Source organism: Pseudomonas sp. K2I15, assembly GCF_002204795.1.
Classification (GTDB): Bacteria; Pseudomonadota; Gammaproteobacteria; order Pseudomonadales; family Pseudomonadaceae; genus Aquipseudomonas.
On sequence record NZ_NIXO01000005.1, the window covers coordinates 1 to 57671 of the forward strand.

Below are 57671 nucleotides of genomic sequence, written 5' to 3' on the forward strand. Positions count from 1 at the left end.
GGCTTCAGGGGGCGCTTCGCACCCCAGCGGGAGCAAGCTCCCTCGCCACAACAAGCCCTCTCACCACAATGTCGCTTCTAAAGCCTTACCACATCAGATCATCAGGGATCTGGTACGCCGCGTACGGATCATCTTCATCCGGCACCTGGCTTTCGGTCAGGATGTTCATCTGGACGATGCGCTCCGGCGCCCGCTCCTGGATCTTCAGCGCCGCCTCACGCGGGATCACCTCGTAACCGCCACCGTGATGCACGATCGCCAGGGAGCCGTTGCTCAGCTTGTTGCGCATCAGCGTGTTGACCGACAGGCGCTTGACCTTCTTGTCGTCCACGAAGTTGTAGTAGTCCTCGGTGGTCAGCTTGGGCAGGCGCGAGGTTTCGATCAGTTGCTTGACCTGCGCAACGCGGGCCTTGGCCTCGGCTTTTTCCTGATGCTGACGGTTCAGCTCCTGGTCGCGCTTGACCTTCTCGGCATGCGCTTCAATGGCCAGGCGCGCCTGGCTATCATCGGCCGTGACCTGGCCTTTATGCACCAGGCGCTGCTGTTTCTGTTTCTCTTTGCCGACCTGCTTGGCCTGCTTTTGGTTGACCAGGCCTGCTTTGAGCAACTGGTCGCGAAGGGAAATGCTCATGGTGCTTACTCACTTGGGCAACGGCTCAGCCGCAGCTGGACAGATTCTTTTCCTGGCGTTTGGCTTCGCCCCACAGGGCGTCCAACTCTTCGAGGGTGCAATCTTCTATGGGACGGTGGGTATCGCGCAATGCCTGTTCGATAAATCGGAAACGTCGTTCGAATTTGGCGTTGGCTAAACGCAAGGCCGCTTCAGGGTCAACCTGGAGATGACGGGCCAGGTTGACCGCTGCAAACAGCAGGTCACCCACCTCATCGGCGATGGCTACCGGGTCGTTATCGGCCATGGCTTCGAGCACTTCATCCAGCTCTTCGCGCACGTTGTCCACCACCGGCAACGCAGCCGGCCAGTCGAAGCCAACCTGCCCGGCGCGCTTTTGCAATTTGGCGGCGCGGGAAAGCGCCGGCAAGGCCGTGGGCACGTCATCCAGCAGGGATAGTTGCTGCGGCGCGTCGGACTTTTCCGCACGCTCCTCGGCCTTGATTTCCTCCCAGCGCTGCTTGACCTGTTCCTCACTCAACTGCGGGATATCCAGCGGCGCATACAGATCGCCGGTGGGGAACACGTGCGGGTGTCGGCGAATCAGCTTGCGGGTAATGCTGTCGATCACCCCGGCAAATTCGAAGCGCCCTTCTTCTCGCGCCAGCTGGCTGTAATACACCACCTGGAACAACAGATCGCCCAGTTCACCTTGCAGGTGATCAAAATCCCCGCGCTCGATGGCGTCGGCGACTTCGTAGGCTTCTTCCAGGGTGTGGGGGACGATGGTGGCGTAGGTTTGCTTGATGTCCCACGGGCAACCGTATTGCGGGTCGCGCAGGCGGTTCATCAGGTGCAGCAGGTCTTCAAGTGAATACATCAGTCTCTTTCCGCAGAAGTGGGAACGCTGAAGATCAAATGTGGGAGCGGGCTTGCTCGCGAAGGCGTCGTGCCAGTTACCTGATGGTTGACTGACACACCGCCTTCGCGAGCAAGCCCGCTCCGACATTTTAGTCCGCGCTCATCCAGCTACTCATGGTGTCCGGTTGCGCCGGGTCTCAATGATGTTCGGCAGCTGGGAAATACGCCCCAGCAACCGACCCAACGCGTCCAGCCCCGGAATTTCGATCGTCAGGGACATCAACGCAGTGTTGTCCTCTTTATTCGAGCGGGTGTTGACCGCCAGCACGTTGATCCGCTCATTGAGCAGCACCTGCGACACGTCGCGCAGCAGGCCGGAACGGTCGTAGGCGCGGATGACGATGTCCACCGGATAGGTCAACACCGGCACCGGGCCCCAACTGACCTGGATGATCCGCTCCGGCTCGCGCCCGCCCAGTTGCAACACCGAGGCACAATCCTGGCGGTGAATGCTCACCCCACGGCCTTGGGTGATGTAACCGACGATGGCGTCGCCCGGCAATGGCTGGCAACAGCCGGCCATTTGCGTCATCAGGTTGCCGACACCCTGGATCTGGATATCACCACGCTTGCCCGGTTTGTAGCCGGTGGCTTTACGCGGAATCAGCTCCAGCTGCTCGCTGCCACGCTCCGGCTCAACCAGTTGCTGGGCCAGATTAACCAACTGCGCCAGGCGCAGATCGCCGGCACCGAGGGCGGCGAACATGTCTTCGGCGATCTTCATGTTGGCCTTTTCGGCCAGCTTGTCGAAGTCCACCTGTGGCAGGCCCAGGCGCGCCAATTCGCGTTCAAGCAAGGTTTTGCCGGCGGCGACGTTCTGGTCACGCGCCTGCAATTTGAACCAGTGAACAATCTTCGCCCGCGCCCGGGACGTGGTGATGTAGCCCAGGTTCGGGTTCAGCCAGTCGCGGCTCGGCGTACCGTGCTTGCTGGTGATGATCTCGACCTGTTCACCGGTCTGCAGGCTGTAGTTGAGCGGCACGATGCGCCCGTTGATCTTCGCGCCACGGCAGTTGTGGCCGATCTCGGTGTGCACGCGGTAGGCAAAATCCAGCGGCGTGGAGCCCTTTGGCAAGTCGATCGCATGGCCATCAGGGGTGAAGATGTAGACCCGATCTGGCTCGATGTCCACCCGCAACTGGTCAGCCAAACCGCCGATATCACCCAGTTCTTCGTGCCATTCCAGCACCTGGCGCAACCAGGAGATTTTCTCTTCGTACTGGTTGGACCCGGCCTTGACATCGGTGCCCTTGTAGCGCCAGTGAGCGCATACACCCAGCTCCGCCTCTTCGTGCATGGCGTGCGTGCGGATCTGCACTTCCAGCACCTTGCCCTCAGGGCCGATCACTGCCGTGTGCAACGAGCGGTAACCGTTTTCCTTGGGGTTGGCGATGTAGTCGTCGAACTCCTTGGGGATATGCCGCCACAGCGTGTGGACGATACCCAGCGCGGTGTAGCAGTCGCGCATTTCCGGTACCAGCACGCGCACGGCGCGCACGTCGTAGATCTGGCTGAACGCCAGGCCCTTGCGCTGCATTTTGCGCCAGATGGAATAGATGTGTTTGGCCCGGCCACTGATGTCGGCTTCAACGCCGGTGGCCTGCAATTCCGTGCGCAGCTGGGTCATCACGTCGGCGATGAAACGCTCACGGTCAAGCCGCCGCTCGTGGAGCAACGTGGCAATCTGTTTGTATTGATCGGGCTCGAGGTAACGGAAGGACAAGTCCTCCAGCTCCCACTTGATATGGCCGATGCCCAGGCGGTGGGCCAACGGCGCGTAGATGTCGAACACCTCGCGAGCCACGCGATTGCGCTTTTCGTCGTCGGCGGTTTTCACCGCACGAATCGCGCAGGTGCGTTCGGCCAGCTTGATCAGCGCGACGCGTACGTCGTCGACCATCGCCACCAGCATCTTGCGCAGGTTCTCCACCTGGCCCTGGGTGCCCAACACCATCGACTGGCGCGGGCTCAGGCTGGCACTGATCGCCGCCATGCGCAGCACGCCGTCGATCAGCTTGGCCACCACGGTGCCGAAACGCTGGCTGACGGTGGGCAATTGAATATGCCCCTCGCGCACGCCGCGATACAGCACGGCTGCGATCAGCGAATCCTGATCGAGCTTGAGATCGGCGAGGATCTCGGCGATTTCCAACCCGGTGCGAAAGCTCGAAGTGCCTTCGGCCCACAGGTTCTTGGCCGCATTGTCTTGCTGCTCAGACTCACGAGCGAACTCGCAGGCTGCTTTCAAGGCTTCACGGTCCAGTGCCGGGTCGACACTGATGGCATGATCCAGCCATGCCTCGAGATTGATACTGCCGTCGGTGTTGATCGGCTGGTGTGCTCTCACCTGTACCATCTTGCTTACCTTCCCTACGACGCACCTTTTAGTGCGTCAAAATCATCGCTGACCTGCTTTACAAAAAAAGCTTATGCACGCTCCCTGGCAGGTCACAGGCCCAGGAGATGCAGGCCAGTCGGATTAAACGGGCATCCTAGCCCGCCTCAAATAACGCCATGGCCTCGACATGGGCCGTCTGGGGAAACATGTCGAGGATCCCGGCACGTTTTAGCCGGTAGCCTTGCTTGACCAATTCGACCGTGTCCCGCGCCAGCGTTGCCGGGTTGCAGGACACATACACCAGGCGATCAGCCCCCAGGGTGGCGAGCTTGCGCACAACCTCCAGGGCTCCATCGCGGGGTGGGTCCAAGAGTACCGCAGAAAAGCCCTCTTTGGCCCATTCCGCGTCGGTCAAAGGCTGGGACAAATCGGCCTGAAAAAACTGCACATTATGCAAATCATTGCTGACGGCATTCAGTGCCGCCCGCTCCACCATGGCTTGTACGCCTTCCACCGCCACCACTTCCCGCACTTGGCGAGCCAATGGCAAGGCGAAGTTGCCCAAGCCACAAAACAAATCCAGCACCCGCTCGTCGGGCTTTGGCGCCAGCCATTCCAGGGCCTGGGCAACCATCGCCTCGTTGACCCCGGCATTGACCTGCACGAAATCTCCCGGGCGATACGCCAACTGCAAATCCCACTGTTCCAGACGATAGCCCAAGGCCTGGTCGGGTTCGAACGGTTGCGGCTGGCCCTCGCCATGCAGCCACAGTTGCGCTTCATGGAAGGTGCAAAATTCCTGCAGGATCGTCAGGTCCGCCTCGGACAACGGCGACATATGTCGCAACAACACGGCAATCGACGACCCACTGAACAATTCCACATGCCCCAACGCCTGAGGCTTGCTCAAACGCCGCAGCATGTTTGGCAACCGCTGCATGATCGGTTGCAAAGCCTGTACCAGCACCGGGCAATCGTCGATGGCAACGATGTCCTGGCTGGCAACGGCACGAAAGCCGACCTCGAGTTTCTTCGCCTTGGCGTCCCAGCGCACGGCCACCCGCGCACGGCGGCGATAGCCGAATTCCGGCCCGCTCAGAGGCGCGGCCCACTCTTGAGGTTCGACACCCGCCACACGGGATAATTGCTCGGCGAGCATGCGCTGTTTCAGGGCGAGCTGTTCGTCATGGGGCAAGTGTTGCAGGCTGCAACCGCCACAGCGGCCGGCATGCACACACGGCGCCGGGCGGCGCAGTTCGCTGGCGGTGAACACCCGCTCGGTGCGCGCCTCGACCACTTTGCCGTGGGCGCCCAACACCCGCGCCTCAACCTCTTCACCGGCCAGGGCACCCACCACAAACCAGGTGCGGCCTTCAAAGAACACGATGCCACGGCCGTCGTTGGCCAGGCGCTCGATGGTCAGGCGCTGCTTCTTGCCTACAGGAATCTGTGGGGCCCGGCTGCCGCCCGTCGGTTGGAAGCGCAGGCCTCTCTCGTGCTTGGCCATCAGTTGGGCGCGTCGAAAATGCCGGTCGACAGGTAACGGTCGCCACGGTCACAGATGATCGCGACGATCACCGCGTTTTCCAACTCTTGGGACAAGCGCAACATTCCGGCCACGGCGCCACCAGACGACACGCCGCAGAAGATGCCTTCTTCACGGGCCAACCGGCGGGTGGTGTCTTCGGCTTCACGCTGGGCCATGTCGATGATGCGATCGACGCGGGCCGCGTTATAAATCTTCGGCAAGTATTCTTCGGGCCAACGACGGATCCCCGGGATCGACGCACCTTCCATCGGTTGCAGGCCGACGATCTGGATCTCGGGGTTCTGCTCCTTGAGGTAGCGCGAGTTGCCCATGATGGTGCCGGTGGTGCCCATCGAACTCACAAAGTGAGTAATGGTGCCCTGGGTCTGGCGCCAGATTTCCGGGCCGGTGGTGGTGTAATGCGCCTCGGGGTTGTCCCCGTTGGCGAACTGGTCCAGCACCAGGCCACGGCCTTCGGCAGCCATGCGCTCGGCGAGGTCGCGCGCGCCTTCCATGCCTTCTTCCTGGGTGACCAGGATCAATTCGGCGCCATAGGCGGTCATCGCCGCCTTGCGCTCGGCGCTGCCGTTGTCGGGCATGATCAGGACCATCTTGTAGCCCTTGATCGCCGCAGCCATGGCCAGGGCAATCCCGGTGTTACCGGAGGTGGCTTCGATCAGGGTGTCGCCGGGCTTGATCTGCCCACGCAACTCGGCGCGGGTAATCATCGACAGCGCCGGACGGTCCTTGACCGAGCCGGCAGGGTTGTTCCCTTCGAGCTTGAGCAACAAGGTATTGCTGGTGTTGCCCGGCAGGCGCTGCAAGCGGACCAACGGGGTGTTGCCGACGCAATCGGCGATGGTGGGGTACTGCAAGGTCATGGCGTATTCGCAATCCAGACTGCGGGGGCGACCATCATACCGGGAAAGACTGGCGGGCCATATCACGCAAAGTGTAGTGCTTATCGCTTAATGGAATAAGTCAGGCGGGACCGTGGTTTCTCTGGAACACTTCGTCGCCCATCGCGGCAATTTGTCCTTCGATCAATGCCTCGAAAGGTTTCAACAGCGGCTCAAATGACGTGGGCGCTTCAAGCACCTGCAATGCCTGCGCGATGGCCTCCACCGTCGACAATGCCCCAGGGCCCGGTGCTTTGCGCAAGCGATACCGGGACACGGCGCCCTCCACCAGCGTCACCCTTGGCAACGCCGCCAACAATGGATTGAGGTGCAACAACTTGCGAGCCTTGCGCCAGGTGCCGTCCGGCACTACCAGCAGCAACGGTTCGTCGGAAGGCATGTAAGCCTGCAACGGCTGGGCATCTTCGGCGGGGAATAACAGTCGCGCCTGATAGCCCGGCGGACTCAACAGAGTCTGCAAATCCTCAAACACCTCTCCCACTATTAATTGCGCATTCACCAATCCCAGCGCCGCCAACCGTGCGGTATTCAATGCGTGATTGACCTCGCTCGGATGCTGCAGCAGCAACACGCGGGTACGGCTATCGAGGCTTGGGATCAACGTGCACAGGCAATGAGTGGTGGGCCGCAGGCAGCGGGGGCATTGGGGTCTGGACATGGGTTTTCAGGCCTGGTTGAGCTGGGCTTTGAGTAAGTCGCGGAAGGTCTGGATCAACGGCTCGCGGCTGCGGCCCCGGCGCATGATCATCGAGAACGGCGCCTGGTAACCAAAGGTTGCCGGCAATAGCACCCGCAAGTCGCCCTTGTCGGCCCAGGCCTGGGCGTAGTGCTCCGGCAGGTAGCCGATGTAGGCGCCGGACAGCACCAGGATCAACTGCGCTTCCATACTTTCGACCGTGGCCGCACTGTGCTTGAAACCGTGGCGTGCGAGCTCGGCCTGGCTCCAGTAGCCACGGCCGACCATGCGTTGCTGGGTGATCACTTGTTCAGGGATGCGCCGCTCGTTGAACAGTGGATGGCGGGTGCTGCAATACAGCCAATGCTGTTCGCGGTAGAGCGGCATATAGATCAGCCCGCTCATGCGGTTGGAGAAGGCACCGATGGCCAGGTCCAGGCGATTGTCCTGTACACCCAACTGCAACTCGTAAGGGCTCATCACCGACAGGTGCAAATGCACCGCCGGGTGTTCCTGGCTGTAGGCGCCGATGACTTCGGCAAACGGCAAGGCCTTGTCGCTGACGGTGGAGTCGAGCACGCCGAGCTTCAACGTACCGCGCAATTCGCCTTTCAGCGCGGCGGCGTATTGCTCGAAACCTTCCAGTTCGCCCAACAGGCGCAGGGTTTCCTGATGGAACAACTCGCCCTTGCTGGTCAGGCTGAAACCACCCCGGCCGCGATGGCACAACACCAGGCCCAACGCGGCTTCCAGTTGGCTCATATAGGTGCTGATGGCCGAGGTCGACAGGTTGAGTTCGTGCTGGGCGTTGGCGAAACCCTGGTGCCGCACGACGCTGACGAAGATGCGCAGGAGTTTCAGATCGGGCAAGGCGTTGGCCATGGGCTCTCCGGTGAATCGTGACGCGGAGCGCCACAGGATGCATTCCCACGCAGAGCGCAGGAACGATCAGTCTACCTCAGCCATTAGTTTAGAAAAATCTGAACTAAGTATTTGCCCCTGCCGATTCTTCCCTTCCGATGCATTTCGCAGAATCGGCTTCTAATAAACAAAACGATGAGGCAATCCCGTGGACAAGATTTTCCACCAACCACTGGGCGGCAACGAAATGCCGCGCTTCGCCGGCATCGCCACCATGATGCGTCTTCCCCATTTGCAATCGGCCAAGGGCCTGGATGCCGCCTTCGTCGGCGTGCCCCTGGACATCGGTACCTCCCTGCGTGCCGGCACCCGTTTCGGGCCGCGGGAAATCCGCGCTGAATCGGTGATGATCCGCCCTTACAACATGGCCACCGGCGCCGCGCCGTTTGACTCGCTGTCGGTTGCCGACATCGGCGACGTGGCGATCAACACCTTCAACCTGCTGGACGCCGTGCGCATCATCGAAGAAGCCTACGACGAGATCCTCGAACACAACGTGGTTCCGATGACCCTGGGCGGTGACCACACCATCACCCTGCCGATCCTGCGGGCGATCCACAAGAAACACGGCAAGGTCGGGCTGGTGCACATCGATGCCCACGCCGACGTCAACGATCACATGTTCGGCGAAAAAATCGCCCACGGCACCACCTTCCGCCGCGCGGTGGAAGAAGGCTTGCTGGATTGCGACCGCGTGGTGCAAATCGGCCTGCGGGCCCAGGGCTACACCGCCGAAGACTTCAACTGGAGCCGTAAACAGGGGTTCCGTGTGGTTCAGGCCGAAGAATGCTGGCACCACTCGCTGGCGCCCTTGATGGCTGAAGTGCGCGAGAAAGTCGGCGGCGGCCCGGTGTACCTGAGCTTCGACATCGACGGCATCGACCCGGCCTGGGCGCCTGGCACCGGCACCCCGGAAATCGGTGGCTTGACCACGATCCAGGCGATTGAAATCATCCGCGGCTGCCAAGGCCTGGATCTGATTGGTTGCGACCTGGTAGAAGTTTCGCCGCCGTACGACACCACCGGCAACACCTCGCTGCTGGGCGCCAACCTGCTGTACGAAATGCTCTGCGTGTTGCCTGGCGTGGCGCACCGCTGATGAGCACGCAGGCTGAGGTATTAAAAGCCGCGGCCGACCTGGTGTCGGCTTTTGCCCGCAATGACCGCGCCGCCTACTTTGGCGCGTTCAGTGCCGACGCCAGCTTCGTGTTCTACACCCTCCCCCAGCCGCTGCTGAGTCGCGACGCCTACCAGGTGTTGTGGGACAGCTGGCGCCGGGACGAGGGATTCGAGGTGCTGTCCTGCACCTCAAGCAACGCTTTCGTCAGCCTGCAAGGTGACGTCGCAATATTTGTGCATGACGTGGCCACCGAGCTGCGCATGAACGGGGAGCAATTCTTTAGCCAGGAACGCGAGACCATTGTCTTCAAACGACAAGGTGATCGCACACAACAAAAAGAAGGCCTGTGGCTGGCCTGTCACGAACATTTGTCCGCTATGCCGGAAGGGCTGCCGCCCCCTTAGCCAATGTGATCGGAGCTGATCATGAATAATAAAAACAACGAAAATAGTATTCGCAACATAGAAACCAACGGCGTCGAACAGATCCCGGACCACGAACGTACCGCCGGGCCGAAGGATTTGTTTCGCCTGATTTTCGGCGGTGCCAACACCTTCGCCACCGCCGTGCTGGGGAGCTTTCCGGTGCTGTTTGGCTTGTCGTTCCAGGCCGGCGCCTGGGCGATTGTGCTGGGCGTGCTGGTGGGTGCGGTGATCCTCGCGCCCATGGGCCTGTTCGGGCCGCTCAATGGCACCAATAACGCCGTGTCTTCCGGTGCGCACTTTGGTGTGCACGGGCGGATTGTCGGCTCGTTCCTGTCGCTGCTGACGGCCATCGCATTCTTCTCACTGTCGGTGTGGAGTTCAGGCGATGCGCTGGTGGGTGGTGCGAAACGGCTGGTGGGCTTGCCAGAAACCGACCTGACCCTGGGCCTGGCCTACGGCGTGTTCGCCATTCTCGTACTGACGGTGTGCATCTACGGCTTTCGCTTCATGCTGTGGGTCAACCGCATTGCCGTGTGGGCGGCGAGCCTGCTGTTCCTGCTGGGCATCTTCGCCTTCGCACCCACCTTTGATAGCCACTTCGCCGGCACCGTTGCCCTCGGCCAGACCGGTTTCTGGGCGGCGTTTATCGGTGCGGCACTGGTGGCCATGAGCAACCCGATTTCCTTCGGGGCGTTCCTCGGTGACTGGTCGCGCTACATCCCGCGGGAAACCTCAAAGATGCGGATCATGCTGGCGGTGGTGTTCGCGCAGATCGCCACCTTGATCCCGTTCCTGTTCGGCCTGGCCACCGCGACCATCGTAGCGATCAAGGCACCGGACTACATCGCATCCAACAACTATGTCGGCGGCCTGCTGGCCGTGGCGCCGAGCTGGTTCTTCCTGCCGGTGTGCCTGATCGCGGTAATCGGCGGCATGTCCACCGGCACCACCTCGCTATATGGCACCGGGCTGGACATGTCCAGCGTGTTCCCACGGTTGCTGTCGCGGGTCAAGGCGACGCTGCTGATCGGGGTGATGTCGATTGCCTTCATCTTTATCGGACGTTTCGCCGCCAACCTGGTGCAGAGCGTGTCGACCTTCGCCGTGCTGATCATCACCTGCACCACACCGTGGATGGTGATGATGATCATCGGCCTGATCGTACGCCGGGGTTATTACTGCCCGGACGACCTGCAAGTGTTCACTCGCGGTGAAACCGGCGGGCGCTACTGGTTCAGCCACGGCTGGAACTGGCGCGGCCTGGGGGCCTGGATCCCGAGTGCGCTGGTGGGCCTGTGCTTCGTCAACCTGCCGGGGCAGTTTGTCGGGCCACTGGGCAACCTCGCCGACGGCATCGACATCAGTTTGCCGGTGACGCTTGGCCTGGCCTCGCTGGTGTACCTGACGCTGCTTCGCGTGTTCCCTGAACCGGCTTCCGTCTACGGGCCGACGGTGGCGAGGAAGCTTGCTCCCGTTCGACTGCGCAGCAGTCGCGAGGTCGCCTGATGAATTGCGTGGAGCAGATTGGGGCTGCTGCGCAGCCCAACGGGAGCAAGCTCCCTCGCCACACAGCCCGCTTTAGCCGCTCATAAAAAAGACAATCGGAGACTCGCCGCCATGGCATTAGATCTATTCGTCGTCCTCATCTACGCCGCCGGCATGCTGGTGCTCGGCTACTACGGCATGCGCCGCGCCAAGACCCATGAAGACTACCTGGTGGCGGGCCGCAACCTCGGCCCGACGCTGTACATGGGCACCATGGCCGCCACCGTGTTGGGCGGTGCGTCCACCGTCGGCACCGTGCGCCTGGGTTATGTACATGGTATTTCCGGTTTCTGGCTGTGCGCCGCGCTGGGTGCGGGGATCATTGCGTTGAACCTGTTCCTGGCCAAGCCACTGCTGAAGCTGAAAATCTTCACCGTGACCCAGGTCCTGGAAAAGCGCTACAACCCGATGGCCCGCCAGGCCAGTGCGGTGATCATGCTGGCCTACGCGCTGATGATCGGCGTGACCTCGATCCTGGCGATCGGCACCGTGCTGCAAGTGCTGTTCGGCCTGCCGTTCTGGATCTCGGTGCTGCTGGGCGGTGGCGTGGTGGTGGTGTATTCGACCATCGGCGGCATGTGGTCGCTGACCCTGACCGACATCGTGCAGTTCGTGATCAAGACCGTTGGCCTGATGTTTATCCTGCTGCCGATCTGCCTGTACCGCGTCGGCGGCTGGGATCAACTGGTGGCCAAGCTGCCCGCGTCGAATTTCAGCTTCACTGAAATCGGCTGGGACACCATCATCACCTACTTCATGATCTACTTCTTCGGCATCCTGATCGGCCAGGACATCTGGCAACGGGTGTTCACCGCCCGCGACGAAAAGGTCGCCAAGTACGCAGGCACGTTCGCTGGCTTCTACTGCATCCTCTACGGCCTGGCCTGTGCACTGATCGGCATGGCCGCCCACGTACTGATCCCGGACCTGGACAACGTCAACAATGCGTTTGCCGCCATCGTCAAAGTTTCGCTGCCGGACGGTATCCGTGGCCTGGTGATTGCCGCTGCACTGGCCGCGATGATGTCCACCGCCAGCGCCGGCTTGCTCGCCGCCTCCACCGTATTGACCGAAGACCTGCTGCCGCGTCTGCGGGGTGGCAAGCAGTCGAGCTTAAACATCAACCGCCTGTTTACCTTGCTGACGGGGATTGCCGTGCTGGGTATCGCGCTGGTGGTAACCGACGTGATCAGCGCGCTGACCCTGGCTTACAACCTGCTGGTGGGCGGTATGTTGATCCCGCTGATCGGGGCGATTTTCTGGAAGCGTGCAACGACCTCCGGGGCGATTACTTCCATGGCGCTGGGCTTTGTGACTGCGCTGGTGTTCATGATCAAGGATGGTCTGGATGCCAACACACCGATCTACTACAGCCTGGGCGTGGGCCTGGTGAGTTTTGTGGTGGTGAGCTTGCTGTCGCGTCGTCCGGAGGCTGTTGCGGCTCGGGCGATCTGAACGAATAGTTGAAAGAAGCTTTCTTCAGCGGGTGCGACGTCGGATGTCGCACCCGTTTTTTTTCATTCCCACATTGCCGAAACCGCAGGCGCTTTTGCCTGAATGAGCTCCTGGACCAATGAGGCCCATACTAACCCCTGTGTTGTGCCCCCGGCATAAGTTGCCCCGGCTACAATTCGGTTGTATGCAGACCAATAAACGATTGAAAGTCCATCTGCTGTGCCGGGCCTGGCACATTCGATAATTTGCAAGTCACCACTGTTGATCGCCCGTCGGTAAGACTTTGGAAAGTGCCGGGAAACAGCACCCAGACACGCCTCCAGTATCTGCTCCTTGTACTCCTGCGCCGAATCGGGCGGAACCTGCCCGCCAGAGACAAGAATGTAGCCCCCGTCCAAGCGGCAATTCATGACGCCGATTGGCAGATCGTACTGCAGCTTGAGTCCGCGCATGTCGGCACCTTCATTGCCAACAGCGCGCACCTTGAAAAACCAGCCAACGATCGCAACTACCTCTGCTTCCTCTACCCCCATGGCAGTGATGACGAAGTGTTCTCTGCTTAGCTCAGCAATTTGAGCCGGGCTCTGATGCTGCGGTAGGAACTGAACCCCTGAGCGCTGCAAAAGCGCCCCTAGCTCATTCATAAGATGGCTAAACTCCAGATCGTAGCCCGATACCTCAATAGCCCGACCGATCCCAGGGATTCCATAATTTGTCTGGAATTGCAGTTGACCGACCTCTTTGAGCTCACATCCCGGCTTACCACTCGGCCAAGGCCTGCTTTCGATATCGCATTGCTCGCGGATCGCGGCCTCTATGCCACTGGCGTCGTCCATATAAGCTCGCACAATCCGCGACCGCGCGAATTGGGCCAACGATGGGTTGTCGGCCAGGAGCTTTTCAAACAGCTCGATACCTGCGCGATTGCACTCAACGGCCAAATACTGATTTCCAGAAGTTAGATAATCGTTATATAGGGGCTTTGCCATCGTCTCCGTTGCTGACAGATGGCGCATGTTCACATTCTTATGACTGGCTCCATCTCGCTCCTGATTTCCTCCGTAAACTATGACTTGATAATTCGCCAGGCGGAGCATCACGGCTTGGAGCAGGCCGTTGATACCTCTGCCGATGATCGACACGCGCGGCGCACCGGCATATGCCTGCTGAGAGGGGATCACCAATGATTGTGCAAGTTTGCGCCTGACAAGACCGCGCAAGGCCGTCAAGCTCAGCTGAACCGAGACAGCATAGTCAAGATCGCAATTGCAGGCTTCGGTGGTTGCCGCCTGTGTAGTAAGCGTCGCCGGTTTGCGCCATGTGGAGACACTACAGCCGAGCGCTTGTGTGCGCATACGAAATGCATCCAATGTATTAAGTCCATAGTCCAATACAAGTTGGATGTCTTCAGCGGTTGCCAGTGTCTGCAAAGCATCACCGCTGAAGACATCCGGTTTTGCGACGCAGACCAGGCGAGCTTTTTTGTGCATACGCTGAATGAGAGCACGATCAATGCAATGAGTGGATTCATCATTCAGGGATATGCATATGGCGACAGCATAGGCATCCTCCAACGCCTCGAGCCAGTTAACGACAAATGACACTCTACTATTGGAGAATACAGTCCCAATATTGTCAGGCACTCGCACCTGTCGAACCAACACCTTAATCCGAACATCCGGATCTCGATCAAGTAACAATTTAACGAGTTCTTTGCCCACATTGCCGTATCCCAGTACACAGACATCATGGGGTATGGAGCCATCCGCCAGTGTCAGCCAGTGTGCAATATAGGCAGCAACATGCGGCGCGTTGACCCCTGGCATATTGACCACTCGAATATCGTTAGTTTCGCAAAGATCCAGTCGCACCTTATCCAAACTCGTACCTCTGCGGACCAAATAGAGGTCTCCAAAGGGGTGGGATATACGCCATTGTTCTATAACGTCTGCGTCGATAATTTGGTCTGCGACAATGATTGTCGTTGGGCGCAGAAGTGCGATTTGTATGAGCAGAGCCTGCTTGGTTAATGTCGGGGGGAAAAACACTACGTTGCTCGGGGCGTCAGCCTTCCAACATCTTGATGCCGGTGCGATATGTAAGATAATTTCGGTTGTGGCGATGAGTGACGCGGCGACTGGCGGAACGGAAGAGAGCATCATAGTTCTATCTCCAACAATTTGAACTTACTCATGTCCCGGGGAGAGAAATTCAATAAAACTGGGGCGTTACGGAAATGCGCTGAAGTTTTTCCCGAGAGAAGTTTTCTTGCCTGAATAACTTTCTACGACCTTTAAGTCGACTTCGAGCGCCCCCCCTTGAGGAAGTTTTAGAAACGTAAACGATACAAATCCCTCCCTAACGGAACTCAACCTACGCTTATCGTTAGAATTAAATAAGCCAGCCAGCTCCGACAAACTAGTAGTCCAATTCCGACACTTGAACACCGAAGCCTGATTAACGCGCACAAAGTCGGACGACTTCCGCAATACCGTGGAACTATTAAACGACATATTCCAAAGGCATTTCCTGAAATCAGGCGCCTCTATCCGGACAATCGTTTAGATCGCCTTGGGCTTTATCACCGCGTGGGTATTCATGATCAAGGATGGGTAGGACGTAAACACCAGCAGGCGCGGCGTCGGAAGTCGCACCTGTTTTTTCGCCTTTGAGAAACTCACCAAACCCCAGAAACGAAAACGTCCGGCCAAAGCCAGACGAAGAATAGAAGTACACAGTAGCAGGTCATGCTCAATCATGACTTCAATACATAGGCAGAACACCTGGCCGCGCCCAAACAAACATACTTGAGCGCTTTCCAGGACTTACCTGCGACGCGGGCGACGCTGCTCGTCATCGGTGCGAATTGGCACCGGTTGCAGCGGTGGCTCGATCAAGCCGAGTGCGACGCCGAGGTCGTGCAGCCAGTTTTGCAGTTTCTCTTTCATGGTGCCCCCTTGGGGTAATGCCGAGCGGCTGGAATTCTGTGGCCGCTTCCTACTGATAGTAGTCTTAAGTCCTACGCATTGCTTGAACGAAACCACAACGAACTATTACTGAATTGATCAAGATCCTGACGGATCGTTCAAGCAATTGCTCGGGTTTCGGTTTCCGGTAGCACCTTGCCCTCTTGTTGCAGGTCAATCCACGCATTGAGGTTAGCGCCGAGCATGCCCTTGCGCCACATCAACCAGGTGGTAGCGCTGGCAAAAGGCTCCGCCAACGGATGAATGGACACGCTGTCCTTGCCCGGCAGGCTGTCGAGCATCGATTCAGACATCAATGCAACCCCGGAACCGGCGGTCACACAGGCCAGCATGCCCTGGTAAGACTCGATCTCGATGGCCCGGCCCATGGCCACACGGTCGTGGGAAAACCAAGCTTCCAGGCGCGCCCGGTAGGAACAACTGCGTCGGAACGTGAACACCGAGCGGCCGGCAACATCCTTCGGCCCACGCACGGGCGGGTGATCCGCTTCGCAAATCAGCAGCAGGCGCTCTTCGCACAGCGGCACGCCATCCAGTGTGGCCAGGGTCAAAGGCCCATCCACCAGCGCGGCATCCAGGCGCCCGGTGATCAAGCCTTCCAGTAGTTCGCCACTGGGGGCCGACTGCACTTGCAGGTTCACCATCGGATACGCCTTGTGGTAGCGCGCCAGCAGTTTCGGCAAATGAATCGCCGCCGTGCTGTACATGCTGCCAAGCACAAAGTCGCCCGCCGGTTGCCCGCCTTGCACCGCGCCATGGGCTTCGTCATGCAGGGCCAGCAGGCGGGCGCTGTAGTCCAGCAGCACTTTGCCTGCGGGAGAAAGCTGCAAGCGTTGGCGCTCGCGCACGAACAGGTCGACGCCGAGCTGTTCTTCCATCTGTTTGAGCCGGGTCGACAGGTTGGACGGCACCCGGTGCAGACGTTCGGCGGCACGGGTGATGGAGCCCTCCTCGGCCACGGCCTGGAAAATACGCAATTGACTGAACTCCACCACCTTTCTCCAAAACTGAACAAGTTACTCACTATTATTCATTTTTAAAGAAAGTCAATCCGCTTTAGCCTGATGGTCACTCGCTACTCGCAGGAAAAACCGCCATGTCACCGCTGATCCGCTTACTCGCCAGCTTTATCGCCTTGATGATGGCCATGGGAATCGGCCGCTTCGCGCTTACCCCGCAAATGCCGCATTTGCTCAGTGAAGGGCAGATCGACCTGACCGGCGCTGGCCTGATCGCCGCGGCCAACTATCTGGGATATTTCGTCGGCGCGGTGGATTCGATCTTTGCCCGCAGCCATCACCATGTACGCGGACGTTTGTACGGTGGGCTTTGGCTGTGTGTGCTGCTGACCCTGGCGTCGTACTGGGCCCATGGGTTTTGGCCACACCTGCTGTTGCGCTTCGGTACCGGTGTGGCGAGCGCCTGGGCGTTGGTGATGATCACCAGCCTGAGCCAGCCGCTGGCAATTGCCGCCGGGCGCCCACGCCTGGGTGCACTGGTGTTTGCCGGGCCGGGGCTGGGGATTCTGTTGACCGGGTTGCTGGCGCTGGGCTCCAACCTGCTGGGGCAAAGCTCTGCAACCTTATGGCTGGTGTATGGCGTAGTGGCGCTGGTCATGCTGCTGGTAATCCTGCCGTTCCTGCCCAAGCCTTCCGCCGCCAGCGCGCCCGTTGCCAGCCACACCGACGTGGTCAGCAACGGCAGCATCACACACCTGTGCTGGATCTACGTGTTGTATGGCCTCGGCTACATCATCCCGGCGACGTTCCTTTCACAGATGGCCAGCGCGCAATTCAAAGGCGCCTGGCAGGCAGACCTGTTCTGGCCCTGCTTTGGCCTGGCTGCCGCGATTGGCGTGGTGGTCGCGAGCCTGCGCCGCAAGGACCCGGACACCACCCGCCGCTGGCTGATGACAACCCTTTGGCTGCAAGCGGCCGGGGTATTTGCCTGCCTGTTGGGCAACGGTTGGGGTCTGGCGCTGGGGGTGTTGCTGTGCGGTGGGCCATTCCTGGCGTGCATGCAACTGGTGATGGCGCGCTTGCGTGAGGTCGCACCCCACGGCTACCAGCGCAGCACCGGGTTGCTGACCGCCAGCTTTGCGATCGGCCAATTGAGCGGGCCGTTGCTGGCGTCGGTCAGCAGCCACCTCAGTGGTGGCCTGCAACCGGCGCTGGTGGTCGCCGGCGCCGGTTTGTTAGTGGCAGGATCGGTACTGCTCAGCCGGCAACCATCGGTGCAGGCGCACGAACCTGTTCACGCCGCGCCAACACCAGGAAAAACAGCCCACCCAGGAAGCAGCCGGTAAACCAGGCGAAGTTGGCCATGCCCTGCAGCGCCGGGGTGAAGGTGATCGCGACGCCCACCAGCGTCGCGGGCACCAGTGCCTTGACCGCCGTCCAGTTCACGCCGCCGTCAAAGTAGTAGCGCCCGCTGGGGCTGTCATCGAACAGCGCATCCACATCGATCTTCTGCTTTTTGATCAGATAGAAATCCACCAGCAGAATCCCGAACAACGGCCCGATAAACGCCGCGAGGATGTCGAGGGTGTAGTGGATCATCAGCGGGTTGTTGAACAGGTTCCACGGGGTGATGAAGATTGAGGCCACCGCTGCGATCATGCCGCCGGCGCGCCAGCTGATTTTGCTCGGTGCCACGTTGGCGAAATCAAACGCAGGCGAGACGAAGTTGGCGACGATATTGATACCGATGGTCGCGGTAACAAAGGCGAACGCTCCCAGCAGCACGGCCATATTGTTGTCGATGCGTGAAACGGTGGCGATCGGGTCGTGGAGCATTTCGCCAAACACCGGCAAGGTGCCCGAGACGATCACCACGGTGACCAGGGAGAACGCCAGGAAATTTACCGGCAAGCCCCAGAAATTTCCGCGACGTACGTCCTTCATCGTGCGGCAGTAACGACTGAAATCACCGAAGTTCAAGGTCGGCCCGGAAAAGTACGACACCACCAATGCGGTCGCCACGATGATTTGGCCGAAGGCCTGCCAACCTGACAGGGACTTTTCCGCCAGGGTAAAGCTGATATTGGCCCAACCGGCCTTCCAGACGATCCAGCCGGCCAGGGCAAACATCACCGCATAGACGATAGGTCCCGCCCAGTCGATAAAACGCCGGATGGATTCCATGCCGGTCCAGAATACCAGCGCCTGGAGCGTCCATAGGCTGAGGAAACCGAACCAGCCCAAGTAAGACAGGCCTGCGAAATGTGGCTCTGCGTATACCGCCATCTGTGGGAAAAACCGCAGCACCACAATGATCAATGCGCTGGACGCCAGGTACGTCTGAATCCCGTACCAGGCCACCGCGATCAAGCCGCGAATCACCGCAGGAATATTCGCCCCAAAAACACCAAATGCCAGCCGGCAGATCACCGGATACGGCACCGCCGCCTGCTGGCTCGGCTTGGCCACCAGGTTGGCGATCAATTGCACGATGCAAATCCCGCCGAGCAAGGCGATCAACACCTGCCAACTGGCCAGCCCGAGGGCAAACAGGCTGGCAGCGAATACGTATCCGCCGACGCTGTGCACGTCGCTCATCCAGAAGGCGAAGATGTTGTACCAGTTCCATTTTTGCGGCAGCGGCCCCAGGTCCTGGTTGTACAGGCGCGGGCTGTAGCCTTTGGGCAATTGTTCGGTCATCGCAGGGCTCCTCGTAAATACCGGCCTGCCACCCGCGACGGGAGTGCGTACGGGAGGCGGCATGGTTTGTATACGAATTGATGAGCAGAATGCGTGCCAATGGAATAAAACTCGGCACAATCCCTCTGGGACGTGGGTCTTCAGGAGGCTATGCGAGGGCACAGAGATGATTAATCGGTGCAGGTTCGCTCAGGGATGGTGCAGATCAATCCTGTACACAATCAATTGTGCACCCTGCGTGCACATTGATAACCCATAGTGCAGCAAACCGCACTAAGGAAGGTGCCCCAGGCGATATCCATGACAGCCAACCCGGCGGACCAACCCTGCAAGGTCGCCCAATTGCTCAGGTCATAGGTGCCGTAAGCCACCAGCCCCAGCAATGCGCCAAGCCGCGCGGCACGTTGCCAGCCGCCGCTCGTTAACGCGGGAAGCACGACAAACACCACACAACCGAATACATAGAGGAGATAGAACGCCACGGCCGGGAACAGGCGCGGCTGATCGAGCATCAGCGAGCCGAGCAGCGCTTTGTAGGTCGGCCCCATAAGGACGCCGAGCCAAAGGCCGTCGAGAATCAGAAAGGCGAGCAAGGTGCCGAGGTAGGCGAAGAGCGTTTTCCTGGACATCGTCGTGACCCCTTGTAGGAGCGAGCTCGCTCCTACAAAGAGCAAACCGCGATCAGCTTAGTTCAATACGATCCGCGTGGATCACGATGTGACCCTGCTTATAGAGGGCGCCGATGGCCTTCTTGAAGTTGCCTTTGCTGACACCAAACAAACTGCTGATCAGCGCCGGGTCGCTTTTATCGCTGACCGGCAAGGTGCCGTTGTTGTCACGCAACTTGGCGAGGATCTTCGAGTTCAGGCTGGAGGCCGCTTCTTCACCGACCGGCTGCAGGCTCAGGCTGATATTGCCGTCGGCACGGATTTCCTTGATGAAGCCTTTCTCTTCCTTGCCCGGGCGCAGGAACTTGAACACTTCATTCTTGTGGATCAGGCCCCAGTGCTTGTTGTTGATAATGGCCTTGAAGCCCATGTCGGTGGCTTCGGCCACCAGCAAGTCAACTTCCTGGCCTACCTTGTAGGTGGCCGGGGTCTTGTCCAGGTAACGGTCAAGGCGCGCGGTGGCGGTGATGCGCTTGGTGTGTTTGTCGAGGTAGACATGCACCACGCAATATTCACCGGCAGTCAACTGGCGCTTTTCTTCGGAGTAAGGCAGCAGCAAATCCTTGGGCAGGCCCCAATCCAGGAACACACCAATGCTGTTGACTTCAACCACTTTCAGACTGGCAAATTCACCCACCTGTACTTTTGGTTTTTCGGTGGTCGCGATAAGTTTGTCATCGCTGTCCAGATAAATAAAAACGTTGAGCCAGTCTTCATCTTCACTGGGAATATCTTTGGGGATATAACGATTGGGCAAGAGGATTTCGCCCTCTTGATCACCATCCAGGTACAAACCAAAGTTAGTGTGTTTAACCACTTGCAAGCTGTTGTAGCGCCCGACTAAAGCCATCTCAAATACCCTCATTGCGTGGGCGGCATTCTACCCGAGTTGACGGCGGCGGTCCCGTGTACCGGCGCACAGGCCTGAAAAATCGTGGGTTTGCCGAGCTCCGCCCCGCTCGTCAGATCATTAGCCTGATTTCTGCCAGTACCCAACGCATATTTCCCCATGGGTTTCGAGTTAAAACAGCGAGTTAGGTGAGTATTTCACTCATTAATTGCAGGCAATTCATAAACCCTCCGTATATTTCAGGGGGATATTTGCCGAGCAATTGTCAAGCATTTCATGTACGATGCATGGCCAAGTTAATTTTCTACAGGTTAGTGGCCGCCATGCGCGTAAAAGCATCCAACAGCAAAGCAAAGCCAGCTCCCGCCGTTGAAACCAGCGAATCGATCAACAACCAAATTGCTGCATTCCTCAAGCAGGGCGGCGAAATCCAGCAGATTGCCAAAGGCGTAAGCGGCCAGACTTTCGGCCCGTCCAAGCAGATCACCCTGGGTAAAAAGTAATATTTGCGCAGTACACCTGGTCCCTAAGCGCTTTGCCTTTCAAGGCGCTAGGACTAGAGCCCGCAACACACTCTTGATCCACCCCCTTTTTACACCAATCGACGAACGGGCTTCATCTGCGAACCATCGCCGGTATGCTTGCACACGTCTAGATCGGGCATTTGCCTGATATTCCCCGTTACTGCTCCTCGCTTTTCATGGAGTGAAGCATGCTCAAACCCTGCATTTTCCTGGTCGGTGCCCTGTTGGCCAGCCCCCTTGCCGAAGCGCAGGTTTTCCAGCGTGAGTTGGGCGACTTCGACCTGAAATTGGGCACCACCCCCGGCCGCAGTATGGCCCAGGGCCTGGTCAAACCCACCGCACCTGGCAGCGACTCGTTCCACGGTGGCCTGGACTTGAGTCACGACAGCGGCCTATACCTCGGCCAATTCTCACCGAGCATGGGGATGTCTCCCAGCAGCAACCTGGAAGTCGACTCTTATATGGGCTTCAAGCATCCCTTCGACCAGACCCTGGGTTATGAACTGGGGATGATTCACTACAGCTATCCCAAGCTGAGTCCCCTCGACAGCCAGGAGTTCTACGGCGGCCTGACCTTGCTGGGCAATCGCTTCGGCGCCTCCTTCAGCAACGACCCGGACCGACAAGACAGCACATTGTTTGCCGACCTCGGCGGTACCAAGCCTTTTGGTATCGGCGTCAGCATGAAATACACCACCCACCAGTTGGGCACGCCGGTGTCGGTAGCCGATGGCAACTCCATCCGCAGCTTCAGCGATTGGTCGGTGCAATTCTCCAGGCCGTGGATGGGCGTCGACCTGAACCTGATCTACAGCGACTCCAGCCTCAGCGGCGGCGATTGCTCGGCCTACTCCGGACACAACTCGCAATGCGACGGCCTGTTGACCCTGAAGGCCGAGCGGGCGTTTTATTGATGAGCTGAACTGTCGCCGCACTGACGGGTTCAGATGCAATACTCTCGTCTGCGCAAGGACTCGCTCATGCTGCGTCGGTTAAAACTTCTGGTGATACTGCTGACCCTCAGCCTGGTGCTTGCCGGCTGCAATCGGGTGGGCCTGGCCTATCGCAATCTGGATGTGATCATCCCCTGGACCCTCAGCGACTACCTGGACATGAACGCCGGGCAAAAGAGCTGGTTCAACGACAAACTCAAGGAACACCTGGCGTGGCATTGCACCACCCAATTGCCAGGCTACCTGGACTGGCTCGACCGCCTGCAACAGATGGTCGACAACAACCAGGTGACCGACGCCGCCCTGCAAACCCGTACCGCCGAGGCCAACCAAGCCATTGCCGAGAGCGCCCGCGCAATCACGCCATCCGCCATCGAATTATTGCAGGGACTCGACGACCAGCAAGTGCAGGACATGGAACAAGCGTTCACCAAAGACCTGCGCAAACGTCAGGACGAATACCTGAAACCGCCCCTCGAACAGCAGATCAAAGAGCGCGCCGAGCGCATGAACAAACGGCTGGATGCATGGCTGGGGCCGTTAAGCGCCAGCCAGCAGAATCGCGTCACCGCCTGGTCGATCGCCTTGGGCGAGCAAAACCAACAATGGATTGGTAACCGCGCCCACTGGCAGACGCTGTTTATCGCGGCGGTCAAGGACCGACACAGCCGCGACTTCCCACAAAAGATCGAGCAACTGCTGGTGGACCGCGAAAGCCTCTGGACGCCGGAATACCGCCAGGCCTACGCCCAGACCGAAACCGCCGCCCGTGGCCTGATCGTCGACCTGATGGCTGAAAGCACCGTGCAACAGCGCCAGAAGCTGACGCAGAAGATCGACAAGGTGCGCAGCGACTTCAAGGCCCTTAAATGCCTGAAGGCTGGCACCCCGTAGTCATCAGGCAATCTGAGCTTTCGAAGCCACTTCATCGAACGTCGCCGGGTCCAGCGCATCCGCCTGCTCGTCCAGCACCTCACGCGGGTGATTATTGCCTGGGATACAGCTGTCGATCAGACTCAGCAACTGCGAGCCACGCAGGGTCAATACAAAATTCTCACCATTACCGCCCTCATCCTCAGGGCGCGGCTCGATAAAGCCACGGTCCAGCAGGAGCTTTTCGTACTCGGTGGCGGTCACTTTCAGCTCGTCCAAGTTACCCACGTCTTCGCCATTCGCTGCCTTGGCGGCCGCTTCCTGCTCCGCATAGGGGCGCGGTGTAAAGCTGTGCCCGGCGCTGTTCTGCACTTCATGCAGCAGGCGTTCGAGCAAATCCCAATTGTAAGTCGTCATCCTGATTCCTCCTGAAGCCACACGAATATAGGCCCTTCAAAGGTGTGACATGCCGGACCCGTTGCCGTTCAGCCTAGCGGACAGGCGCAATTTCGCTGAACTTTTAAGCGGCTGCGGCCCTCAACCGAATATCACCGCCATGGAGGTCCGAATAATGAAAACCCTGCTGAATATGGCCGTCGCGGCCACGCTGCTCGCTGCCCTGCCCGCCTGGGCCTGCACACTGGAAGAAGCCACCGCCAAACGTGAGCAACTGGCCAAGGAGGTGACGAAGCTCACCCAACAGAACCCAGAGAAGGCCAAGGAGATCAACGAGGAGCTGCAGAACATGAAGCTGGAGACCGCCAGCGCAGACCTGCCTGACAAGTGCCAACTGATCGACCAGCGCCTCAAGGAAATGGACGAGGCCGCCGCCAAAACCAAAAACTGAGGCGAAAAAAAACCGGACATTGTCCGGTTTTTTTGTGGCTCAAGCCTTACTCGGCAGCAGGTGCTTCCGGCTTGCGGCGCTTCAGAGGAGCCATGCCGTCCTTGCTGACCAACGACAGGTTGTCGGTCTTTGGACGGTTGGCAATCTTGCGCTTGGTCGGCGACTTGGCGCCGGCTTTCTTCTTCTCGCCCTTGGCGTCGACCTTTTTCTTCTTCACGCCAACGGCCTTGCCCGACGCCTTGACCTTTTTCGGCCCGCCGTAGGTGCCTTTGACTTCCTTGATGGTGCGGCGCTCGAACGACTGCTTCAAGTAGCGCTCGATGCTCGACATCAGGTTCCAGTCGCCGTGGCAGATCAGCGAGATCGCCAGGCCATCGTTGCCGGCACGCCCGGTACGACCGATACGGTGCACGTATTCGTCGCCGCTGCGGGGCATGTCAAAGTTGATCACCATGTCCAGGCCATCCACGTCCAGGCCGCGGGCGGCAACGTCGGTGGCGACCAGGATCTTCACGCCGCCTTGCTTGAGGCGGTCGATGGCCAGCTTGCGGTCCTTCTGGTCTTTCTCACCGTGCAGGACGAACGCCTTGTACTCCTGCGCCACCAGGCGACCGTAGATGCGGTCAGCCATGGCGCGGGTGTTGGTGAACACGATGGCCTTCTGATAGGTCTCGTTGGCCAGCAACCAGTTGAGGATCTGCTCTTTATGCACGTTGTGGTCAGCGGTGATGATCTGCTGACGCGTGGTCGAGTTCAGGTCGCTGACGTTGTTGACCTGCAGGTGCTCAGGGTTGTTCAGGACCTTGGCGACCATGTCGCGCAGGGTCGAACCACCGGTGGTGGCCGAGAACAGCATGGTCTGCTGACGGTTTACGCACTCTTGCACCAGGCGCTGCACGTCGTCGGCAAAGCCCATGTCGAGCATGCGGTCGGCTTCGTCGAGCACCAGTACTTCAACTTCCTTGAGGTCCAGGTTGCCAGCGTTCAGTTGCTCGATCATCCGGCCCGGGGTGCCGATCAGGATGTCCGGCACCTTGCGCAGCATGGCGGCCTGGACCTTGAAGTCTTCACCGCCGGTGATCAGGCCGGACTTGATGAAGGTGAACTGCGAAAAGCGCTCCACTTCCTTCAGGGTTTGCTGGGCCAGTTCGCGGGTTGGCAGCAGGATCAGGGTCTTGATACTGACACGGACTTTGGCCGGGCCGATCAGACGGTTAAGGATCGGCAGGACGAAAGCGGCGGTTTTGCCACTCCCGGTTTGAGCCGTCACCCGCAGGTCACGCCCTTCGAGCGCGAGCGGGATGGCCGCTGCTTGCACAGGCGTTGGCTCGACAAATTTAAGCTCGGCCACGGCTTTGAGCAGGCGTTCGTGCAGGGCGAATTGGGAAAACACGGGTGCTACCTCGAAGAAATACAAAAAAACAGCTGCATAGGGTAACGGTTTCGGGCGCCGAGGCCGAGTTTCTTTACGCGAACTACGTTAATCAGGCGCTTTTTTGTCAGGGGATTTGTCCACAAGGACAACTTTGATGCACTTAAATGCTCTAATCGCCCCGTCACGTCTTACAGAAGAATCGCGTTTACCCATGGATATCAAACAGCTCTGGCTCAAGGTCCAAGACCTTTGGGGCACCCTCGACGAACACCCGTTGCTGCATTCCAGCCTGGCGCTGGTGGTGTTGCTGGTGGTGGCATTGCTGCTCGGACGAGTGGCTCGGTACCTCATCCTGCACGCCGTCAAACTGCTGGGCCGGCAACCCGCGCTGCACTGGCTCAACGACCTGCGGCACAACAAAGTTTTCCACCGCCTGGCGCAGATGACGCCGTCGCTGGTGATCCAGTTCGGCCTGTACCTGGTGCCAGACCTGAGCAAGACCGCCACCCTGTTCATCGGCAATGTCGCCCTGGCATTCACCATCCTGTTCATGGTGCTGGCGATAAGCGCCCTGCTCAACGCCTTGCTGGACATCTACGCCCGCACCGAACACGCCCGCACCCGCTCGATCAAGGGCTACGTGCAGTTGGCGAAGATGGTGTTGTTCGTGTTTGGCGCCATCATCATCGTCGCCACGCTGATCGACCGCTCGCCGCTGCTACTGCTCTCCGGTTTGGGTGCGATGTCGGCGGTAATTCTGTTGGTCTACAAGGACACCTTGCTGTCGTTCGTCGCCAGCGTACAGCTGACCAGCAACGACATGCTGCGGGTCGGCGACTGGATCGAAATGCCCCAGGTCGGCGCCGACGGTGACGTGGTGGACATCACCCTGCACACCGTGAAGGTGCAGAACTTCGATAAAACCATCGTCTCGATTCCCACCTGGCGCTTGATGTCCGAGTCGTTCAAGAACTGGCGCGGCATGCAGGCCTCCGGTGGCCGGCGGATCAAGCGCAGCCTGTATATCGACGCCAGCGGCGTGCGCTTTATCCGCGACGACGAAGAGCTGAAACTCTCCCAGGTGCACCTGCTGACCGACTACATGAGCCGCAAGAAGGCCGAATTAAAGGCCTGGAACGAAGCCCAGGGCAATGTCGCCGCGATGTCCGCCAACCGCCGGCGCATGACCAATATCGGCACGTTCCGCGCGTATGCGTTGGCGTATTTGAAAAGCCATCCGGAGATCCAGCCGAACATGACCTGCATGGTGCGGCAGATGCAGACCACCGCCCAGGGTATTCCGCTGGAGATTTACTGCTTTACCCGCACCACCGCGTGGGCCGACTACGAGCGTATCCAGGGCGATATCTTCGATTACCTGCTGGCGGTGCTGCCGGAATTTGGCTTGAGCCTGTACCAGCAGCCGAGCGGTGGTGACTTGCGGGCGGGGATGTTGCCGGCGGTGTTGGGGGCCAGTCACCTGCCCGCTCCGGAAAAGGCAGTGATGTAATAACAAAAAAACGGCACAACCTGAGTTGTGCCGTTTTTTTTGAGGTCGGCCTTACTTGAGCGGACGCTGCGGCGCGCCGTGCACCATGGTGTAGGCGTAATCCACACCCATGCCGTAAGCGCCGCTGTGTTCCAGGACCAAGCCCATCACCGCGTCGTAGGTTTCCTTGTGTGCCCAGTCACGCTGGTATTCCAGCAGCACTTGCTGCCAGGTGACCGGTACCGCCCCGGCCTGAATCATCCGTTGCACCGACATGTCGTGCGCTTCTTTGCTGGTGCCACCGGAGGCGTCGGTGACGATGTACACCTCGTAGCCTTCGGCCAGGGCTTCGAGGGCAGGGAAGTTCAGGCAAACCTCGGTCCACAGGGCCGCCATGATCAGCTTTTTGCGGCCGGTGGCTTTCACCGCTGCCACCAGTGCCTTGTCTTCCCAGGAGTTCATCGAGGTGCGCTCGATTGGCTGCTGGTCCGGGAACACGCTCAACAGTTCCGGCCAGATGTAGCCACTGAAGCTCTTGGTCTCAACCGAGGTCAGGATGGTCGGCACGTTGAAGATCTTGGCCGCCTTGGCCAGCGCCACGGTGTTGTTCTTCAGGGTCTGGCGATCAATCGACTGCACGCCAAAGGCCATCTGCGGCTGGTGGTCGATCAGGATCAGGGTGGAGTTGGTTGGGTTGAGCAATTCGCGAATAGACATGGTGACTTCCTTTTAATGTTTTCGATTCGGTAAGGGGTGCGTTCAGCGCCGCGGTAACGCTTTGCTGGCGGCTTGGAAGTAACTTTACGGGCTGGATAAAATAGAGACAATTACCTAAAATCGAGAATCATTGATTCTAAAAAAGGGACAGTCATGGATCGCATCGAATGCATGCGGGCGTTTGTCGTCACAGTCGGCGAGAACGGCTTTGCGGCCGCCGCGCGAGCCATGGACGTACCGCGCTCAAAAGTCAGCAAGCAGATTCAGGCGCTGGAAGACGCCATCGGCGTGCAACTGCTTCAGCGCACCACCCGCAGCCTGCATTTGACGGAGGCTGGGGCCGAGTATTTCGACGCGGCACGTGAGGTGCTGGCCGCCCTGGACGAGGCCGAGCAGCGGGCCCGGGACGGCATCGGTGAGTTACGCGGAGTGCTGCGGGTGAATGCGCCGATGTCGTTCGGGCTACATCGCCTGGGAAGGTTGATTCCGCTGTTCCATGAACAGCATCCTCATATCGAGTTGCAACTGGTGCTCAGTGACCAGCAGGTGGATCCGGTACGCGGCGGTTTCGACGTGACCATCCGCATCGCCAGCATGCCCGACTCAACGATGATCGCCCGCCAGCTGGCGCCTGCGCCACGGGTCATGGTGGCCGCGCCGGCCTACCTCGCACGCGCGGGCACACCGCAAACCCCGCAAGACCTGCGCCAGCACCAATGCCTCAATTATGGGTATCTGCAAAGCGGCGTCAGCCTGCAACTGAGCAAGGGCCAGGAAACCCAGCGGGTCAACGTCACCGGCCCTTTGCACGCCAACAATGGCGACCTGCTGGCCCAGGCGGCAGAAGCCGGAATGGGTATCGCCCTGTTGCCGGACTTTATCGTCGAAGACGCCCTGAATGCCGGGCGCCTGGTGCCGGTGCTCTGCGAATGGCAAGCGCCGGCAATCACCATCAATGCGGTCTATTCGTCAGCGCGACGCGTGCCGCAAAAGACCCGGGCGTTCATTGATTTTTTGGTGACGCAACTGGCGCCGACGACCGCAGGCCCAACCGGCTGATCCAGACCGCCGCCAGAATCACCAACCCGCCCAACAGCAACCGTCCCAACGGCTCGTGCTGGTTCCAGATCAACAGGTTGAGCAACAACCCTACCGGCACATGCAGGTTGTTCATCACCGCCAACGTGCCACCGTTGACCATGCACGCGCCCTTGTTCCACCAGTACATGCCCAGTGCCGTGCTGACCAGCCCCAGGAATACCAGCACGCCCCATTGCAACGGCGCCTCCGGCAGGAAGTTGGCCTTGCCGAACATCAGGAACGCCGGCAACGCCACCGCCAGTGCACCGAGGTAGAAGTAACCAAACCGCCGATAGTGCGGCAGATCGCTCGGATGGCGGGCCACCAGATGCTTATAAAGCACCTGCCCAGCGGCATAGGTGAAGTTGGCCAGTTGCAGCAGCAAGAAGCCCATGAAGAAGTTCGGCGTGATCTGGTCAAAGCGAATGACCGCCGCTCCCGTCACCGCTACCAGCGCGGCCACCAGCGCCCACGGGTTGAAGCGGCGGTTCAAGGCGTCTTCGATCAAGGTCACGTGCAACGGCGTCAGGATGGTGAACAGCAACACCTCCGGCACCGTCAGTACGCGGAAGCTCAGGTACAGGCACACGTAGGTCACGCCAAACTGCAGCGCGCCGATCAGCAGCATGCCGCGCATGAACGCCGGTTCCACCGAGCGCCAGCGGGTCAGCGGGATAAACACCAGCCCGGCCAACAGCACACGCACCAGCACCGCGAAGTAACTGTCGACGTGACCGGCCAGGTATTCGCCGATCAAGCTGAAGGAAAACGCCTGGATCAGCGTCACAACAAGTAGATAGCCCATGCTCGCCTCATTTTGAATGGGCGCGACATTAGCGGTTTTCGCACGCTTGCGAAACTCAAGGCAAAAAAAACCCGACCTCGCTAAAAGCGTCAGTCGGGCAGGAGCACTCAGGAGCAAAAAGTGCAAAGGGAGGTTCGATACGCGTACTTGAAGGGTTGCGTGGAGCTATATAAACAGCAGGCGATTATCTGGCGATTAACGGATCACGCCACCTGTGCCAGCAAAGCCTTCGCCTGGTTCACGCCCTTTTCCTGGAAGTCACCGCCCAGGTTCACCCCTTCGGCGTGAATGAACGTGACGTCGTGAATGCCGATAAAGCCCATGACCTGACGCAGGTACGGTTCCTGGTGGTCGGTGCTGCCGCCAGCATGAATGCCGCCGCGGGCCGTCAGCACAAACGCACGTTTATCAGTCAGCAGGCCCTGCGGGCCGGTGGCGGTGTACTTGAAGGTCACCCCGGCACGCAGCACATGGTCGAGCCAGGCCTTGAGGGTGCTGGGAATCGCGAAGTTGTACATCGGCGCGGCCATCACCAATACATCGGCAGCCAGCAGTTCATCGGTCAGTTCGTTGGAGCGGTCCAAAGAAGCCTGTTCGAGAGTGTTGCGTTGTTCAGCGGGTTTCATCCAGCCGCCCAGCAGGTGAGCGTCCAGGTGCGGCACCGGGTTGATGGCAAGGTCACGCACGGTGATCTGATCAGCCGGGTGGGCGACTTTCCATTGGCTGATGAATTGTTGGGTCAGCTGACGGGAGATTGAATCCTGCTGACGGGCGCTGCTTTCGATGATCAGAACACGGGCCATGATTAAGTAAGCTCCATCGGTGAATGCTGTAAGTCGATGGAGTGAAGGTTAATCAGAGCCCGTTCGATTAAAAAGCGTAAAAAATTGCTATAACCCATCTAGAAATTTGTTTATAAGCGGAGTATTGCTGTAGGCATCCTCCGCTTTTGCCTTATTTCGGTGCGCAGGTCAGTTGTATACGCATCTTGATAACGGCACGGCTGAAATTCACCGTGGTGTTGGTGGTTTTCCCCGCCGGTACCGAGACGCTGCGGGTACGCGGGGCTTCCGGCCCATTGGTAAAGCGTACCTTGCACTGCGCATCATTGGGGCCGTAGTTGGTGAGTTGGATCGAACTGATATTGCTGTCGACGTCCGACGCGCTGTAATCGATCTTCACGCCCTGAATATCTTTCGTAACGTCGGTAGTAAATGCAAACGCGCTCAACGGCAGCAGCGCCAGCAGCACACAACAGAATTTTCTCATTCGGCAGTCTCCAATAAGGACCGCCAGCTTAGGACAAGAGGAGCTCATCTTGAAAGCGCCCCGCGTTACCCTTGATCAATGGCGCACCCTGCAAGCCGTGGTCGACCATGGCGGCTTCGCCCAGGCAGCCGAAGCGCTGCACCGTTCGCAATCCTCCGTGAGCTACACCGTGGCGCGCATGCAAGACCAGCTTGGCGTGCCGCTGCTGCGCATCGACGGGCGCAAGGCCGTGCTCACCGAAGCCGGTGAAGTGCTGCTGCGCCGCTCCCGGCAACTGGTAAAAAACGCCAGCCAGTTGGAAGACCTCGCCCACCATATGGAACAAGGCTGGGAGGCCGAAGTGCGGCTGGTGGTCGACGCCGCCTACCCCAACGCCCGACTGGTACGTGCCCTCACCGCCTTTATGCCGCAAAGCCGTGGCTGCCGGGTACGCCTGCGTGAAGAGGTGCTGTCCGGTGTCGAAGAGCTGTTGATCGATGGCATGGCCGACCTTGCCATCAGCAGCTTTATCATCCCGGGTTACCTGGGCACGGAAATGAGCGACGTCGAATTTGTCGCCGTGGCCCACCCCGAGCACCCGCTGCATCGGCTGCACCGCGAACTGAGCTTCCAGGACCTCGAAAGCCACATGCAGGTGGTGATCCGCGACTCCGGCCGCCAGCAGCCACGGGACGTCGGCTGGCTGGGTGCCGAACAGCGCTGGACCGTCGGCAGCCTGCCCACCGCCGCCACCTTCGTCAGCAGCGGCCTGGGCTTTGCCTGGCTGCCTAGGCATTTGATCGAGCGCGAACTCAAGGAAGGCCTGCTCAAGCTACTACCCCTGGAACGGGGTGGCAGCCGCAACCCGACGTTCTACCTTTACTCGAACAAGGACAAACCCCTGGGCCCGGCCACGCAGATTCTCGTCGAGTTGCTGCGCACCTTCGACACCGCTCCACTGGACGCGCCTTTCGCCGCACCGCAGCAAGCCTGAACAAGGAGTTCCCATGGCCTATTTCGAACATGAAGGTTGCACCCTGCATTACGAGGAATATGGCCACGGCGCCCCGCTGATCCTGATCCACGGCCTGGGCTCCAGCTGCCTGGACTGGGAGCTGCAAGTGCCGGTGTTGGCGCAGCACTACCGACTGGTGGTGGTGGACGTGCGCGGTCACGGCCGCTCCGACAAACCCCGGGAGCGCTACACCATCGCAGGCTTTACCGCCGACCTGGTGGCCTTGATCGAACACCTGCAACTGCCGCCGGCCCACGTGGTCGGCCTGTCCATGGGCGGCATGATTGCCTTCCAGTTGGCGGTGGACGAACCGCAGATGCTCAAGAGCTTGTGCATCGTCAACAGCGCGCCCCAGGTCAAGGTGCGCACGGCCAGCGATTATTGGCAGTGGGCCAAGCGCTGGAGCCTGGCGCGCATCCTCAGCCTGAACACCATCGGCAAAGCCCTGGGCAGCCTGCTGTTTCCCAAGCCTGAACAGGCCGAACTGCGACGCAAGATGACCGAGCGCTGGGCAAAAAACGACAAACGTGCTTACCTCGCCAGCTTCGATGCGATTGTTGGCTGGGGCGTACAGGAACAACTTTCGAAAATTTCCTGTCCAACCCTGGTCATCAGCGCAGACCACGACTACACCCCCGTGGCGCAGAAAGAAATCTATGTAAAACTGCTGCCCGATGCGCGACTGGTGGTGATCGAGGATTCCCGCCATGCCACGCCGCTGGACCAACCCGAACACTTCAATAACACCCTGCTCGATTTTCTCAAGACAGTCGAAACCACAACCCAGGATCACTGACCCATGCTGAAAAAAATCGCCTTCTTTGCCGGTTCCGTACTGTTCGCTGCCAACCTGATGGCGGCCGAACCCGCCAAGGCTCCTCACGTATTGATCACCACCACCAATGGCGACATCGAAATCGAGCTGGACCCGGTCAAGGCCCCGATCAGTACCAAGAACTTCCTGGCCTATGTCGACAAGGGCTTCTACACCAACACCATTTTTCACCGGGTAATCCCGGGCTTCATGGTGCAGGGCGGCGGGTTCACCTCGCAGATGTCGCAAAAGCCGACCGAAGCCCCGATCAAGAACGAAGCCAGCAACGGCCTGCATAACGTGCGTGGCACCCTGTCAATGGCGCGTACCAACGACCCGAACTCCGGCACCAGCCAGTTCTTCATCAACGTTGCAGACAATGCCTTCCTCGACCCGGGCCGTGATGCCGGTTACGCGGTGTTCGCCAAAGTGGTCAAGGGCATGGACGTGGTCGACATCATCGTCAACTCGCAAACCACCACCAAACAGGGCATGCAGAACGTGCCAATCGATCCTGTCCTGATCAAGTCGGCCAAGCGCATCGACTGAAGGCTACAGGGAGTTTCGCGCGGTGCCCGCTAGGCATCGCGCGTATTTGAACAGGAGAGCCCGCCACGCGGGCGTCAGACCCAATGCTCTATCGTCGTTTTGAACAACTGATCGACATCTTCCGCGACCCTCCCAGCGCGGCCCCTCCCGATAAAGTCCTGCCGTTCTACATCTATTACCTGCGCCAGGTATGGCCCTGCTTTGCCGCCTTGCTGGTGGTGGGCCTGATCGGCGCGCTGATCGAAGTGGCGCTGTTCAGCTACCTGAGCCGCATCATCGACCTGGCCCAAGGCACACCGCCAGCCAACTTTTTCCAGATCCACGCCACCGAGCTGATCTGGATGGCCGTGGTCGCCCTGCTGCTGCGCCCGATCTTCGGCGCGCTGCATGACCTGCTGGTGCACCAGACCATCAGCCCCGGCATGACCAGCCTGATCCGCTGGCAGAACCACAGCTATGTGCTCAAGCAGAGCCTGAATTTTTTCCAGAACGATTTTGCTGGACGCATTGCCCAGCGCATCATGCAAACCGGCAATTCCCTGCGCGACTCTGCGGTGGCCGCCGTGGATGCGATCTGGCACGTAGCAATCTACGCCATCAGCGCCCTGGTGCTGTTCGCCGAAGCCGACTGGCGCCTGATGATCCCGTTGATCACCTGGATCGTCGCCTACAGCCTGGCCCTGCGGTACTTCGTGCCACGGGTCAAGGAACGCTCAGTGATTTCATCCGAGGCACGCTCCAAACTGATGGGGCGGATTGTCGACGGCTACACCAACATCACCACCTTGAAGCTGTTTGCTCATACCCGTTCCGAGCAGAACTACGCCAAGGAAGCCATCGTCGAGCAGACCGAAAAAACCCAACTGGCCAGCCGCGTCGTGACCAGCATGGACATCGTGATCACCACCATGAACGGCCTGCTGATTGTCACCACCACGGGCCTTGCCCTGTGGTTGTGGACTCAATCGCTGATTTCGGTGGGCGCCATCGCCCTGGCCACCGGTCTGGTGATTCGTATCGTCAACATGTCCGGCTGGATCATGTGGGTGGTCAACGGTATTTTCGAAAACATCGGCATGGTCCAGGACGGCCTGAAAACCATCGCCCAGCCGCTGGCGGTGACCGACCGGGATAATGCCCCGCGCCTGGAAGTGCCCCATGGCGAGGTGCGTTTCGATCAAGTGGACTTCCACTACGGCAAGAAGAGCGGAATCATCGGCGGCCTGAACCTGGACATTAAACCGGGTGAAAAAATCGGCCTGATCGGCCCGTCCGGCGCGGGTAAATCCACCCTGGTCAACCTGCTGCTGCGCCTGTACGACCTGCAAGGTGGACGCATCCTGATCGACGGCCAGAACATCGCCGAAGTCGCCCAGGAAACCCTGCGCGAACAGATCGGCATGATCACCCAGGACACCTCGCTGCTGCACCGCTCGATCCGCGACAACCTGCTGTATGGCAAGCCGGACGCCACCGACGAAGAGCTTTGGGCCGCCGTGCACAAGGCCCGCGCCGATGAGTTCATCCCGTTGCTGTCGGACGCCGAGGGCCGCACCGGCCTGGACGCGCACGTCGGCGAGCGCGGGGTCAAACTCTCCGGCGGGCAACGCCAGCGCATCGCCATCGCGCGGGTGCTGCTCAAGGACGCGCCAATCCTGATCATGGACGAAGCCACCTCGGCGCTGGATTCGGAAGTCGAAGCGGCGATCCAGGAAAGCCTGGAAACCCTGATGCAGGGCAAGACGGTAATCGCCATCGCCCACCGGCTCTCGACCATTGCCAGAATGGACAGGCTGGTGGTACTGGAAAAAGGCCAGATTGCCGAGACCGGCAGCCATGCCGAATTGCTCACACACGGCGGTTTGTATGCACGTTTGTGGCAACACCAGACCGGCGGGTTCGTCGGAATAGACTGATTCCTTTGGTTAACTGCAACCTCAATTCCGAACAATTCTGACAGTTTTCTCTATCCCGCTGGTCTTGCGACACAATCCTGCTGTACTGCAATCAGGCCCCAGGAGGGCCCTGATTTAAGGCAGCAGGGAAGCATCACAGACCCGTTAATCAGATAGAGCAATCTACTAAGGATGTGTTCATGTCACTGTTCAAACGTTCCGTTACGGAAGGACTGGGTACGTTTTGGCTGGTGTTGGGCGGCTGCGGGAGTGCGGTGTTGGCCGCAGCGTTCCCCAATGTCGGGATCGGCCTGCTCGGTGTGGCCCTGGCGTTCGGGCTCACGGTGCTGACCATGGCATTTGCCATCGGGCACATCAGCGGGTGTCATCTGAACCCGGCAGTTTCGGTGGGGCTGGTAGTGGGCGGAAGGTTTCCGGCCAGGGAGTTACCGGCCTACATCGTGTCTCAGGTGATCGGGGGCACCATCGCCGCCGCGCTGCTGTACTTCATCGCCAGTGGCAAGCCAGGGTTCGAACTGGCCTCCGGGCTGGCCAGCAACGGCTATGGCGAGCATTCGCCCGGTGGTTATTCGATGGCGGCAGGGTTTGTGTGTGAGCTGGTGATGACGGCGATGTTCGTGCTGATCATCCTCGGCGCCACCGACCGGCGCGCGCCGGCAGGCCTGGCGCCGATCGCCATTGGCCTGGCGCTGACGCTGATCCACCTGATCTCGATCCCGGTCACCAACACCTCGGTCAACCCGGCCCGCAGTACCGGCCCGGCGCTGATTGTCGGCGGTTGGGCGCTCCAGCAGTTGTGGATGTTCTGGCTGGCGCCGATCCTGGGTGCGATAGTTGGCGGCGTTACCTATCGATGGCTGGGCGCAGAAAAACCCGCCTGAGCCCAACCGGTTCAGCCCTGCCGATAAGGCAGGGCTATCCTTAATGCTGTTCCGTTAAGGAGTGAGCGTCCAAACAAAGGAGGTCAAGGTGGGAGCTGTCGAGCCTTGGCGAGGCTGCGATGGGATCACAGCGCTGTACCTGCCAGACCGCAGCGCCTGCATCGCAGCCTCGCCAAGGCTCGACAGCTCCCACACTTGATCGATTTTGCGTCCTAAATATCGTTAGTCATCAGAAGATAGGCGCGGAGTTAATTCGTCTTCATATAGGTGTTCTAATCCCTGCGCCATCGGTAAGTGCAATTTGGCACGACGACAAAAATCTTCGTCCAGTTCCGGGATATCACTGGTATCAATATCCTGATCGTTCATGTTGGTAAGTCGCGTCCAGTCGGTTTTCGACTCTTTCAACATATTGCCTCGCCGCCACACGGTGTTCAGCCCTGCCGGTACGGCAGGGCTGCCCTCGCCTCCTCGGCATACGCCAGGATCCCCACGCTTTCGCGCTCCAGGAAGTCCACCACCGCCGTCTTCAACCCCGGATGTCGCAGGTAATGCCAGGAATGCGTGATCACCGGTTCAAACCCGCGAATCAACTTGTGCTCGCCCTGGGCACCGGCGTCAAAACGCTGCAGGCCATGGGCAATCGCGTAATCCATGCCTTGATAGAAACAGGTCTCGAAATGCAGCCGGTCGAACTCGGCCAGGCAGCCCCAGTAACGTCCATAAAAGCTGTCGCCGCCGATCAGGCTGAAGGCCATGGCCACCGGCCGTGAGCCTTGCTTGGCCAGCACCACGCGAATCGCCTCGGGCATGCGCTCGGCCAGCAGGCTGAAAAACGCCCGGGTCAGGTACGGCGATTGTCGGCGGATGGCGTAGGTGTTGGCGTAACAGGCGTAGACGAAATCCCACTGCGCTTCGCTCAGCTCATGGCCTTGCAACCACTCGAACTCGATACCCTGCCCCGCCACCTGTTCGCGCTCCTTGCGCATCTGCTTGCGCTTGCGCGAACTCAAGGCATCGAGGAAGTCCTGGAAGTCGCGGTAACCGCGGTTTTGCCAATGAAACTGGCAGCCGAGGCGTTGCAGCCAGCCCGGCTGCTGGGCCAACGCGGTATCTGCCAGGGCGTCGGTAAAGTTGATATGGGCGCTGGAAAGGCCTTCGATTTCCAGGTAACCGGGCAGGCTTTTAAGCAGCTCGAAACCGTCCTCGGCGCTGGCAGCCAGCAAGCGCGGACCGCTGACCGGGCTGAAGGGCACCGCCGTCAGCAGTTTCGGGTAGTAGTCGATACCCGCACGCTCGCAGGCGTCGGCCCAACCGTGGTCGAACACGTATTCGCCATAGGAATGCCATTTGCGGTAACTGGGCAACGCGGCAATCAGCCGGCCACCTTCGTAGTGCAGTAAATGCTCGGGCTGCCAGCCGGAATGCGGGCCGATGCTGGCGCTGTCCTCCAGCGCACTGAGGAACGCATGGCGCAGAAACGGCTGATCAACGGGGACCAACGCGTTCCATTCATCGGGCCCAATCTCGGACAGGTTATTCAAACGTTGTAACGGCATCCCATTCCCCGACGGTCACGGCTTTGTGTAGGAGCGAGCTTGCTCGCGATGGTCGTTAACAATAACGCGACCATTCTGACAGAACGCGGCGTTCTCTGGTTCTTCGCGAGCAAGCTCGCTCCTACAAGGATCAACGCAAAAAAAACCCCGCCAGACGGCGGGGCAAACCAAATGAGGAGCGCTTTAACGGATGAAGAAAGAGCGCTTTGGAGCGGTGTTAAACGTTACTTAGAACACGTACTGCACGCGGGCCACGATGGCGTCGCCGCTGTCGTCGCCATTGGCATTGTTGATCTTGTCGGTGCTGACCTTGAGGTAGTTGGCAGAGATCTTCACCGCTTCGTTGGCGTACCAGTTAACACCGATGGTGTTCAGGCTGGCCTTGGCGTCGCCCACTTCACGGGTCGCGCTGTTACGCACCACGTTTTTGTCGTCGACGCTGATGTTGTCGTAGCGGTAAAACACTTCCCACGCGCCAAACTGCTTGTTCTCGGGCTTGATGGTGTCGAACTTGGCGCCGTCGAGCTTGTAGACCCGGGACTCACCGGTCAAGGTGTAAGCCACCTGGCCGTAGAAACCGGTGGCCTTCACGTCCTGATAAGCGCTGCTGTCGGCCTTCATCTTGCGATTCAGGTATTCGGCCTGCAGGGACAGCGGGCCGCGAGCGAAGGCAAATTCACCACCGAACACCGTGTCGGTGTCGTAGGCATCGTTCGCCGTCAGGTTGCCGGAGTCCAGCCCCACGCCGCCGCCGAACGTCGCACGGTTACCGTTGGCACCGGCATCATTACCGCCGTTGGTGGCAACGCCGCGAGCGTCCAGGCGAGGACGGATTCGCGAGTCGAACGAGGTGTCTTTCAGGTCACGCACCGCCACGTCCACGCCCAGGTGCAAGACGTTGCCGCTGTCGTGCATCGGCGCAAACACGGCACGGGCGTTGAACTGCTTCACGCCTTTGCCGTTCTTGTCGTTGATGCCTTTGGACGACACGCCGGAGGACAGATAGGCCATGTCACCCACCACCGCGCTGACCTGCAGGCCCATGCCGTTTTCGTGGGAGTTGACCCAGTCAGCGACTTCATAACCCAGGTTACGCTCGATGGCGGTGACCCACTTGGAGCTGGTGGCTTTTTCCAGGCCGAAGTCCTGGTCGAAGCGGCCGGCGCGAATCACCACCGGTTTGAAGCATACGTACGAGAAGGACGCTTCGTCGAAGTAGCCATCATCGGCGCTGCCGGAGTTGTGGGAGAAGTCGTAGTTGATCTGGTATTTCCAGTCCTTGTACACCGTGCCGCCCAACTCGAGGTAGGCACGACGGAAGTACGCCGCGTCGGCCGAGTCGCCGTTTTTGGTATAAAAGCCATCAAACGTGCCGTAATCGGCCTGCAAACGACCACCCAGCTTGAAGCTGAAATTCTGGTCGGTGGTTGCAACCTCAAGGCCGCCCTTGGTTTTGACAACGATATCGGCGCCGTCAGTTGTGACAGTACCAGCGAAAGCCTGGGCGGTAACGGCCAGGGCCAGGGCGCTGGCCGCTAAACCGGCGAAGTGCTTAACGATCATCGAAAAATCCCCCTAATTGATGGTCTTGTTCAGTGGTAAAACACGCAGCTCATGGCCGTCTGTGTTGGTTGGCGATCTTGGGCAGGGGATATTTCAGTCGGGTTTCCGGTATATAAAAATTTTGTTACCAAGGAACTTTTTAATAGCCAACGGAAATAAGCCAAAGGCCATGCACATCAGGGCTCCAGCATTAAAAAGTGTTTAAAATGTCAGATGATACAAGATGTAAAAATACCCGATAAAAATGAAATGCTTTTCATGTTGATTATTTTTTGATCAAAAAAAAGCCCGCATCGATAGTCGATGCAGGCTTCGTTCAAGTGTGAAAAGTGACGGGTGTTACTGGTCGCGCGAACGCTCGGCGGCCAGGCGCTCGGCCAACGCATCGACGTCGCCGATGGGCGGCTCGGGCAGGATCTTCAGCGTCGCTTGCATCAAGCGCATCTGCCGGATAAAGCGCCGGCAGTTGGGGCAGAACATCAGGTGATGGCGCACCAGCAGACGTTCGCGAAAGGTCAGTTGCCCATCGAGATAGTCACTGGAACGCGCTACTTGTTCTTTACAGGTCAACATTCGCCGGTTTCCTCAAAATGCTCCACCGTGGCGAAGACTTTAAGCCGTGCTCGATGCAACAGCACACGAACATTGGAGAGCGATAGTGTCAGAAGATTACAAATCTCCTCCAACTCCAGCCCCTGACGTTCGCGCAGCAGCAATACGCTGCTCTGCAATTCGGAAAGACTGGCTAGCGTGTGCTCCAGGCACTCGCGCAGTTCGTCTTCGGTGAGCAGCGCTTCGGGCGTGTCCTGATGCCAGGCAAACGGCGCCACGGCCCAGTGGCCATCGTCGGGCACGAAGCGATCATCGCCGATGGTGCCGTGGGGCGACGGCAGGTCATCAAGCAGCACTTCCCGGCGATTTTGCTTGTAGCGGCCTTTTGCCGAGTTGGCCGTGATGGTCAGCAGCCAGGTCTTGAGGCTGGAGCGCCCCTCGAACTTCGCCAGGTTGCGCACCACCGATAGCCAGGCGTCCTGCACCACCTCATCGGCATGGCGCTGGCCGACGATGGCATAGGCCACGGCGCGCATGGCGCTCTGGTAGGTGGTGACCAATTCCTTGTAGGCCCGCTGCTCGCCCTTGAGCAATCGTTCAAGCAGGTGCGCGTCGTCCGCTGCTGCCATTCAAGACCTCTGTTTCAAGACAGGAACACCGTCAATGTGGGGGCGGGCTTGCTCGCGAAGGCGGTGTGTCAGCCGTGCATCCGGTGGCTGAATCACCGCTTTCGCGAGCAAGCCCGCTTCCACATGATCAGCGTTTGCGCAGAATCACGCTACCAATCGAATACCCCGCGCCAAACGAGCTGAGCACGGCCACAGCGCCCTTGGGCAAGTCGTCCTGGTAGGTGTGAAACGCAATCACCGAACCCGCCGAGCTGGTGTTGGCGTAAGTATCGAGGATCACCGGCGCTTCTTCCACCGAGGCCTCGCGGCCCAGCAGTTTCTTGACGATCAGGTGATTCATGCTGAGGTTAGCCTGATGCAGCCAGAAGCGCTTCACATCGCCCACGTTCAGCTGGTTTTCCGACAAGTGCTTGCCGATCAACTCGGCGACCATCGGGCAGACATCACGGAAGACTTTGCGGCCTTCCTGCACGAACAGCTTGTCTGGAGCACCAATACCCTCTTGCGCCGCGCGGTTGAGGAAGCCGAAGTTATTGCGGATGTTGTTGGAGAACTTGGTCAGCAGCTTGGTGCTCACCACGTCAAACTGATGCTCGGAGGTGGCGAGATCAGCCCGCTCCAGAATCACGGCGGTGGCCGCATCGCCAAAGATGAAGTGGCTGTCGCGGTCACGAAAGTTCAGGTGGCCGGTGCAGATCTCCGGGTTGACCATCAGGATCGCCCGGGCCTGGCCCAGCTGGATGCTGTTGGCGGCGTTCTGGATGCCGAAGGTCGCCGAGGAACAGGCCACGTTCATGTCAAAGCCGAAACCCTGGATGCCCAGCGCTTCCTGGACTTCGATGGCAATCGCCGGGTACGCCCGTTGCAGGTTGGAGCAGGCAACGATCACGCCGTCGATGTCGGCGGCGGTCTTGCCGGCGCGCTGCAAGGCTTGCTCGGCAGCACCCACGGCCATCTGGCAGAGGATCGACCACTCGTCGTTGGAACGCTCGGGCAGGCGTGGCGCCATGCGCTGCGGGTCGAGAATGCCAGCCTTGTCCATGACAAAGCGGCTCTTGATGCCCGAGGCCTTTTCGATGAAAGCGGCGCTGGATTCGGTCAGTGGCTGGACGTCACCGCGTTCGATGGCTGCGGCGTTATCCAGGTTGAACTGTTGCACGTAAGCATTGAAAGACTGCACCAGCTCTTCGTTGGAGATGCTGTTGGCCGGGGTGTACAGGCCTGTGCCGCTGATGACGACGTTATGCACGGTCGTTCCTCTAAATCTGTTCAGGCAGAAGGGTATTGGTACCGTCGTACCAAACCGTAAGTAGTTTTGTGCCGCCCAGCGGCCTTCAAACTGGAAACGCTTTATTCCATCGCGCCATGGCTGCACCAGCCCAACTCGACGATCCCGGCATTTATAACCGCGAAGTTTGCCACAACATCGGAAACTTGGCGCCTATCCCGCACAAACACCTTACCTGTGGCGAGCGAGCTTGCTCGCGCTGGGTCGCGAAGCGGCCCCAGTCGGTCACTGAGGTGCTTCAGCCTGAACACTGTTGGCCGCGATGGGGCTGCTTCGCCGCCCAACGCGAGCAAGCTTGCTCGCCACCGGTGTGCCTCACGCCTCGACCTGGCTCCATTGCTTGCTCAAGCGCTTGTCGGAAATCGGTACCTTGGTGCCCAACTGCTGGGCAAACAACGACACCCGGTATTCCTCCAACCACCAGCGATACAGCTCCAGTTGAGGGTCGCGCTTGCCTTCCTGGGCGTGTTTGTTCAGGCGGTTCTGATACTGGCTCCACAGGCCGCCCAACTCGGTACTCCAGACCCGATCCTTCTGCACCTGGCTCGGCAATTTCTCCAGGCGCAACTCGATGGCCTTGAGGAAACGCGGCAGCTCCTTGAACCATTGCGCGGGGGTTTCCCGCACGAAGCCGGGATACACCAGGTTGCCCAGTTGCTGCTTGATGTCATTGAGAGCCACGGCCTGGGCCAGGTCAATCTTGCCCTTGAAGCGTTTTTGCAGGCCATGCCACAGTTTCAAGATTTCGAGGGTCAAGCGCGCCTGGCGCTCGGCATGCTCGGTCCAACTGCCGCGCTTGCGCTCGGCCAAGGCTGCCAGGCCGGCGCCATCCCGCGGCAGGCTGGCTTCGCCCTCCAGCACGCAGCTGTCGAGGCTGGCCAACAGAATGTCTTCCACCAAGGCTTCGATGCGCCCCAGTTCGCGGTACATCAGCCCCAATTCAGTCAGGCCAGGCAACTTGCCCCGCAGGAATTTTGCCGGTTCGGCCAATTGCTGCAACAGCAGACGCTGCAAGGCTCGACGGTGCTGGAACTCGGCCTCGGCGGCGGTGGAGAAACGCCCTTCCTTCACCGTACCGTTTTCTTCCACCAACGCCGGATAAACCGTCATCGACAGCCCGGCGATGTTTTGCTGGGTTTTCTCGGCCACCGCCGCGAACACCTTGGCCTCCACCGGCTGCTGGCTTTTCGCAGTCTGCGGCACCGCCAATGCAGCCTGGCTGGCTTCGGCGAAGCGCGCCGTCAGCTCGGCCAGGTCGCGGCCTTCGCCGAGGAACTTGCCCTGGCCGTCGACCACTTCGAGATTCATTTTCATGTGGTTTTCCACCTGCTGCGCGGCTTCGGCCCAGGCTTCATCGCTGACCCGAGCGCCGGTCATGCGCAACAGCTCGCGCCCCAATGCCTGAGGCAAAGAGCCTTGGCCGAACTCGATACGCTGCAACGCCGCCTTGACGAAATCCGGCACCGGTACGAAGTTCTTGCGCAGGGCCTTGGGCAAGTTGCGCACCAGGGCAATGCACTTGGCCTCGATCACACCCGGCACCAGCCATTCCAGGCGTTCGGGAGGCAAGGCCGGCAACAGCGGCGCCGGTACGCGCAAGGTCACGCCATCGCGCGGATGGTTGGGCTCGAAGTGATAACTCAAGGCAAGGGCCAGGTCGCCCAGGTGCAAGGTGTCTGGATAATGGGCGGCGGTGACTTCACTGGCCTCGCGGGCCAGCACGTCTTCCTCGCGCATGATCAGCAGCTGCGGGTCCTTCTGGCTGTTGACCTTGTACCAACTGTCGAAGGTCGCGGTCTGGTGGATCTCCGCCGGCAAGCGCGCATCGTAGAAGGCGTACAGGGTCTCTTCGTCCGCCAGGATGTCGCGCCGGCGGGCCTTGGCTTCCAGTTCATCGAGCTGTTCCAGCAGTTGCTGGTTGGCGGTCAGGCATCGGGCCCGGGACTGAATCTCGCCCCGTACCAGGCCTTCGCGGATAAACAGCTCGCGGGACGTCACCGGATCAATCGGCCCGTAATGCACCGGCCGGCGACCGACGATGATCAACCCGAACAGGGTGATCTGCTCAAACGCCACCACCTGTCCGCGCTTCTTCTCCCAATGGGGTTCGAAGTGGTTTTTCTTGATCAGGTGCCCGGCCAACGGCTCGATCCAGTCGGCGTCGATCTTGGCCACCATCCGCGCATAGAGCTTGGTGGTTTCCACCAGTTCGGCGGTCATCAGCCATTGCGGGCGCTTCTTGCCGATGCCCGACGAAGGGTGAATCCAGAAGCGCCGCTGGCGCGCGCCGAGGTAATCACCGTCTTCGGTTTTCTGGCCGATCTGGCTCAGCAGGCCAGACAGTACCGCCTTGTGCAGTTTCGGGAAGTCCGCCGGTTCTTTGTTAACGGTCAACTGCATGTCGCGGCAGATCAGGCTCAACTGGCGGTGGGAATCACGCCATTCCCGCAGGCGCAGGTAATTCAGGAAGTTCTTGCGGCACCAGTTGCGCAACGGGCTGGCGGTCAATGCCTGGCGCTGTTCTTCAAAGCCGCGCCACAAGTTCACCAACCCGGCGAAGTCGGAATCCGGGTCCTTCCATTGTGCGTGGGCCTGGTCGGCGGCTTGCTGGCGTTCCGGCGGGCGCTCGCGCGGGTCCTGGATCGACATCGCGCTGGCGACAATCAGCACTTCCTGCAAGCTGCCCAGCTTGGCCGCTTCCAGCAACATGCGGCCCATGCGCGGGTCCACCGGCAAACGCGCCAGCTGGCGGCCCATCGGCGTCAGTTGGCTGTTGCGGTCGACGGCCGACAGCTCTTGCAGCAGATTAAAACCGTCACTAATGGCCTTGCCATCCGGCGGCTCGATAAACGGGAAGTCGGTGATCTCGCCCAAACGCAGGTGCAGCATCTGCAGGATCACGGCCGCGAGGTTGGTACGTAGAATCTCGGGGTCGGTAAATTCCGGGCGCCCGATAAAATCTTCTTCGCTGAACAGGCGCACACAAATGCCCGGCTCGACGCGCCCGCACCGGCCTTTACGCTGGTTGGCGCTGGCCTGGGAAATCGCCTCGATCGGCAAGCGCTGGACCTTGGCCCGGTAGCTGTACCGGCTGATGCGCGCAGTGCCGCTGTCGATCACATAACGAATGCCCGGCACGGTCAGCGAGGTTTCCGCGACGTTGGTCGCCAGCACCACGCGGCGGCCCGGGTGGGACTGGAAAATTCGCTGCTGCTCGGCCGGTGACAGGCGCGCGTACAGCGGCAGGATTTCAGTGTGCTTGAGCTGGGCCTTGCGCAGCATGTCGGCAGCATCGCGAATCTCGCGCTCGCCGGGCAGGAACACCAGCACATCGCCGGGGCTCTTGCGCTCGCTGCGCTCAAAGGCGGCAATTTCATCAAGGGTGGCGAGAATCGCCTGGTCGACGGTCAGGTCGTCCTCGACGCGGTTGCCCTCCTCGTCCTGCTCCAGGGTCAGCGGGCGGTACCAGGTTTCCACCGGGAACGTGCGGCCCGACACTTCGACAATCGGCGCATCGTCGAAGTGCTTGGAAAAGCGCTCCAGGTCGATGGTGGCCGAGGTGATGATGACTTTGAGGTCCGGGCGACGCGGCAGCAGGGTTTTCAGGTAGCCCAGCAGGAAGTCGATGTTCAGGCTGCGCTCGTGGGCTTCGTCGACGATGATCGTGTCATAGCGCTCGAGGTAGCGGTCGTTCTGGGTTTCGGCCAGCAGGATGCCGTCGGTCATCAGCTTGATCAGGGTGTTGGAATCACTCTGGTCCTCAAACCGCACCTGGTAACCCACCAGCGAACCCAGTGGTGTCGCCAACTCTTCCGCGACCCGGCTCGCCACGCTGCGCGCTGCAATCCGCCGCGGCTGAGTGTGGCCGATCAAACCGTATTGGCCACGGCCGATTTCCAGGCAGATTTTCGGCAACTGCGTGGTTTTACCCGAGCCGGTCTCACCGGCAATGATCAGCACCTGATGCTTGAGCAGCGCTGCCTTGATCTCGTCACGCTTGGCGGCGATCGGCAAGCTGTCGTCGTAGCGAATCACCGGCAGGCTGGCACGCCGCGCCGCCACCTGGGCACAGGAGGCCTGCATCCGCGTCACCCACTGCGCAAGTTTTTCCTCATCGGGCTTCTTGCGCAGCTCAAGCAGCTGCCGCCGCAAGCGGTGGCGGTCGGCGAGCATGGCGTGATCGAGGTTTTTCAGCAGTTGGTCGATAGCGGGCGCTTGGTCAGTCATCAGGTACGCAAAGGTCGTCTATTTATGCAGGGGCCGGATTGTCGCAGAAAAGCGCCGCCACGCGCTCCCCTCATTCGTTGTCCAGGCCCTTGCGCCGGTAGGGAAACACATCAATCACCTTGCCGGCGCGAATCGCCTCTTGCAGGCTTTTCCAGTAGTCGGCGTTGTACAACTCGCCATGCAGTTCGTCGAACAGCCGGCGCTGGCCCGCATCGGCAAACAGGAACGGCGGAAATTCCTCCGGGAACACGTCCAGCGGGCCGATGGAGTACCAGGGCTCGGAAGCCATTTCATCTTCAGGGGTGCGCGGCGCCGGGATATGCCGGAAGTTGGCCTCGGTGAGGAAGCAGATTTCGTCGTAGTCGTAGAACACCACGCGACCGTGACGGGTGACGCCAAAATTCTTCAGCAGCATGTCGCCGGGGAAAATGTTCGCCGCCGCCAGTTGTTTGATCGCCAGGCCGTAGTCTTCCAGCGCTTCGCGCACCTGGGCTTCGTTGGCATTTTCCAGGTAGAGGTTGAGCGGGGTCATGCGCCGTTCGGTCCAGCAGTGGCGGATCAGCACCGTATCGCCTTCCACTTCGACGGTGCCAGCGGCGACTTCAAGCAGCTCGGCCAGGCACTCGGGCTCGAATTTGCTCAGCGGAAAACGGAAGTCGGCGAACTCCTGGGTGTCGGCCATGCGCCCGACCCGGTCGACACTTTTCACCAGCCGGTACTTCTCGATCACGGTGGCGCGGTTGACGTTTTTCGAGGGTGAAAACCGGTCCTTGATGATCTTGAACACGGTGTTGAAGCCCGGCAGGGTAAACACGCTCATGACCATGCCGCGCACGCCCGGCGCCATGATGAACTGGTCATCGGTGGTGGCGAGGTGGTTGATCAGCGCCCGGTAGAATTCGGATTTGCCGTGTTTGTAGAAGCCGATCGAGGTGTACAGCTCGGCAATGTGCTTGCCCGGCAGGATGCGCTTGAGGAAGCCGATAAACTCCGCCGGCACCGGCACATCCACCATGAAATAAGAGCGGGTGAACGAGAAGATGATCGACACATCGGCCTCGTCGGTGATCAGCGCGTCGATCTGGATGCCGCGCCCTTCGCGGTGCAACAGCGGGATCACCAGCGGCCATTGTTCGTCGCGGGTGTAGATGCGTCCTACGAGGTACGCGCCTTTGTTGCGGTACAGCACCGAGGAAAACAGCTCGACGTTGAGGTCTGGGTCCTTGCACACCCAGTCCGGCAGGTTTTCGCGCAGCTGTGTTTCCAGGCGGCGCAGGTCTGCGGGCAAGTCGGCGTAGGGTTCGCTGAAGCGGTAGTCGGCAAAAATCTGTTCCAGCATACCCGCCAGCTTGCCGCCGGGCTTGTAGGTGCGGGTTTGCGCAGCGCGGGCGCGGCGCATGCTCGGCCGGGTGGTGTGGATGAACATGCAGCCGTCGCTGATCAGGTCATGACTGAACAGGCCGCAAAACGTCGAGTTGTACCAGGTCTCGGACAGCTCATCGTCAAACCGCAGGTCAATCAGGCTGATGTAGGCGCTTTTCACCAGCGGCCATACTGAAATGTCGAGCAATACGGCCTCATCGAAGGCCGCGCGCAGCCGCGCCGTGACCTCGCTGACCTTGTCTTCATACAGGTTGATACGCGCAGCCGACGCCGCCTGCCCTTGCTGCCACTGCGCCTTTTCGAAACGCTCCCGGGCGCCGTCGGTGATCTGGCGGAAGTGCTCGCGGTAGTCGTCGAAGCCGTCGAGGATCATCTGCGCAATGTCGAGGGCTGGCGTTTGCTGCGGCATTTGGGAAACCTCTGCGGGCATTTGGAGTGAGCTGAGCTTAGCCAGTGTGCGGGTAGAGGAGAAGGGTCATTTTTCGTTCAGACTTGTACAGCTTTGTTCATTTTGTACATTTATTTTCAATTTTATGAGTTCGACCATTCGGTCAATAAAAACACCTTGCAGTCATCCCCTCCCGGTTAAACGTTTCATCTGAAGACCTTTAACCACGGGCCTTACCTGTGTGTCTTCGGGAAAATCCGAGTCTTTGCTCTACCACAACAGACCTCTCCCATTCTCCGCGCATTGGATCCAACGTAAGGGAAACCCTGATTACAAGAATGATGGCTCTTTGCTATATAGCGCGCCCTCTCCCACCCTAACAAGGTCAGAAGACCGACCCGGGAACAGGTTCTAATCGCCCAAGGAGCATTGAGATGTCATTGAGGAATATGGGGATTGGCCTGCGCGCCAGTCTGAGTTTTGGGGTTTTGGCCAGTCTGTTGATAGTGGTCGGCCTGTTTGGTTTGGGGCAAATGGCCAAGCTGCGGGAAAGCGCGCTGGTCATCGAAGAATCGTGGATGCCAAGCATTGAAAACATTCACGACAGCGCCGCCTATGTCGCCAGCATCCGCCTGGAAGCGCTGCGCTTGCTCACCACCGATGAGTCGAGGGTGCGTGACAACAGCAAAAACCTGATCAGCCGCCAGCGCGGCGACCTTGAAGAACTGCTGAAGCGTCACGAAACCCTTCTGAGCAACGAGCAGGAACGCGACATGCTCAAGCAGTTGAGAGCCAACGTTGCGAGTTACATGACGATCGTCGCCCAGATGATTCAATTGGTCGACCAGGACCAACAGCAAAACGCCATGGACCTGCTCAACAGTCGCCTGGCGCCCCAAGGCGGGGTCCTCAATAAAAGCCTGGAAGACATGATCACCTTTAACCAGAAAGGTGTGGAAGACGCCGCAGAATCGGCGGCCCAGATGTACACCAGCGCCCAATGGGTAGTCGGCGCCATTATCGTCACTGCCCTGCTGGCCACCTTATTGCTGGCCTGGCTGCTGACCCGCAGCATCACCACGCCGATTGGCCAGGCACTGACGGTGGCCCGCACCATCGCGTCCGGCGACCTGAGCCGGCCGATCGTCGTCGAAGGCAAGGATGAGCCGGCGCAGTTGCTAACGGCATTGGCCACCATGCAGACCAACCTGCAGGAAACCATCCGTGGCATCAGCGAATCGTCGCAGCAGTTGGCATCGGCGGCCGAAGAGATGAGCTCGGTAATGGAACAGAGCACCCGCGGCCTGCAAGCGCAGAACGACGAAATCGAACAGGCCGCCACCGCCGTGACGCAGATGAGCGCAGCAGTGGATGAAGTGGCGGGCAATGCGGTGTCCAGCGCCGAAGCTTCCAAGGCCTCCGACGAAGACAGCAAGCACGGCCACTACCAGATCAGCGAAACCATCAGCTCGATCCAGAACCTGGTGGACGAAGTACTCGGCGCCTCGACCAAGGCTGAAGGCCTGGCGGTGCAGGCTCAAGACATCACCAAAGTGCTGGAAGTGATTCGCGGGATAGCCGGGCAGACCAACCTCCTGGCGCTCAATGCCGCGATTGAGGCAGCCCGCGCGGGCGAGGCCGGCCGGGGTTTTGCGGTGGTAGCGGACGAGGTGCGCTCGCTGGCACAACGCACCCAGGATTCCACCGAAGAAATCGAGCAGATGATCAACGGTATCCAGCAAGGCACCCGGGATACCGTCGGCGCCCTGAACAGCAGTGCCGAACACGCCGGCCAGACCTTGCAGCGGGCCAACAGCGCCGGCAGTGCGCTGGAGAAAATCACTGCGGCAATCTCGCAGATCAGCCAGCGCAACCTGGTGATCGCCAGTGCCGCCGAGCAGCAGGCGTTGGTGGCTCGCGAGGTGGACCGCAGCCTGGTGAATATTCGGGATCTGTCGACGCAAACAGCAGCCGGTGCCACCCAAACCTCGGCGGCCAGCCAGGAACTGTCACGACTGGCGGTGGACCTCAACGGGTTGGTGACGCGTTTTGTGCTGTAAAGCTGTATTAGCGATTGTGTCAGACAGGTCGGTGGGCAACACTTCCACCCTTATCCAACAGGAGTTTTTCCGTGAGACCTGTCGACACCCTGCACCTGTTGGTGCTGGCCGCTATCTGGGGCGCTAGTTTTCTGTTCATGCGAATTATCGCGCCGGAGATCGGCACCCTTCCTACCGCGTTTTTCCGGGTGTCGATTGCCGCCACCGGCCTGCTGGTGATCCTCGCCATGATGCGGGTGAGCTGGGACTTCCAAGGCAAGTTCAAGACGGTTCTGTTGCTGGGCGTCATCAACTCCGGCATTCCCGCGACCATGTATTCGGTGGCGGCCCAAGTACTGCCAGCCGGCTACTCGGCGATCTTCAATGCCACCACGCCGCTGATGGGCGTGTTGATTGGCGGGCTGTTTTTCAGTGAGCGCCTGACACCGTCGAAAATCGCCGGGGTATGTCTGGGGCTGTTTGGCGTTGGCGTCCTGACCCGCGCCGGGCCGGTGGCCTTCGATATGGAACTGCTGATGGGCGCGCTGGCGTGCCTGTTGGCAACCACATGTTATGGCTTTGCCGGCTTTTTGGCACGACGTTGGCTCGATCAACGGGGCGGCCTGGACAGTCGCCTGGCGGCCTTGGGCAGTATGCTCGGGGCCTCGCTGTTTCTGCTGCCGCTGTTTGCCTGGAGTGCCATCCGCCATCCACCGGTCAGTTGGGGTGGTTGGCCTGTGTGGTTGTCGCTGCTGGGATTAGGGCTGGTGTGTACGGCGTTTGCCTACATCCTGTACTTCCGCTTGCTGACGTCCATTGGCCCGGTGAAGTCGATGACCGTGACCTTCATGATTCCGCCGTTTGGGGTGTTGTGGGGCGCGTTACTGCTGGATGAGCCGTTGTCCATGGCGCATCTGTATGGCGGGTTGTTGATTGCGGGGGCGTTGTGGCTGGTGCTTCGGCCGGGGAAGTTGGCTAAATCCCTGTAGGAGCGAGCTTGCTCGCGAAAAACGTCAAGGCACCGCGTTCATTCAGACATCGCGCGTTATCGTTGACGTCCATCGCGAGCAAGAACCAGGCGTGCCCCTCGCTCCTACAGTGGTGCAGGTTGATCAGCTCTTACGGAACACAAACGCCAATCCGACGATGATCAAGCCCATCCCCAGCAAGCTCAGCATTGCCAGCTTGTTGCCGAAGATCAGGTAGTCCATTACCGCTGTCACTGCGGGCACCAGGTAGAACAAGCTGGTGACATTCACCAGGTTGCCCCGGGCGATCAGCCGGTACAGCAACAACGTCGCCAGCAGTGACACCACCAGCCCCATCCACAGCACCGGCACGAAAAAGCCGGTGCTGTGTTCAAAGTGGAGCGGCTGGAACGGTACAAACACCGAGCACAACAGCAAGCCGGCCAGGTACTGCACCGGCAGCGTGCCCAACGGGTTATCGGTGATGCGTTTCTGCATGATCGAACCGAAGGTCATGCTGGCCAGCGCCAACAGGCCGAAGAGCACCCCGGCCAAGGACATGCCGGACATGCCGATGCCCTGATACACCACCATGATCAACCCCGCCAACCCCAGCGCCAGGCCGAACATCCGGCTCCAGGAGCGCTGACGTTCCATCAACACCACGGTCAGAATCGGCTGCACCCCCATGATGGTTGCCATCATCCCGGGCGTCACTTTGAGGTCCAGGGCCAGCAGGTAGAAAATCTGGTAAGCCCCCAACAGCACCAGCCCGGTGGCCGCCGCGTAGAGCATCGGCTTGCCGGGGCGTGGCAACTTCAGCTTGAGGATCGGTACCAGAATCACCAACCCCGCCAGGGCGATGGCAAAACGGATCAGCAGAAACGCAAAGGGAGACGCGTGGGCCAAGCCCCATTTGGAGAAAATCGCCCCGCTGCTCCACAGCAATACAAACAGGCTCGTGGAGGCCGCCGCGGCCACGGATTGTTTCGAAAGAACAGACATGGATACCACCTGTGATCAGGCAAAAAGCCAACTCAGCAACAGCTGAAATTCAGTAGGTTTTTTTCAGGCGGGCACAGGGGAACAGCAATCAGCTGATCAGCCCTAAATGCCAACACCCGGCGGTGATACGACTGCGTACACCGGCGTGCTACTGACAGGTGGGGGGTAGTGACTGATCTGCGCAGGCTGCTGGTTCCCGCACGGCACGACCGCAGCGTTGACCGCTGAATCGACTACCGCTATGCGCAGGGAAGCTGGCATGTGCTGATCTTTTTTGAGGGGATGAATACGGTGTGTGAAAACACCAGGGGCCGACTATAACCAGCTGGGAACATGCTTTGCAATGAGTTTGCCAAAGGGCCAGTAAGGACAGGTAATGGAGGCGTGCCTAGGCTGAGGAAACCAGCCACCCCTGACCTCAAGAGAAAAAATGCCGCGACCACACACCTTTCTCAGGTACCAGTTGAATAGGTCAAAAGCCCGCAACTTTGCCAATGCAACACTTGCCCGATTGCCGACTAAATCGAAGCACGTAACCCCCGACATACCGGACCTCACGCACGTCAGATTTGAAGCAATCGATGGGGCTGCTCTGGATGCCTATCACACATGGGAGTCGCCCTGCTTTTCATGGGAAGAGGTCGTACAGTGGAAAGCGAAGGAGCTGATGTATTTCGACATCTCAATCTGGTTGGATCGTGAACTCTGTGGACTGTGCTTTGCCAACCCAAACCACAGCCGACTGAGGATGCGGATCGTCCGATTAGAAGCAAAACCGGGAGGCGATCATTCACTGCGCGGTTACATCGCGCCGCTTGCGTTGATGGCCGTTGAACATTACGTACGGATCGTTGGCAGCAAGGCCATCGAAATACAGGAGCCTTTACCGGGAGCAGTTCCCGCCTACGAAAAACTGGGCTTTACATTCGATGCGTCAGGCAGGCTTGCAAAGGAAATAGGCAGCGCTTAGGATCCTGACCATCGATCAATTAATGATCAATTCGGAGACACCATGAAAGGTCTCGTTGAAAATAAAACAGCAAGAAACAAAAAATCATCCCGACGCCACGAACGGCTTAACGATGAGCCCCCAGCAGTTGATCCCCGAATCCTCCGCGCCCTCATTGAGGGAGTCGACGAGCCAGCTGGCGTATTGGCAGGACGCAAATAATCCCCCCATAAAAAAACCGCTCCAACAGAGCGGTTTTTTCGTTTCAGGCACCTGGATCAGCCAAACAGCCAATACCCCAACGCCGTCAGCACCACCACCGCCAACACCGGCCGCAGGATGCGATAAGCCTTCGGATGCTTGCGCTTCCACTGCTTGACCACACCACTGAAGCGGTCGCTGAAGCGCTTGCTCCACGCATACGCCTGGTTGATCCCGCCAACGCGCTCGTCATCCAGGTTCTGTGGCGCCGTAGCGCGACCCAGTTGGGCGCTGACCCAGCGGTTGATGCGGGTCATCAGGCGGCTGCTCAGCGGGCGTTCGATGTCGCAGAACAGAATCACCCGGGTGTGCTCGGTTTCGTTCTTCACCCAGTGCACGTAGGTCTCATCGAACATCACGTCTTCACCGTCACGCCAGGCGTACACCTGGCCGTCGACAAAGATGCGGCAGTCATCGGAGTTGGGTGTAGACAGCCCCAGGTGATAACGCAGGGAACCGGCAAACGGATCACGGTGCGGGTTGAGGTGGCTGCCACCGGGCAACAGGGCAAACATCGCGCCCTTGACGTTGGGAATGCTGCTGACCAGGGCCACGGTTTTCGGGCACAGCAGTTCAGCCGACGGAAGAGGTTTGTCGTACCACTTGAGGTAGAAACGCTTCCAGCCCTTCTTGAAGAACGAGCCAAAACCGGCGTCGTTGTTCTTCTCGGCGGCGCGGATGTAGCCCTCGTCGAACAGGTGCATGGCCTCTTCGCGAATCACCTCCCAGTTGTCCTTGAGCACGTCCAGCTCCGGGAACTTGCTGCGGTCCAGGTACGGCTTGGACGGCACCGCAGAGAAGATGTACATCAAGGCGTTATACGGGGCGAACAGCGCCGAATGGTTGACGAACTGACGCAACATCGGCAAACGGGCCTTGCCACGCAAATGCACATACAGCGTGCTGCCGATAAACAGCAGCAACACCGACAGTTTGGCGGCCAAAGAAAAGGTCATGCAGCAACTCCTGGAAATAGGCGTCTGGCCATTAGCCTCCCGTTATCGGGAAACCAGACGTAGCAGCCGGCCATGATAAACACTCCGGGCCTCGGGCAAAACCCGCGCACTCCAACAATCAGCATCCAGCGGTGCGCGATGATGGGCCAATTATGCATAAGGTCCACGCCATCGCGCTGATTTGAATCAAGCCTGGTTTTCCTGATCGGTAAACAAATCGGCAAACAACATGCTCGACAGGTAGCGTTCGCCGGAGTCCGGCAGCACCACCACGATGGTCTTGCCCTGCATTTCCGGCTTCTCAGCCAGCCGCACCGCCACGGCCATTGCCGCGCCACAAGAGATACCACACAAAATCCCCTCCTCCTGCATCAAGCGCAACGCCATGGCCTTGGATTCTTCGTCGCTGACCAACTCAACCCGGTCGACCATCGACAGGTCGAGGTTCTTCGGCACAAACCCGGCGCCAATGCCCTGGATCTTGTGGGGGCTGGGCTTGATCTCTTCACCGGCCAGCGCCTGGGTAATCACTGGCGAGCTGATGGGTTCCACCGCCACCGACAAGATCGGCTTGCCCTGGATGTTCTTGATATAGCGCGACACCCCGGTGATGGTGCCGCCGGTGCCCACGCCCGCCACCAGCACGTCCACGGCGCCATCGGTGTCGTTCCAGATTTCCGGACCGGTGGTTTTCTCGTGGATAGCCGGGTTGGCCGGGTTTTCGAACTGGGCCGGCATAAAGTACTTGCCCGGGTCGCTGGCAAGGATTTCGCCGGCTTTTTCGATCGCGCCCTTCATGCCCTTGGCCGGCTCGGTCAACACCAGTTCGGCACCTAGGGCTTTAAGCACCTTGCGCCGCTCGATGCTCATGGACGCCGGCATGGTCAGCAACAGCTTGTAACCACGGGCGGCGGCAACAAACGCCAGGCCGATCCCGGTGTTACCGGAGGTAGGTTCCACGATAGTCATGCCTGGCTTGAGTTTGCCGCTGCCTTCGGCGTCCCAGATCATGTTTGCTCCAATCCGGCACTTCACCGAATACCCCGGGTTACGCCCTTCTATCTTGGCCAGGATGGTCACGCCACGCGGGGCGATACGGTTGATCTGAACCAGGGGCGTGTTACCGATGGAGTGCGCGTTGTCTGCAAAAATGCGGCTCATGACGGGTCCTTAAGGCAATTTCAGGAAGGCCCCAAGGGTATGCCTCGTGTTGCGAGGCGTCCAGTCAAGCGAACGTCCGGCGACGCCAGCAGTCAATCGCCTACACGGATGGAGAAAAATCCTATGAAACGTCGCTACAGTTGGCCGCTCTGGACCCTCGCCGGGGTCGTGGTACTGCTGGTCGTCCTGGATATCGCCCTGCCCTATCTGGTGCGCAATTACCTGAATGACAAACTCGCTGACATGGGCGATTACCGCGGCCAGGTCACCGACGTCGACCTGGCGTTGTGGCGCGGCGCCTATCGAGTCAACGGTTTGCAGATCGTCAAGGTCGACGGCAAGGTGCCGGTACCGTTCGTCAAGGCGCCGGTGATCGACCTGTCGGTCAGTTGGCATTCGCTGTGGTATGACCATGCGGTGGTGGCCCAGGCACAGTTCATCAAGCCGGAGCTGAACTTCGTCGACGGCGGCACCAACAAGCAGGCGTCCCAGACCGGTCAGGGCACCGACTGGCGGGCGCAACTGGGCAAACTGTTGCCGATCACCCTCGACGAGGTGCGCATCGACGACGGGAAAATCGCTTTCCATAACTTCAGTTCCAAGCCGCCGGTCAACATTTACGCGACCCAGGTCAACGCCAGCTTCTACAACCTGACCAACGTGGTGGACGTCAAAGGTCAGCGCGACGCGCGCTTCGACGGCAAGGCGCTGTTTTTGGGCCAGGCGCCGCTGGAGGCGACTGCAACGTTCGACCCCTTGAGCAATTTCGAAGAATTCGAATTCCGCTTCCGCGCCCGGGATATCGAGCTCAAACGCATGAATGACTTCGCCTCGGCCTACGGCAAGTTCGACTTCAATGCCGGCACCGGCGACCTGGTGGTCGAAGCCCAAGCCGAAAAAGGCCAACTGACCGGCTACATCAAGCCCTTGCTGCGCAATGTCGAGGTGTTCAACTGGCAACAAGACGTGGAGAACAAGGACAAGGGCATCTTCCGCTCGATCTGGGAGGCCGTGGTTGGCGCCAGCGAAACCGTGCTGAAGAACCAGAACAAAAACCAGTTCGCCACACGGGTGGAACTGAGCGGCAACGTTCACCAGCAAGATATCAGCGCGTTCCAGGCGTTTTTGCAGATTTTGCGCAATGGTTTTGTCCAGGCCTTCAACGCCCGCTATGAACAGCCCAAACCTAGTGCGGATTGAAACGTTGACCCCTGTAGGAGCGAGCTTGCTCGCGAAAAGCGTCAACGCTGACGCGCGCATTCTGAATGAACGCGGCGCACTCGGGCTTTTCGTGAGCAAGCTCGCGCCTACAGAGCAATGTGACTGCCCATTCAGAGACTGAATAGCCCGTCTGCGTTCACAGTCGCCGGGGCTGCGCGGTATAGTCGGGCCAAACTGATTACTCGCCCGCTTCGGTCCTGCACCGTTCGGCGTCACGTTCGAGGATTGATAGATGAAGTTCGAAGGCACCCAGGCCTACGTTGCCACCGATGACCTGAAACTGGCCGTCAACGCCGCCATCACGCTGGAGCGGCCACTGCTGGTCAAGGGCGAACCGGGCACCGGCAAGACCATGCTCGCCGAGCAACTGGCCGAATCCTTTGGCGCCCGACTGATCACCTGGCACATCAAGTCCACCACCAAGGCGCATCAGGGCCTGTACGAGTACGACGCGGTAAGCCGCCTGCGGGACTCGCAACTGGGTGTGGACAAGGTGCACGACGTACGCAACTACCTGAAAAAGGGCAAGCTCTGGGAAGCCTTCGAGTCCGAGGAGCGGGTGATCCTGCTGATCGATGAGATCGACAAGGCCGACATCGAATTCCCCAACGACCTGCTGCAAGAACTCGACAAGATGGAGTTCTACGTCTACGAAATCGACGAGACCATCAAGGCCAAGAAACGCCCGATCATCATCATTACCTCCAACAACGAAAAAGAGCTGCCGGACGCCTTCCTGCGCCGCTGCTTCTTCCACTACATCGCCTTCCCGGACCGCACCACCCTGCAAAAGATCGTCGACGTGCACTACCCCAACATCAAGAAAGACCTGGTCAGCGAAGCGCTGGACGTGTTCTTCGACGTGCGCAAAGTACCGGGCCTGAAGAAAAAGCCATCCACCTCCGAACTGGTGGACTGGCTGAAACTGCTGATGGCCGACAACATCGGCGAAGCGGTACTGCGCGAACGCGACCCCACCAAGGCCATCCCGCCGCTGGCCGGTGCCCTGGTAAAGAACGAGCAAGACGTGCAGTTGCTGGAACGCCTGGCGTTCATGAGCCGTCGCGGTAACCGATAAGGGCGATTGCCATGCTGCTCAACCTGTTCAATGAAATGCGTGCAGCCAAGGTGCCGGTCTCGGTGCGTGAGCTGCTGGACCTGATCAACGCGCTGAAACAGCGCGTGACCTTCGCCGACATGGACGAGTTTTACTACTTGGCCCGGGCGATCCTGGTGAAGGACGAACGGCATTTCGACAAGTTCGACCGGGCCTTCGGCGCCTACTTCAACGGCCTGGAAAAACTCGACGATCACCTCCAGGCGCTGATCCCCGAAGACTGGCTGCGCAAGGAATTCGAACGTTCGCTGACCGACGAAGAACGCGCGCAAATCCAGTCTCTCGGCGGGCTGGACAAGCTGATCGAAGAATTCAAGAAACGCCTGGAAGAACAAAAGAAACGCCACGCCGGCGGCAACAAATGGATCGGCACCGGCGGCACCAGCCCGTTCGGCTCCGGCGGCTTCAACCCCGAAGGCATTCGTGTGGGTGATGCCGGCAAGCGCCAGGGCAAGGCGGTCAAGGTCTGGGACCAGCGTGAGTACAAGAACCTCGATGATTCGGTGGAACTGGGCACCCGCAACATCAAGATCGCCCTGCGCCGCCTGCGCAAGTTCGCGCGCCAGGGTGCGGCAGAAGAACTGGACATCGACGGCACCATCGACCATACGGCGCGTGATGCCGGGCTGCTGAATATCCAGATGCGCCCGGAGCGGCGCAACACCATCAAGCTGCTGTTGCTGTTCGACATCGGCG

At 59.6% G+C, this 57671-nt stretch carries 51 protein-coding genes and 1 pseudogene (1 of these 52 running past the window's edge); 22 read left to right on the top strand and 30 right to left on the bottom strand.

The annotated features are described in order from the left end of the window. Nucleotides 1-85 precede the first annotated feature (85 nt). From CEC48_RS05170 to CEC48_RS05200, 7 genes are all read right to left on the bottom strand, one after another. The gene (locus CEC48_RS05170; RefSeq protein ID WP_088422770.1) at nt 86-631 is read right to left on the bottom strand and encodes a DUF2058 domain-containing protein; all 546 of its coding nucleotides are present in this window, start codon (nt 629-631) and stop codon (nt 86-88) included. A gap of 25 nt (nt 632-656) precedes the next feature. Next, nucleotides 657-1490, bottom strand: coding sequence for a nucleoside triphosphate pyrophosphohydrolase (gene mazG, locus CEC48_RS05175; RefSeq protein WP_088422771.1), 834 nt, complete (start codon nt 1488-1490; stop codon nt 657-659). Nucleotides 1491-1643: 153 nt separating this feature from the next. Continuing rightward, entirely contained in the window at nt 1644-3887 is a 2244-nt protein-coding gene (gene relA, locus CEC48_RS05180) for a GTP diphosphokinase (RefSeq protein WP_088422772.1), read from the bottom strand. A gap of 136 nt (nt 3888-4023) precedes the next feature. Beyond that, nucleotides 4024-5376: a 23S rRNA (uracil(1939)-C(5))-methyltransferase RlmD gene (rlmD, locus tag CEC48_RS05185; protein WP_088422773.1), complete on the bottom strand. Its 1353-nt coding sequence runs from the start codon at nt 5374-5376 to the stop codon at nt 4024-4026. Next, nucleotides 5376-6278 carry a cysteine synthase CysM gene (cysM, locus tag CEC48_RS05190; RefSeq protein WP_088422774.1) on the bottom strand — a complete coding sequence of 301 codons (903 nt, stop codon included), beginning with the start codon at nt 6276-6278 and terminating at the stop codon, nt 5376-5378. The genes rlmD and cysM overlap by 1 nt, the downstream gene beginning before the upstream one ends. Nucleotides 6279-6378: 100 nt before the next feature. Further along, on the bottom strand, nt 6379-6975 hold the full coding sequence (locus tag CEC48_RS05195) for a tRNA-uridine aminocarboxypropyltransferase (protein ID WP_088422775.1): 597 nt from the start codon (nt 6973-6975) through the stop codon (nt 6379-6381). 6 nt (nt 6976-6981) lie between these two features. Next, nucleotides 6982-7875 carry a LysR family transcriptional regulator gene (locus CEC48_RS05200; RefSeq protein ID WP_003210734.1) on the bottom strand — a complete coding sequence of 298 codons (894 nt, stop codon included), beginning with the start codon at nt 7873-7875 and terminating at the stop codon, nt 6982-6984. A gap of 187 nt (nt 7876-8062) precedes the next feature. On the opposite strand from CEC48_RS05200, the gene speB reads away from it, so the two are divergent. From speB to CEC48_RS05220, 4 genes are all read left to right on the top strand, one after another. After that, entirely contained in the window at nt 8063-9013 is a 951-nt protein-coding gene (speB, locus tag CEC48_RS05205) for an agmatinase (protein WP_083357426.1), read from the top strand. Beyond that, nucleotides 9013-9438 carry a nuclear transport factor 2 family protein gene (locus CEC48_RS05210; RefSeq protein WP_088422776.1) on the top strand — a complete coding sequence of 142 codons (426 nt, stop codon included), beginning with the start codon at nt 9013-9015 and terminating at the stop codon, nt 9436-9438. Before speB ends, CEC48_RS05210 begins: the two co-directional genes overlap by 1 nt. A gap of 21 nt (nt 9439-9459) precedes the next feature. After that, nucleotides 9460-10965: a cytosine permease gene (locus CEC48_RS05215; protein WP_088422777.1), complete on the top strand. Its 1506-nt coding sequence runs from the start codon at nt 9460-9462 to the stop codon at nt 10963-10965. Nucleotides 10966-11076: 111 nt separating this feature from the next. After that, nucleotides 11077-12459 (top strand): sodium:solute symporter, encoded by a 1383-nt coding sequence (locus CEC48_RS05220; RefSeq protein ID WP_088422778.1) that lies wholly within the window; start codon nt 11077-11079, stop codon nt 12457-12459. Between the two features lie 62 nt (nt 12460-12521). Here the strand turns inward: CEC48_RS05220 and CEC48_RS05225 are convergent, their stop codons facing one another. The 3 genes from CEC48_RS05225 to CEC48_RS05235 all read right to left on the bottom strand — a co-directional run bounded on the left by CEC48_RS05225 (nt 12522) and on the right by CEC48_RS05235 (nt 16438). Continuing rightward, a complete protein-coding gene (locus CEC48_RS05225) occupies nt 12522-14621 on the bottom strand; it encodes an FAD-dependent oxidoreductase (RefSeq protein WP_088422779.1) in 2100 nt (699 codons plus the stop codon). Nucleotides 14622-15284: 663 nt separating this feature from the next. After that, nucleotides 15285-15407 (bottom strand): PA1414 family protein, encoded by a 123-nt coding sequence (locus CEC48_RS31770; RefSeq protein WP_003210728.1) that lies wholly within the window; start codon nt 15405-15407, stop codon nt 15285-15287. Between the two features lie 137 nt (nt 15408-15544). After that, entirely contained in the window at nt 15545-16438 is an 894-nt protein-coding gene (locus CEC48_RS05235; protein ID WP_088422781.1) for a LysR family transcriptional regulator, read from the bottom strand. Nucleotides 16439-16542: 104 nt separating this feature from the next. Here CEC48_RS05235 and CEC48_RS05240 point away from each other — a divergent pair, with 104 nt between their 5' ends. Next, nucleotides 16543-17751 (top strand): MFS transporter, encoded by a 1209-nt coding sequence (locus CEC48_RS05240; RefSeq protein ID WP_088422782.1) that lies wholly within the window; start codon nt 16543-16545, stop codon nt 17749-17751. Here CEC48_RS05240 and CEC48_RS05245 read toward each other — a convergent pair. The 3 genes from CEC48_RS05245 to CEC48_RS05255 form a co-directional block, all read right to left on the bottom strand. After that, nucleotides 17663-19105: an NCS1 family nucleobase:cation symporter-1 gene (locus CEC48_RS05245; protein ID WP_088422783.1), complete on the bottom strand. Its 1443-nt coding sequence runs from the start codon at nt 19103-19105 to the stop codon at nt 17663-17665. The two genes, CEC48_RS05240 and CEC48_RS05245, sit on opposite strands and share 89 nt — an antisense overlap. A 221-nt stretch (nt 19106-19326) precedes the next feature. Then, nucleotides 19327-19734 (bottom strand): DUF2177 family protein, encoded by a 408-nt coding sequence (locus CEC48_RS05250; RefSeq protein ID WP_088422784.1) that lies wholly within the window; start codon nt 19732-19734, stop codon nt 19327-19329. A gap of 52 nt (nt 19735-19786) precedes the next feature. Then, entirely contained in the window at nt 19787-20623 is an 837-nt protein-coding gene (locus CEC48_RS05255) for a S1 RNA-binding domain-containing protein (protein ID WP_076014775.1), read from the bottom strand. A 323-nt stretch (nt 20624-20946) separates the two neighbouring features. Here CEC48_RS05255 and CEC48_RS05260 point away from each other — a divergent pair, with 323 nt between their 5' ends. The 3 genes from CEC48_RS05260 (at nt 20947) to CEC48_RS05270 (ending at nt 22994) form a co-directional block, all read left to right on the top strand. Then, nucleotides 20947-21126, top strand: coding sequence for a hypothetical protein (locus tag CEC48_RS05260; RefSeq protein WP_088422903.1), 180 nt, complete (start codon nt 20947-20949; stop codon nt 21124-21126). A gap of 209 nt (nt 21127-21335) precedes the next feature. Continuing rightward, nucleotides 21336-22061, top strand: a complete 726-nt coding sequence (locus tag CEC48_RS05265; RefSeq protein ID WP_088422785.1) for a TorF family putative porin — start codon at nt 21336-21338, stop codon at nt 22059-22061. Between the two features lie 66 nt (nt 22062-22127). Next, on the top strand, nt 22128-22994 hold the full coding sequence (locus CEC48_RS05270) for a DUF6279 family lipoprotein (protein WP_088422786.1): 867 nt from the start codon (nt 22128-22130) through the stop codon (nt 22992-22994). A gap of 3 nt (nt 22995-22997) precedes the next feature. Here CEC48_RS05270 and CEC48_RS05275 read toward each other — a convergent pair whose 3' ends face one another. Continuing rightward, complete coding sequence (locus tag CEC48_RS05275; RefSeq protein ID WP_088422787.1) at nt 22998-23390, bottom strand: transcriptional regulator; 393 nt, start codon at nt 23388-23390, stop codon at nt 22998-23000. 154 nt (nt 23391-23544) lie between these two features. Between CEC48_RS05275 and CEC48_RS05280 the strand changes: the two genes are divergently transcribed. Then, nucleotides 23545-23820, top strand: coding sequence for a hypothetical protein (locus CEC48_RS05280; RefSeq protein WP_088422788.1), 276 nt, complete (start codon nt 23545-23547; stop codon nt 23818-23820). A 46-nt stretch (nt 23821-23866) separates the two neighbouring features. Here the strand turns inward: CEC48_RS05280 and CEC48_RS05285 are convergent, their stop codons facing one another. Then, nucleotides 23867-25213 (bottom strand): DEAD/DEAH box helicase, encoded by a 1347-nt coding sequence (locus CEC48_RS05285; protein WP_088422789.1) that lies wholly within the window; start codon nt 25211-25213, stop codon nt 23867-23869. Between the two features lie 193 nt (nt 25214-25406). Here CEC48_RS05285 and CEC48_RS05290 point away from each other — a divergent pair, with 193 nt between their 5' ends. After that, a complete protein-coding gene (locus CEC48_RS05290) occupies nt 25407-26705 on the top strand; it encodes a mechanosensitive ion channel family protein (RefSeq protein WP_088422790.1) in 1299 nt (432 codons plus the stop codon). Between the two features lie 51 nt (nt 26706-26756). On the opposite strand, the gene CEC48_RS05295 is transcribed toward CEC48_RS05290, so the two are convergent. Further along, nucleotides 26757-27401: a hydrolase gene (locus CEC48_RS05295; protein WP_088422791.1), complete on the bottom strand. Its 645-nt coding sequence runs from the start codon at nt 27399-27401 to the stop codon at nt 26757-26759. Between the two features lie 153 nt (nt 27402-27554). Between CEC48_RS05295 and CEC48_RS05300 the strand changes: the two genes are divergently transcribed. Then, nucleotides 27555-28460: a LysR family transcriptional regulator gene (locus tag CEC48_RS05300; RefSeq protein ID WP_088422792.1), complete on the top strand. Its 906-nt coding sequence runs from the start codon at nt 27555-27557 to the stop codon at nt 28458-28460. Here CEC48_RS05300 and CEC48_RS05305 read toward each other — a convergent pair. The 3 genes from CEC48_RS05305 to CEC48_RS05315 form a co-directional block, all read right to left on the bottom strand. Further along, nucleotides 28405-29286 carry a carboxylate/amino acid/amine transporter gene (locus tag CEC48_RS05305; protein ID WP_088422793.1) on the bottom strand — a complete coding sequence of 294 codons (882 nt, stop codon included), beginning with the start codon at nt 29284-29286 and terminating at the stop codon, nt 28405-28407. The genes CEC48_RS05300 and CEC48_RS05305 overlap by 56 nt on opposite strands. Nucleotides 29287-29489: 203 nt before the next feature. Further along, on the bottom strand, nt 29490-30089 hold the full coding sequence (locus tag CEC48_RS05310; protein WP_088422794.1) for an FMN-dependent NADH-azoreductase: 600 nt from the start codon (nt 30087-30089) through the stop codon (nt 29490-29492). A gap of 151 nt (nt 30090-30240) precedes the next feature. Further along, a complete protein-coding gene (locus CEC48_RS05315) occupies nt 30241-30555 on the bottom strand; it encodes a 3-phosphoglycerate kinase (protein ID WP_088422795.1) in 315 nt (104 codons plus the stop codon). A gap of 49 nt (nt 30556-30604) precedes the next feature. On the opposite strand from CEC48_RS05315, the gene CEC48_RS05320 reads away from it, so the two are divergent. The 5 genes from CEC48_RS05320 (at nt 30605) to aqpZ (ending at nt 35709) form a co-directional block, all read left to right on the top strand. Next, on the top strand, nt 30605-31528 hold the full coding sequence (locus tag CEC48_RS05320) for a LysR family transcriptional regulator (protein WP_076014784.1): 924 nt from the start codon (nt 30605-30607) through the stop codon (nt 31526-31528). A gap of 13 nt (nt 31529-31541) precedes the next feature. Further along, nucleotides 31542-32345: an alpha/beta fold hydrolase gene (locus CEC48_RS05325; RefSeq protein WP_088422796.1), complete on the top strand. Its 804-nt coding sequence runs from the start codon at nt 31542-31544 to the stop codon at nt 32343-32345. Nucleotides 32346-32348: 3 nt separating this feature from the next. Continuing rightward, a complete protein-coding gene (locus CEC48_RS05330) occupies nt 32349-32912 on the top strand; it encodes a peptidylprolyl isomerase (RefSeq protein WP_088422797.1) in 564 nt (187 codons plus the stop codon). Between the two features lie 83 nt (nt 32913-32995). After that, nucleotides 32996-34828: an ABC transporter ATP-binding protein gene (locus tag CEC48_RS05335; protein WP_088422798.1), complete on the top strand. Its 1833-nt coding sequence runs from the start codon at nt 32996-32998 to the stop codon at nt 34826-34828. A 179-nt stretch (nt 34829-35007) separates the two neighbouring features. Further along, nucleotides 35008-35709, top strand: coding sequence for an aquaporin Z (gene aqpZ, locus CEC48_RS05340; protein ID WP_088422799.1), 702 nt, complete (start codon nt 35008-35010; stop codon nt 35707-35709). A 279-nt stretch (nt 35710-35988) separates the two neighbouring features. On the opposite strand, the pseudogene CEC48_RS31775 reads toward aqpZ, so the two are convergent. The 8 genes and pseudogenes from CEC48_RS31775 to aceK form a co-directional block, all read right to left on the bottom strand. Then, nucleotides 35989-36120 (bottom strand): annotated as a pseudogene (locus tag CEC48_RS31775) (3-oxoacyl-ACP synthase); the annotation flags it as partial. Between the two features lie 23 nt (nt 36121-36143). Further along, nucleotides 36144-37268 (bottom strand): GNAT family N-acetyltransferase, encoded by a 1125-nt coding sequence (locus CEC48_RS05345; RefSeq protein WP_088422800.1) that lies wholly within the window; start codon nt 37266-37268, stop codon nt 36144-36146. 228 nt (nt 37269-37496) lie between these two features. Next, a complete protein-coding gene (locus tag CEC48_RS05350; RefSeq protein WP_088422801.1) occupies nt 37497-38831 on the bottom strand; it encodes an OprO/OprP family phosphate-selective porin in 1335 nt (444 codons plus the stop codon). A gap of 339 nt (nt 38832-39170) precedes the next feature. Continuing rightward, nucleotides 39171-39404, bottom strand: coding sequence for an anti-sigma factor (locus CEC48_RS05355; protein ID WP_088422802.1), 234 nt, complete (start codon nt 39402-39404; stop codon nt 39171-39173). Continuing rightward, a complete protein-coding gene (locus CEC48_RS05360) occupies nt 39398-40012 on the bottom strand; it encodes an RNA polymerase sigma factor (RefSeq protein ID WP_088422803.1) in 615 nt (204 codons plus the stop codon). Before CEC48_RS05360 ends, CEC48_RS05355 begins: the two co-directional genes overlap by 7 nt. A gap of 127 nt (nt 40013-40139) precedes the next feature. Next, nucleotides 40140-41261, bottom strand: a complete 1122-nt coding sequence (locus tag CEC48_RS05365) for a beta-ketoacyl-ACP synthase III (protein WP_088422804.1) — start codon at nt 41259-41261, stop codon at nt 40140-40142. 354 nt (nt 41262-41615) lie between these two features. Continuing rightward, on the bottom strand, nt 41616-45527 hold the full coding sequence (hrpA, locus tag CEC48_RS05370) for an ATP-dependent RNA helicase HrpA (RefSeq protein WP_088422805.1): 3912 nt from the start codon (nt 45525-45527) through the stop codon (nt 41616-41618). 70 nt (nt 45528-45597) lie between these two features. After that, the gene (gene aceK, locus CEC48_RS05375; RefSeq protein ID WP_088422806.1) at nt 45598-47319 is read right to left on the bottom strand and encodes a bifunctional isocitrate dehydrogenase kinase/phosphatase; all 1722 of its coding nucleotides are present in this window, start codon (nt 47317-47319) and stop codon (nt 45598-45600) included. Between the two features lie 428 nt (nt 47320-47747). Between aceK and CEC48_RS05380 the strand changes: the two genes are divergently transcribed. Both CEC48_RS05380 and CEC48_RS05385 read left to right on the top strand, forming a co-directional pair. Beyond that, nucleotides 47748-49358, top strand: coding sequence for a methyl-accepting chemotaxis protein (locus CEC48_RS05380; protein ID WP_371917744.1), 1611 nt, complete (start codon nt 47748-47750; stop codon nt 49356-49358). A 71-nt stretch (nt 49359-49429) separates the two neighbouring features. Further along, on the top strand, nt 49430-50326 hold the full coding sequence (locus CEC48_RS05385; protein ID WP_088422808.1) for a DMT family transporter: 897 nt from the start codon (nt 49430-49432) through the stop codon (nt 50324-50326). 123 nt (nt 50327-50449) lie between these two features. On the opposite strand, the gene CEC48_RS05390 is transcribed toward CEC48_RS05385, so the two are convergent. Further along, a complete protein-coding gene (locus CEC48_RS05390; RefSeq protein ID WP_088422809.1) occupies nt 50450-51310 on the bottom strand; it encodes a DMT family transporter in 861 nt (286 codons plus the stop codon). A gap of 430 nt (nt 51311-51740) precedes the next feature. Here CEC48_RS05390 and CEC48_RS05395 point away from each other — a divergent pair, with 430 nt between their 5' ends. Then, nucleotides 51741-52280 carry a hypothetical protein gene (locus CEC48_RS05395; RefSeq protein ID WP_088422810.1) on the top strand — a complete coding sequence of 180 codons (540 nt, stop codon included), beginning with the start codon at nt 51741-51743 and terminating at the stop codon, nt 52278-52280. Nucleotides 52281-52537: 257 nt separating this feature from the next. On the opposite strand, the gene CEC48_RS05400 is transcribed toward CEC48_RS05395, so the two are convergent. Together CEC48_RS05400 and cysK are read right to left on the bottom strand one after the other, a co-directional pair. Further along, the gene (locus tag CEC48_RS05400; protein ID WP_088422811.1) at nt 52538-53476 is read right to left on the bottom strand and encodes an aspartyl/asparaginyl beta-hydroxylase domain-containing protein; all 939 of its coding nucleotides are present in this window, start codon (nt 53474-53476) and stop codon (nt 52538-52540) included. A 186-nt stretch (nt 53477-53662) separates the two neighbouring features. Continuing rightward, a complete protein-coding gene (gene cysK, locus CEC48_RS05405; RefSeq protein ID WP_088422812.1) occupies nt 53663-54637 on the bottom strand; it encodes a cysteine synthase A in 975 nt (324 codons plus the stop codon). Between the two features lie 123 nt (nt 54638-54760). Here cysK and CEC48_RS05410 point away from each other — a divergent pair, with 123 nt between their 5' ends. From CEC48_RS05410 to CEC48_RS05420, 3 genes are all read left to right on the top strand, one after another. Then, nucleotides 54761-55837, top strand: a complete 1077-nt coding sequence (locus CEC48_RS05410; RefSeq protein WP_088422813.1) for a DUF748 domain-containing protein — start codon at nt 54761-54763, stop codon at nt 55835-55837. A gap of 253 nt (nt 55838-56090) precedes the next feature. After that, nucleotides 56091-56936: a MoxR family ATPase gene (locus CEC48_RS05415; protein WP_048725782.1), complete on the top strand. Its 846-nt coding sequence runs from the start codon at nt 56091-56093 to the stop codon at nt 56934-56936. 11 nt (nt 56937-56947) lie between these two features. Continuing rightward, nucleotides 56948-57671, top strand: partial view of a VWA domain-containing protein gene (locus CEC48_RS05420; RefSeq protein WP_088422814.1) — the 5' portion only. The gene runs 455 nt beyond the window's last position; 724 of the gene's 1179 nt are visible here — the first part of the coding sequence; its start codon is at nt 56948-56950; its stop codon lies beyond the right edge, outside the window.

Bases quoted from the DNA above. Each gene is read 5' to 3' on its own strand.
- CEC48_RS05170 (WP_088422770.1), bottom strand. From the start codon at position 631: ATGAGCATTTCCCTTCGCGACCAGTTGCTCAAAGCAGGCCTGGTCAAC.
- mazG (WP_088422771.1), bottom strand. From the start codon at position 1,490: ATGTATTCACTTGAAGACCTGCTGCACCTGATGAACCGCCTGCGCGAC.
- relA (WP_088422772.1), bottom strand. From the start codon at position 3,887: ATGGTACAGGTGAGAGCACACCAGCCGATCAACACCGACGGCAGTATC.
- rlmD (WP_088422773.1), bottom strand. From the start codon at position 5,376: ATGGCCAAGCACGAGAGAGGCCTGCGCTTCCAACCGACGGGCGGCAGC.
- cysM (WP_088422774.1), bottom strand. From the start codon at position 6,278: ATGACCTTGCAGTACCCCACCATCGCCGATTGCGTCGGCAACACCCCG.
- CEC48_RS05195 (WP_088422775.1), bottom strand. From the start codon at position 6,975: ATGTCCAGACCCCAATGCCCCCGCTGCCTGCGGCCCACCACTCATTGC.
- CEC48_RS05200 (WP_003210734.1), bottom strand. From the start codon at position 7,875: ATGGCCAACGCCTTGCCCGATCTGAAACTCCTGCGCATCTTCGTCAGC.
- CEC48_RS05210 (WP_088422776.1), top strand. From the start codon at position 9,013: ATGAGCACGCAGGCTGAGGTATTAAAAGCCGCGGCCGACCTGGTGTCG.
- CEC48_RS05215 (WP_088422777.1), top strand. From the start codon at position 9,460: ATGAATAATAAAAACAACGAAAATAGTATTCGCAACATAGAAACCAAC.
- CEC48_RS05220 (WP_088422778.1), top strand. From the start codon at position 11,077: ATGGCATTAGATCTATTCGTCGTCCTCATCTACGCCGCCGGCATGCTG.
- CEC48_RS05225 (WP_088422779.1), bottom strand. From the start codon at position 14,621: ATGATGCTCTCTTCCGTTCCGCCAGTCGCCGCGTCACTCATCGCCACA.
- CEC48_RS31770 (WP_003210728.1), bottom strand. From the start codon at position 15,407: ATGAAAGAGAAACTGCAAAACTGGCTGCACGACCTCGGCGTCGCACTC.
- CEC48_RS05240 (WP_088422782.1), top strand. From the start codon at position 16,543: ATGTCACCGCTGATCCGCTTACTCGCCAGCTTTATCGCCTTGATGATG.
- CEC48_RS05245 (WP_088422783.1), bottom strand. From the start codon at position 19,105: ATGACCGAACAATTGCCCAAAGGCTACAGCCCGCGCCTGTACAACCAG.
- CEC48_RS05250 (WP_088422784.1), bottom strand. From the start codon at position 19,734: ATGTCCAGGAAAACGCTCTTCGCCTACCTCGGCACCTTGCTCGCCTTT.
- CEC48_RS05255 (WP_076014775.1), bottom strand. From the start codon at position 20,623: ATGGCTTTAGTCGGGCGCTACAACAGCTTGCAAGTGGTTAAACACACT.
- CEC48_RS05260 (WP_088422903.1), top strand. From the start codon at position 20,947: ATGCGCGTAAAAGCATCCAACAGCAAAGCAAAGCCAGCTCCCGCCGTT.
- CEC48_RS05265 (WP_088422785.1), top strand. From the start codon at position 21,336: ATGCTCAAACCCTGCATTTTCCTGGTCGGTGCCCTGTTGGCCAGCCCC.
- CEC48_RS05270 (WP_088422786.1), top strand. From the start codon at position 22,128: ATGCTGCGTCGGTTAAAACTTCTGGTGATACTGCTGACCCTCAGCCTG.
- CEC48_RS05275 (WP_088422787.1), bottom strand. From the start codon at position 23,390: ATGACGACTTACAATTGGGATTTGCTCGAACGCCTGCTGCATGAAGTG.
- CEC48_RS05280 (WP_088422788.1), top strand. From the start codon at position 23,545: ATGAAAACCCTGCTGAATATGGCCGTCGCGGCCACGCTGCTCGCTGCC.
- CEC48_RS05290 (WP_088422790.1), top strand. From the start codon at position 25,407: ATGGATATCAAACAGCTCTGGCTCAAGGTCCAAGACCTTTGGGGCACC.
- CEC48_RS05295 (WP_088422791.1), bottom strand. From the start codon at position 27,401: ATGTCTATTCGCGAATTGCTCAACCCAACCAACTCCACCCTGATCCTG.
- CEC48_RS05300 (WP_088422792.1), top strand. From the start codon at position 27,555: ATGGATCGCATCGAATGCATGCGGGCGTTTGTCGTCACAGTCGGCGAG.
- CEC48_RS05305 (WP_088422793.1), bottom strand. From the start codon at position 29,286: ATGGGCTATCTACTTGTTGTGACGCTGATCCAGGCGTTTTCCTTCAGC.
- CEC48_RS05310 (WP_088422794.1), bottom strand. From the start codon at position 30,089: ATGGCCCGTGTTCTGATCATCGAAAGCAGCGCCCGTCAGCAGGATTCA.
- CEC48_RS05315 (WP_088422795.1), bottom strand. From the start codon at position 30,555: ATGAGAAAATTCTGTTGTGTGCTGCTGGCGCTGCTGCCGTTGAGCGCG.
- CEC48_RS05325 (WP_088422796.1), top strand. From the start codon at position 31,542: ATGGCCTATTTCGAACATGAAGGTTGCACCCTGCATTACGAGGAATAT.
- CEC48_RS05330 (WP_088422797.1), top strand. From the start codon at position 32,349: ATGCTGAAAAAAATCGCCTTCTTTGCCGGTTCCGTACTGTTCGCTGCC.
- CEC48_RS05335 (WP_088422798.1), top strand. From the start codon at position 32,996: ATGCTCTATCGTCGTTTTGAACAACTGATCGACATCTTCCGCGACCCT.
- aqpZ (WP_088422799.1), top strand. From the start codon at position 35,008: ATGTCACTGTTCAAACGTTCCGTTACGGAAGGACTGGGTACGTTTTGG.
- CEC48_RS05345 (WP_088422800.1), bottom strand. From the start codon at position 37,268: ATGCCGTTACAACGTTTGAATAACCTGTCCGAGATTGGGCCCGATGAA.
- CEC48_RS05350 (WP_088422801.1), bottom strand. From the start codon at position 38,831: ATGATCGTTAAGCACTTCGCCGGTTTAGCGGCCAGCGCCCTGGCCCTG.
- CEC48_RS05355 (WP_088422802.1), bottom strand. From the start codon at position 39,404: ATGTTGACCTGTAAAGAACAAGTAGCGCGTTCCAGTGACTATCTCGAT.
- CEC48_RS05360 (WP_088422803.1), bottom strand. From the start codon at position 40,012: ATGGCAGCAGCGGACGACGCGCACCTGCTTGAACGATTGCTCAAGGGC.
- hrpA (WP_088422805.1), bottom strand. From the start codon at position 45,527: ATGACTGACCAAGCGCCCGCTATCGACCAACTGCTGAAAAACCTCGAT.
- aceK (WP_088422806.1), bottom strand. From the start codon at position 47,319: ATGCCGCAGCAAACGCCAGCCCTCGACATTGCGCAGATGATCCTCGAC.
- CEC48_RS05380 (WP_371917744.1), top strand. From the start codon at position 47,748: ATGGGGATTGGCCTGCGCGCCAGTCTGAGTTTTGGGGTTTTGGCCAGT.
- CEC48_RS05390 (WP_088422809.1), bottom strand. From the start codon at position 51,310: ATGTCTGTTCTTTCGAAACAATCCGTGGCCGCGGCGGCCTCCACGAGC.
- CEC48_RS05395 (WP_088422810.1), top strand. From the start codon at position 51,741: ATGCCGCGACCACACACCTTTCTCAGGTACCAGTTGAATAGGTCAAAA.
- CEC48_RS05400 (WP_088422811.1), bottom strand. From the start codon at position 53,476: ATGACCTTTTCTTTGGCCGCCAAACTGTCGGTGTTGCTGCTGTTTATC.
- cysK (WP_088422812.1), bottom strand. From the start codon at position 54,637: ATGAGCCGCATTTTTGCAGACAACGCGCACTCCATCGGTAACACGCCC.
- CEC48_RS05410 (WP_088422813.1), top strand. From the start codon at position 54,761: ATGAAACGTCGCTACAGTTGGCCGCTCTGGACCCTCGCCGGGGTCGTG.
- CEC48_RS05415 (WP_048725782.1), top strand. From the start codon at position 56,091: ATGAAGTTCGAAGGCACCCAGGCCTACGTTGCCACCGATGACCTGAAA.